At 64.4% G+C, this 57,671-nt stretch carries 43 protein-coding genes, 3 tRNA genes and 1 pseudogene (1 of these 47 cut by a window edge); 28 read left to right on the forward strand and 19 right to left on the reverse strand.

Features of this window, described 5'->3' with window-relative positions; genetic code table 11:
• The first annotated feature begins 337 nt into the window (after positions 1 to 337).
• A pseudogene (locus ACQR1D_RS17245) lies at positions 338 to 706 on the forward strand (PRC-barrel domain-containing protein).
• Between the two features lie 84 nt (positions 707 to 790).
• Here the strand turns inward: ACQR1D_RS17245 and ACQR1D_RS17250 are convergent.
• Positions 791 to 1,066: a hypothetical protein gene (locus ACQR1D_RS17250; RefSeq protein ID WP_315799898.1), complete on the reverse strand. Its 276-nt coding sequence runs from the start codon at positions 1,064 to 1,066 to the stop codon at positions 791 to 793.
• A gap of 268 nt (positions 1,067 to 1,334) precedes the next feature.
• The gene (locus ACQR1D_RS17255; protein WP_315738062.1) at positions 1,335 to 1,490 is read right to left on the reverse strand and encodes a hypothetical protein; all 156 of its coding nucleotides are present in this window, start codon (positions 1,488 to 1,490) and stop codon (positions 1,335 to 1,337) included.
• Between the two features lie 997 nt (positions 1,491 to 2,487).
• Here ACQR1D_RS17255 and ACQR1D_RS17260 point away from each other — a divergent pair.
• The 3 genes from ACQR1D_RS17260 (at position 2,488) to ACQR1D_RS17270 (ending at position 5,482) form a co-directional block, all read left to right on the forward strand.
• Positions 2,488 to 4,524 carry an acyltransferase family protein gene (locus tag ACQR1D_RS17260; protein ID WP_434893913.1) on the forward strand — a complete coding sequence of 679 codons (2,037 nt, stop codon included), beginning with the start codon at positions 2,488 to 2,490 and terminating at the stop codon, positions 4,522 to 4,524.
• 149 nt (positions 4,525 to 4,673) lie between these two features.
• Positions 4,674 to 5,147, forward strand: coding sequence for a hypothetical protein (locus tag ACQR1D_RS17265; protein ID WP_434839869.1), 474 nt, complete (start codon positions 4,674 to 4,676; stop codon positions 5,145 to 5,147).
• A 122-nt stretch (positions 5,148 to 5,269) separates the two neighbouring features.
• Positions 5,270 to 5,482 carry a hypothetical protein gene (locus ACQR1D_RS17270; protein WP_315799901.1) on the forward strand — a complete coding sequence of 71 codons (213 nt, stop codon included), beginning with the start codon at positions 5,270 to 5,272 and terminating at the stop codon, positions 5,480 to 5,482.
• An 81-nt stretch (positions 5,483 to 5,563) separates the two neighbouring features.
• On the opposite strand, the gene ACQR1D_RS17275 is transcribed toward ACQR1D_RS17270, so the two are convergent.
• From ACQR1D_RS17275 to ACQR1D_RS17285, 3 genes are all read right to left on the reverse strand, one after another.
• The gene (locus ACQR1D_RS17275; protein WP_315799902.1) at positions 5,564 to 5,725 is read right to left on the reverse strand and encodes a hypothetical protein; all 162 of its coding nucleotides are present in this window, start codon (positions 5,723 to 5,725) and stop codon (positions 5,564 to 5,566) included.
• Between the two features lie 303 nt (positions 5,726 to 6,028).
• Complete coding sequence (locus tag ACQR1D_RS17280) at positions 6,029 to 6,868, reverse strand: FkbM family methyltransferase (protein ID WP_434839901.1); 840 nt, start codon at positions 6,866 to 6,868, stop codon at positions 6,029 to 6,031.
• A gap of 131 nt (positions 6,869 to 6,999) precedes the next feature.
• Positions 7,000 to 7,076: transfer RNA gene (locus tag ACQR1D_RS17285), tRNA-Arg, on the reverse strand.
• A gap of 474 nt (positions 7,077 to 7,550) precedes the next feature.
• Between ACQR1D_RS17285 and ACQR1D_RS17290 the strand changes: the two genes are divergently transcribed.
• The 6 genes from ACQR1D_RS17290 to ACQR1D_RS17315 all read left to right on the forward strand — a co-directional run bounded on the left by ACQR1D_RS17290 (position 7,551) and on the right by ACQR1D_RS17315 (position 18,748).
• Positions 7,551 to 12,773, forward strand: coding sequence for an alpha-2-macroglobulin family protein (locus ACQR1D_RS17290; RefSeq protein ID WP_434839870.1), 5,223 nt, complete (start codon positions 7,551 to 7,553; stop codon positions 12,771 to 12,773).
• Positions 12,770 to 14,992, forward strand: a complete 2,223-nt coding sequence (gene pbpC, locus ACQR1D_RS17295) for a penicillin-binding protein 1C (protein ID WP_434839871.1) — start codon at positions 12,770 to 12,772, stop codon at positions 14,990 to 14,992. The genes ACQR1D_RS17290 and pbpC overlap by 4 nt, the downstream gene beginning before the upstream one ends.
• Before the next feature lie 51 nt (positions 14,993 to 15,043).
• Positions 15,044 to 16,786 (forward strand): ArnT family glycosyltransferase, encoded by a 1,743-nt coding sequence (locus ACQR1D_RS17300; protein ID WP_434839872.1) that lies wholly within the window; start codon positions 15,044 to 15,046, stop codon positions 16,784 to 16,786.
• Positions 16,787 to 17,578, forward strand: a complete 792-nt coding sequence (locus ACQR1D_RS17305) for a phosphatase PAP2 family protein (RefSeq protein WP_315799906.1) — start codon at positions 16,787 to 16,789, stop codon at positions 17,576 to 17,578.
• A gap of 94 nt (positions 17,579 to 17,672) precedes the next feature.
• Positions 17,673 to 18,416: a glycosyltransferase family 2 protein gene (locus ACQR1D_RS17310; protein WP_434839873.1), complete on the forward strand. Its 744-nt coding sequence runs from the start codon at positions 17,673 to 17,675 to the stop codon at positions 18,414 to 18,416.
• Positions 18,410 to 18,748, forward strand: coding sequence for a lipid-A-disaccharide synthase N-terminal domain-containing protein (locus ACQR1D_RS17315; protein WP_434839874.1), 339 nt, complete (start codon positions 18,410 to 18,412; stop codon positions 18,746 to 18,748). Before ACQR1D_RS17310 ends, ACQR1D_RS17315 begins: the two co-directional genes overlap by 7 nt.
• Positions 18,749 to 18,904: 156 nt before the next feature.
• Here ACQR1D_RS17315 and ACQR1D_RS17320 read toward each other — a convergent pair whose 3' ends face one another.
• Together ACQR1D_RS17320 and metC are read right to left on the reverse strand one after the other, a co-directional pair.
• On the reverse strand, positions 18,905 to 20,599 hold the full coding sequence (locus tag ACQR1D_RS17320) for a Na/Pi cotransporter family protein (protein WP_434839875.1): 1,695 nt from the start codon (positions 20,597 to 20,599) through the stop codon (positions 18,905 to 18,907).
• A 123-nt stretch (positions 20,600 to 20,722) separates the two neighbouring features.
• Positions 20,723 to 21,916: a cystathionine beta-lyase gene (metC, locus tag ACQR1D_RS17325; protein WP_315799910.1), complete on the reverse strand. Its 1,194-nt coding sequence runs from the start codon at positions 21,914 to 21,916 to the stop codon at positions 20,723 to 20,725.
• A 316-nt stretch (positions 21,917 to 22,232) separates the two neighbouring features.
• Here metC and ACQR1D_RS17330 point away from each other — a divergent pair, with 316 nt between their 5' ends.
• The 4 genes from ACQR1D_RS17330 to ACQR1D_RS17345 are packed head-to-tail and all read left to right on the forward strand — an operon-like array spanning position 22,233 to position 26,783.
• Entirely contained in the window at positions 22,233 to 23,249 is a 1,017-nt protein-coding gene (locus tag ACQR1D_RS17330; protein ID WP_315799911.1) for an amino acid ABC transporter substrate-binding protein, read from the forward strand.
• 28 nt (positions 23,250 to 23,277) lie between these two features.
• Positions 23,278 to 24,483: an amino acid ABC transporter permease gene (locus ACQR1D_RS17335; RefSeq protein ID WP_315799912.1), complete on the forward strand. Its 1,206-nt coding sequence runs from the start codon at positions 23,278 to 23,280 to the stop codon at positions 24,481 to 24,483.
• Positions 24,484 to 24,496: 13 nt separating this feature from the next.
• On the forward strand, positions 24,497 to 26,017 hold the full coding sequence (locus tag ACQR1D_RS17340; RefSeq protein WP_434893914.1) for an amino acid ABC transporter permease: 1,521 nt from the start codon (positions 24,497 to 24,499) through the stop codon (positions 26,015 to 26,017).
• A 22-nt stretch (positions 26,018 to 26,039) separates the two neighbouring features.
• Complete coding sequence (locus ACQR1D_RS17345) at positions 26,040 to 26,783, forward strand: amino acid ABC transporter ATP-binding protein (RefSeq protein ID WP_315799914.1); 744 nt, start codon at positions 26,040 to 26,042, stop codon at positions 26,781 to 26,783.
• Positions 26,784 to 26,851: 68 nt separating this feature from the next.
• Here ACQR1D_RS17345 and ACQR1D_RS17350 read toward each other — a convergent pair whose 3' ends face one another.
• The 4 genes from ACQR1D_RS17350 to ACQR1D_RS17365 all read right to left on the reverse strand — a co-directional run bounded on the left by ACQR1D_RS17350 (position 26,852) and on the right by ACQR1D_RS17365 (position 31,476).
• On the reverse strand, positions 26,852 to 27,886 hold the full coding sequence (locus ACQR1D_RS17350) for a cysteine synthase A (protein WP_316178672.1): 1,035 nt from the start codon (positions 27,884 to 27,886) through the stop codon (positions 26,852 to 26,854).
• An 81-nt stretch (positions 27,887 to 27,967) separates the two neighbouring features.
• Entirely contained in the window at positions 27,968 to 29,200 is a 1,233-nt protein-coding gene (locus ACQR1D_RS17355; RefSeq protein WP_316178952.1) for a cyclopropane-fatty-acyl-phospholipid synthase family protein, read from the reverse strand.
• Positions 29,201 to 29,309: 109 nt separating this feature from the next.
• Entirely contained in the window at positions 29,310 to 30,155 is an 846-nt protein-coding gene (locus ACQR1D_RS17360; protein WP_434846836.1) for a DUF1365 domain-containing protein, read from the reverse strand.
• 7 nt (positions 30,156 to 30,162) lie between these two features.
• The gene (locus tag ACQR1D_RS17365) at positions 30,163 to 31,476 is read right to left on the reverse strand and encodes an NAD(P)/FAD-dependent oxidoreductase (protein ID WP_434893915.1); all 1,314 of its coding nucleotides are present in this window, start codon (positions 31,474 to 31,476) and stop codon (positions 30,163 to 30,165) included.
• A 295-nt stretch (positions 31,477 to 31,771) separates the two neighbouring features.
• On the opposite strand from ACQR1D_RS17365, the gene ACQR1D_RS17370 reads away from it, so the two are divergent.
• Genes ACQR1D_RS17370 through ACQR1D_RS17395 form a run of 6 tightly spaced genes read left to right on the forward strand, consistent with a single transcriptional unit; the run spans position 31,772 to position 41,951 of the window.
• Positions 31,772 to 33,295 (forward strand): efflux transporter outer membrane subunit, encoded by a 1,524-nt coding sequence (locus ACQR1D_RS17370; protein WP_434893916.1) that lies wholly within the window; start codon positions 31,772 to 31,774, stop codon positions 33,293 to 33,295.
• Positions 33,285 to 34,688 (forward strand): efflux RND transporter periplasmic adaptor subunit, encoded by a 1,404-nt coding sequence (locus tag ACQR1D_RS17375; RefSeq protein ID WP_434893917.1) that lies wholly within the window; start codon positions 33,285 to 33,287, stop codon positions 34,686 to 34,688. Before ACQR1D_RS17370 ends, ACQR1D_RS17375 begins: the two co-directional genes overlap by 11 nt.
• 29 nt (positions 34,689 to 34,717) lie before the next feature.
• Positions 34,718 to 37,846, forward strand: coding sequence for an efflux RND transporter permease subunit (locus tag ACQR1D_RS17380; protein ID WP_434893918.1), 3,129 nt, complete (start codon positions 34,718 to 34,720; stop codon positions 37,844 to 37,846).
• The gene (locus tag ACQR1D_RS17385; RefSeq protein WP_434893919.1) at positions 37,846 to 40,950 is read left to right on the forward strand and encodes an efflux RND transporter permease subunit; all 3,105 of its coding nucleotides are present in this window, start codon (positions 37,846 to 37,848) and stop codon (positions 40,948 to 40,950) included. Before ACQR1D_RS17380 ends, ACQR1D_RS17385 begins: the two co-directional genes overlap by 1 nt.
• Before the next feature lie 39 nt (positions 40,951 to 40,989).
• Positions 40,990 to 41,727, forward strand: a complete 738-nt coding sequence (locus ACQR1D_RS17390; RefSeq protein ID WP_434893920.1) for a tRNA-uridine aminocarboxypropyltransferase — start codon at positions 40,990 to 40,992, stop codon at positions 41,725 to 41,727.
• A gap of 50 nt (positions 41,728 to 41,777) precedes the next feature.
• Positions 41,778 to 41,951, forward strand: coding sequence for a hypothetical protein (locus ACQR1D_RS17395; RefSeq protein ID WP_315799923.1), 174 nt, complete (start codon positions 41,778 to 41,780; stop codon positions 41,949 to 41,951).
• Positions 41,952 to 43,122: 1,171 nt separating this feature from the next.
• Here the strand turns inward: ACQR1D_RS17395 and ACQR1D_RS17400 are convergent.
• Positions 43,123 to 43,196: transfer RNA gene (locus ACQR1D_RS17400), tRNA-Cys, on the reverse strand.
• Positions 43,197 to 43,648: 452 nt separating this feature from the next.
• On the opposite strand from ACQR1D_RS17400, the gene ACQR1D_RS17405 reads away from it, so the two are divergent.
• Positions 43,649 to 44,224: a ubiquinol-cytochrome c reductase iron-sulfur subunit gene (locus tag ACQR1D_RS17405; RefSeq protein WP_316178685.1), complete on the forward strand. Its 576-nt coding sequence runs from the start codon at positions 43,649 to 43,651 to the stop codon at positions 44,222 to 44,224.
• A gap of 91 nt (positions 44,225 to 44,315) precedes the next feature.
• On the forward strand, positions 44,316 to 46,058 hold the full coding sequence (locus ACQR1D_RS17410) for a methanol/ethanol family PQQ-dependent dehydrogenase (protein WP_316215841.1): 1,743 nt from the start codon (positions 44,316 to 44,318) through the stop codon (positions 46,056 to 46,058).
• A 120-nt stretch (positions 46,059 to 46,178) separates the two neighbouring features.
• Here the strand turns inward: ACQR1D_RS17410 and ACQR1D_RS17415 are convergent, their stop codons facing one another.
• The 6 genes from ACQR1D_RS17415 to ACQR1D_RS17440 form a co-directional block, all read right to left on the reverse strand.
• On the reverse strand, positions 46,179 to 46,358 hold the full coding sequence (locus tag ACQR1D_RS17415; RefSeq protein ID WP_315799925.1) for a hypothetical protein: 180 nt from the start codon (positions 46,356 to 46,358) through the stop codon (positions 46,179 to 46,181).
• A gap of 369 nt (positions 46,359 to 46,727) precedes the next feature.
• Positions 46,728 to 47,132 (reverse strand): response regulator, encoded by a 405-nt coding sequence (locus ACQR1D_RS17420; RefSeq protein ID WP_434881549.1) that lies wholly within the window; start codon positions 47,130 to 47,132, stop codon positions 46,728 to 46,730.
• Positions 47,110 to 47,574: a response regulator gene (locus ACQR1D_RS17425; protein WP_316178690.1), complete on the reverse strand. Its 465-nt coding sequence runs from the start codon at positions 47,572 to 47,574 to the stop codon at positions 47,110 to 47,112. Before ACQR1D_RS17425 ends, ACQR1D_RS17420 begins: the two co-directional genes overlap by 23 nt.
• Positions 47,575 to 47,802: 228 nt before the next feature.
• Positions 47,803 to 48,648, reverse strand: a complete 846-nt coding sequence (locus tag ACQR1D_RS17430) for an EamA family transporter (protein ID WP_434839881.1) — start codon at positions 48,646 to 48,648, stop codon at positions 47,803 to 47,805.
• A 15-nt stretch (positions 48,649 to 48,663) separates the two neighbouring features.
• Entirely contained in the window at positions 48,664 to 49,167 is a 504-nt protein-coding gene (locus ACQR1D_RS17435; protein ID WP_315799929.1) for an NUDIX domain-containing protein, read from the reverse strand.
• Positions 49,168 to 49,331: 164 nt separating this feature from the next.
• Positions 49,332 to 49,406 (reverse strand) — tRNA-Asn (locus ACQR1D_RS17440).
• 258 nt (positions 49,407 to 49,664) lie between these two features.
• Here ACQR1D_RS17440 and ACQR1D_RS17445 point away from each other — a divergent pair.
• From ACQR1D_RS17445 to ACQR1D_RS17465, 5 genes are all read left to right on the forward strand, one after another.
• A complete protein-coding gene (locus tag ACQR1D_RS17445; RefSeq protein ID WP_315799930.1) occupies positions 49,665 to 49,850 on the forward strand; it encodes a hypothetical protein in 186 nt (61 codons plus the stop codon).
• Positions 49,851 to 49,983: 133 nt separating this feature from the next.
• The gene (locus ACQR1D_RS17450) at positions 49,984 to 50,649 is read left to right on the forward strand and encodes a protein-L-isoaspartate O-methyltransferase family protein (RefSeq protein WP_316236456.1); all 666 of its coding nucleotides are present in this window, start codon (positions 49,984 to 49,986) and stop codon (positions 50,647 to 50,649) included.
• A gap of 281 nt (positions 50,650 to 50,930) precedes the next feature.
• A complete protein-coding gene (locus ACQR1D_RS17455) occupies positions 50,931 to 52,316 on the forward strand; it encodes a TolC family outer membrane protein (protein ID WP_316236457.1) in 1,386 nt (461 codons plus the stop codon).
• A gap of 379 nt (positions 52,317 to 52,695) precedes the next feature.
• Positions 52,696 to 53,451, forward strand: a complete 756-nt coding sequence (locus tag ACQR1D_RS17460; RefSeq protein ID WP_315799933.1) for a PopZ family protein — start codon at positions 52,696 to 52,698, stop codon at positions 53,449 to 53,451.
• A gap of 311 nt (positions 53,452 to 53,762) precedes the next feature.
• Positions 53,763 to 56,627, forward strand: a complete 2,865-nt coding sequence (locus ACQR1D_RS17465) for a valine--tRNA ligase (protein ID WP_434839882.1) — start codon at positions 53,763 to 53,765, stop codon at positions 56,625 to 56,627.
• Between the two features lie 81 nt (positions 56,628 to 56,708).
• Here ACQR1D_RS17465 and ACQR1D_RS17470 read toward each other — a convergent pair whose 3' ends face one another.
• Positions 56,709 to 57,347, reverse strand: coding sequence for a DNA-3-methyladenine glycosylase (locus ACQR1D_RS17470; protein WP_316236458.1), 639 nt, complete (start codon positions 57,345 to 57,347; stop codon positions 56,709 to 56,711).
• A 135-nt stretch (positions 57,348 to 57,482) separates the two neighbouring features.
• On the opposite strand from ACQR1D_RS17470, the gene lipA reads away from it, so the two are divergent.
• A protein-coding gene (gene lipA / locus ACQR1D_RS17475; RefSeq protein ID WP_434839883.1) for a lipoyl synthase crosses the window boundary here: on the forward strand, positions 57,483 to 57,671 show its 5' end (the start). The gene runs 771 nt beyond the window's last position; only the first 189 of its 960 coding nucleotides appear in the window; it begins with the start codon at positions 57,483 to 57,485; its stop codon lies off the right edge, out of view.

Consider the following 57,671-nt stretch of genomic DNA (forward strand, 5'->3'; position numbering starts at 1 on the left):
GCGTAGCCGGCGTCGTTACGGCGCGAACCGCGGCCGCGTCGGCGCTACCCAGCTCGGCGCGCTTGGATCACCGACAGAAGGAGCTATCCGATGACGCAGCCAAGCCAAGGCATTGTCAGGACTGAACGCGGCGAGGACCAGCCCGCCGACAAGGAGCGTGCGCAGCGGGTGCATAAGACTACATCGCCGGATGCGCCCTCGCGCGAGGCGACGCGGCATCCTTCGCAGGATCGCAAGCAACACAGCGGAGACTTGGATTCGGACTGAGCGTCCGGCGGGACTTGGGAACAGCCGGTGACGGTCGAACGTTGCCGATCCATTGGCATGGGAGGATCACATGACATCGATGCTCGATGAACGCGAATATGGCAACCTGATTGGAAGCGACAAGGTCGAAGGCACGGCCGTCTATGGCGCCGACGACACCTAGATCGGCACCATCGAACGCGTGATGATCGACAAGCTGAGCGGGCGGGTCTCGTATGCCGTCCTGGGCTTCGGCGGCTTCCTCGGGCTTGGCAATGACCACTACCCGTTGCCCTGGCAATCCCTGAAGTACGACACGCGACTCGGCGGCTACGTTACCGGCGTGACCGAGAATCAGCTGCGAGGTGCGCCGAAATATTCCGACGAGCGTGAGTGGGACTGGGGCGATGCCGGAGCAGGGCGCAAGGTCGACGACTATTACGGCGTCCAACTCGCTTAGGACCGCCGAACCCGTTCATTGCGCTGTCCAGGCCGTTGACGAACCTCGCACGTCGCGGCCATGTCAGCGCTCCCCGATGAAATCTCAGGCGGCCGGCGGCTGAGCGCTGTTTTCGGCCGCCGATCCAGCCATCATGCTGCGGCGGCTCGACAGCCAGATCGGAATCTCGCGGTAGCAGGTGCCTTTTTCATTCATCTCTGCGACCGTCCACCGGCTCGGATGCCGTTCCTTGCCGACGAAGACCCAGTCGTCGGCGGCAGGTGGCGGCTCATTCGGCCTCGTCCTCAGCCATGCCGAACGGGCTCCTTTCGGCAAGCGATCCTGCTTCATCTGATAGAGATCATATACTGGTGAACGCATGACGCTACTCGTCCTCAAGCAACCGCAATTCTCAACACCCTCAGCGTGTCGCGTCGTCGCGGCGGAATTGTGGGAGCGACGCGGCCAGGCTGTGCAAAAGCACGATCAAGCCTGTGATGGACGGTCTCTTCCATATTCTTCGCATGACACGCGTATCGCTGCGAAAAAGGCGACGCGCGGGGCCGTTCAATAACCCCGCGAGCCGGGACCGGCGCCGATTGCGTCCGGCAATGAAGAGTACCAGCCCGCGACCGGCGGACTGATCAAATCAGAAGAAAGCGTAGCTGAGATCGAGACCGTAGGTGGCGTGGAGAATGAAGCCAAACGCCGTGGCGCCGCAGAGCATCAGGATCGTGCGCAGCTTCTCGGAGTCGATACGAGTCTCTTCGAGATGGGTCGGGAGAGCCTTGATGAGTGTTGTCATTGTGGGACCTCTGTACGCGAAACGAAGACGGAGAGTGAGTTATGAAAAGTATATCTGAGGTTGTTAGATCCCGTTCTGGGGACGTGGTTTTTGTAGAGTCCCAGAAGAGTTCTAATTGTGAAAGAGGAACCCAGCATCGTGCAGTTTTTGGGGCAAAGTTGCGGAAAGTAAATGATCAGTAAATTAAATCTGAGGTTGATATTAGTTGCGTACAGTATTGTTGCACGTCTTGGCTGCTGAAAGAAGTTGCCAAGTTGCGGCGACGCGGCGCCGCACGTTTTTAAGCTTAATTCCATCGGGGAAGCGGTTTGAGTGTTCTCAGCCTGTGCGGCCCGCTGGCCGATGAGCAGTGTCCGAGCCACGACGCCAATGCGGTTGCAAAAGCAACTCGAAGTATAGAGGCGGCTCACCTCGACCTCGGCCAATTTGTGACGCGGCGTTAACGGCTATGGCAATGTCGCCACTCGCTCGCCGGCTTCTTTAGCATGACTGGTATCATGTGAGTGGTGACGACGGAAGCCGTTCGCTGAAATCTCGCAGGTGGGTGTGCTCATCAAACAACAGCCGCATAATCATCGAGCAGGGATCGCACGGGCGTCTCGTGTCGAGCCCAGTTGAGGCGCCAGCGTGATGGGCAGTTCATGGATGATGGAGGAAGCGCGCGTGGCATGCCCGCCCTCCGGTGACGGCCTGGACGGATGCTGCGCGTTCTCGCTGCCCTGTCGAGCTTCCGATCACCGGTCCCATCTCAGTACCGGGATGTCCCGACCGGCCGCCAATCCTCCTGATGCGGATCGGATGACGCCGCCGGCGAATGGGCGCCGGGCCGCGCCCGCGATCCTCCAGCATCCCGCGTGATGGGCCCCTGAGGTGGGTGCGGCAATTCGGATACACCTGCCATCAACGGTATTTCCGTGTGTTTCTGCACGTTGCAATTCATTTGGCGGTATGTCAGCAGGTAACTTGTTAGGGCGAACGGCCCGCCCGGGCTGCCAGCATGACGCGTGCAAAGGTTTTAGAGTACCGTTCGGACATCGATTGGCTGCGCGCCGTCGCCGTGATTTCGGTCATTGGATTTCATTACGAGTTGCCAGGCTTTGGCGGGGGGTTTGTCGGGGTCGATATCTTCTTCGTCATCTCCGGCTATGTGATCTCCCGTCTCATCTGGACCGGCATTCAATCCAATTCCTTTTCGTTCATCGCCTTCTACGAACGAAGGGCGCGGCGCCTGCTTCCGGCGCTCTATCTGATGATCGTCGTCACCGGGCTGGTCGCGTGGTTCTTGGCGCCTCCTGGCGACTACCGGATGTTCTTCGGAAGCGCGATCTCCACGGTTCTGTTTTCGTCAAACGTCTTCTTCTGGTCGCAGACCGGCTATTTCGATCTGCCAACGATCGGGAAGATTCTGATCCACACCTGGTCATTGTCGGTGGAGGAGCAGTTCTATTTCCTGTTTCCGGTCGTGACATGGCTCTGGAGCCGGCTGTTTCCCGACCCAACGTCGAAGCCGTCACTCGGGCTGGTCATCCTCGGAACGGTCGCGCTGTGTGTGCTCGACGAGCTTTGGATCAAGCAATCGCCCTCGACCGCCTTCTACATCGCCCCGCTGCGGGCCTGGGAGTTCTTGATCGGAAGCATTGCGTTTTTCCTGCATCGATGGTCACCGGTCAGAGGCGAGACGCGCCTGGCCTTCGCGGCCTTGGGCTTGGTCTCCATGCTGCTCGCCGTGGTCACCTTCCGCGCAGAGACCCGCTTCCCGGGATTGCACGCGCTGATCCCCTGTGTCGGTGCTGCGGTCTACATCGTCGCGTTCAATCAGGAGGAGGGCAGACCCAGGCTGCCATTCAGCGAGATCGGAGCATTCCTCGGTCGTCTGTCCTATTCGCTCTATCTTTGGCACTGGCCGGTTTTCGTCCTCGGCAGGGCCGCGCTGCCGCTGGATGTTGCGACCTCAGCCGCCGCTACGGCTGGACTCCTACTGTGCTCGCTGCTGCTGGCCTATTTCTCCTATGTCATCGTCGAGCGGCCGGCGCGCGCGCGAACCGTGTGGGTCGGCGTGCGTGGCTCACCGGTGATCGCGGGCGTTGCCGCCGTCCTGGTTGCGGTCGGAATTCACGGCGTCGCGCATGACGGCTACGCCGATCGCTTCCCGCAATCACAGGCGCGAATGCTCCGGTACGATTCCCGGACGATGGAGCCGTTCTATCGGGCGCATAGCTGCTTCTTGCAGCCCGATGAGCCGGCATCGGCCTACGATTTCGAGGCGTGCCTGAAGCCGGCTGCAAACAAGCGCAACATTCTGCTCGCCGGCGACAGCCTTGCCGCGCATTATGCCTGGGCGTTGCGCAGCTACCTATCGTCCGATGCCTACCATCTTCTGCAGCTCACGTCAGGGGGCTGCCCGCCGTTTGTCGAGCTCAAGCTGCGCAGCTCGCGCAACTGTAACGACGTCAATCAGCTGCTACGCGATCAGATCAGGGCGCACCGCTTTGACGCCATCATTCTTTCCGGCAATTGGCGCGCCTATCTCGAAACTTATGGCCAGCCCCCCGCACGGCGCGTCGACGGTTATTTGAACGCGCTGCTGGCGGTCGCTCAGGAAACGGGAGTTCCAGTTCTGCTCCTCGGTCCCTCGATCGAGTTTCCAGCTCCCTTGGCGTCGACGTTGTTCAACCATGAGCAGACGCACGTCCCGATCGGCAATGCGCTGATGCCGAAAGATGCGTCGTTCGAGGCGGACGATCGTCTGCGAGAGATCGCCCGCGCGTATCCGCTCGTTCAATACGTTTCCATTCTCGGCACGATTTGCAGCAAGAGGCGTTGTCCGCTGACGATCGACGCGGAAACACCGATCGTTTGGGATACCATCCATTTCACCCCGGAAGGCTCGAGGTTCGTCGTCTCGCAACTCGCTCCGCAACTGGATGCATTCTTGCAGAGACTGGAGCAGCCCTCCGGGGCCGGGACGAACGAGATCCTGGCGGGTGACGGCCCGACGGCAACCCGGAACCCCGCTCCGTCCCGGATTCAATGATGGGAAGCGACCGAGCACGGGACCTGCGGGAGCCATGAACTTCGGCGAGTGTCGTGCGTTCCCCTGCCGTTGATGTCGGACGTTGCCTTCGCGCGGCCGTGAAAGTGGTCCAACGTCATCGGTTTCTCAAGCCGTTCGGGACGACACACATGAATCCGATCATCAAGGCGATGGCAGTGCTTGCGTGCGCCGCCTGCTGGAGCACCGCCGCGACAGCCCAATCGGTGCGCTGGAACACCTACAGGATCCCGGAGACCGGCACCTCGGTCGACATTCCGGTCTCGATCTTCAGGGACACGGCGGGCCAACCCGAGGGCTACGGCCAACGCTTCCAGACTGCCGACGGCCGCGCCAATCTGACCGTGCAGTCGATATCCAACAACGCGCAGGACTCACCTGCGCGGTTCCTCGCCAGGAAGAACCCGCCGCCGAACATCCAATACAAGCGCGTCACCTCGCGCTTCTTCGCGGTGTCGAGCTATAAGGGCGACTACGTCTGGTACAATCGCTGCAACTTCGTTGGGGGCTATGTGCACTGCGTGCTGATCAACTATCCCCGGGCCTGGGAACGCGATTGGGACGGCATCGTCACCCGTATCAGCCTGTCGCTGAACCGGAGCTGAGCGGGGCGCCTTTAACGAAGTCTTCGGCTGGCGGCTTTGATCCACCTCAATGATGCCGTCGGGCTCCTCTGAATAAGCTTCGGCTTCATTTCAGCCGCCGCTTACAGACGAGCCAGCCCTACATGGCCGCAGCGTCCTTCACTGTACGGGCCCAAAGCGCCAGCGCGATCGCCACCATCAGGTGCCGCAGCGCGCAGGACGCGCTGCTTACGGCCAACGCCTATCTGCGTCTCGGCGCCGCCTGCGTCAGCATTGAAACGCCGGGCGGACAAAGCATGAGCCCGGATCGGCTCGATGCGTTGCTCAACGAGGCCGGTGGGCGCATCGGCTTGTGAAGCCGGACGGTCCAGCGGCCACCAATTTTCCCTGACGTGATCGTGGCGCCTGCGGAGTGGGCTTCTGAGAGCCTGTCCAGGTCACGACGAGGACGCCTCCATGCGGTCGTCGGGCAGCGCCGTCGGCCACGAGACGTCCGAGATGTAGGGGCCGTACAAAACGTCCTGGCGCCGCTGGTAGATGATCGTGAGGGCGACAACGGCAATGAAACAGATTGCGGTCAAAATGGCCAATTCAAACATGATGCAACTCCATCGCCCCAGACGTGGCGGATGAAGGGCGCCGGCGTCAAATGGAAGCCGGCGTTAAGCTGAAGAGGAAAGCTTAATGCGCGCGGGTCATCCTGCGTCGCAGGCTGCAGGCGAACATCTAAAGCAGAACCGCTGGCCCGCGCGGCGGAATCGCGGATCGCGAGTCCTGCCGTTTGGCGCGTACTACTCAGCGACGGTCGATTGATCGGTATCGAGCTCCGGAAACATCGCCCGGCAGCTCAGGCAATAGGACTCGAAAATGAAGCTCAGCAACGTGGACATCGGTAACCCCCATCAGTCGACGTGATGCTCGGCAACATGCCGGGGGTTTGTTTCAAGACGACTTCGTGCGCCCAGCGAAGTGGTTTCGATCGGAGCCAGGAAAGCTTCGCGGTCATAGGACATGGGCGCGCGCACGCTCCTGAAGATGAAGTTGTTGCAATAGTCCTTCCGCTTCCAGAACCATTCGCCATCGGCGCGCTGATGGATTTCCGGGTCGAAGGCAGACAACGGAAGCAATCTCCCGCGGCTCAGGAATTGGCCCTGATAGCCGAGACCCCGCAGGAACAAGAATGTCTCCTTCACCCTGTCGAGCGTCGCCAGGCGGCGGTCGCACTCGACCACGATCAACGGCCGGCATCGGCGCAAGGTGCGCTCGGCGCCGCGCAGCACGTCGAGTTCGGCGCCCTCGACGTCGATCTTGATCGCAGAGACGTTTCCGATGTCAGGGAGATAGTCGTCCAGCGACGTCGTCTGCACCTGGATCGCCCTCGAGGTCTCGGCGGGCCGGAGCAGCGAGGCCCCGGGCTGATGCCCCTCGGGAACGAACAGGGTTTTCCTGCTGGAGCACGAATAGACGGCGCGCGGTTCGACCACGACATTGTCGAGCGAGAACCGGGAACAGAGCCGCGCCAATCGCTCGGCAAGATCCGGCTGGGGCTCGAAGGCGACGACCCGCCCCGGCGCCGACCACCGTGCCAGCCAGTAGAGAAAACTGCCCTTGTTGGCGCCGATGTCGCAAACGATGTCGCCGCGCCGGATGTGACGCCGCAACTCGGACAGCTCCGTCTTGTGGTCGCGGAATCGGGACCGCAGGATTCTGACCAGAAACCGGGATGCCTCATGCTTCGCCAACCGAGCCTCCCAACGCCATGGCCACGCGCCCGGCAAACGAAGGCAAGCCTAGTGGCGCACGCCCTGTCGCTCACGGCGATGCTTCGAAATGAACGAGCGGCGGGGCGCCACGATGGCGCTGGCGTGGCGATTGGCGATCCCAGCAGGACTCGAACCTGCAACCCGCGGAGTAGAAATCCGCTACTCTATCCAGTTGAGCTATGGGACCGTCTTCGCGAGACGAGCATCGCCGGGTGACCATCCCAAGATGCACGTCCGGAGGATGAGCGTCATGGATGGGTGCCGGAGGGCGACGTCCGGCCGGTGCGCTTTCCATAGCACGGGTCATATGAAAAATCTTCCGTTTCGCCAAGAGCGGCCGAACCCGACGGAGGCCCGGGGAGACCAAGCGGAGGCGGAGGTGGGTCTATCGCCCCATTTGCGCGTCAGCGGCGTCGGATCAGCGGCCGCCGCGGCTTGTCTGTATGCCATGTCCCGTGAATTGCCCGTCGATGAACAGATTTTCCTGTCGCATGTGCATGCCGATGATCGCGCCTGCGACGGGCCGCTCAGCGGTCCACTGCAACCTTTGCCATCAGTCCGTCACCATTTCGCGTCCATTCTCGCCACGAATCGGCCAAACACGGACATCCCTCCGCGTGTCCCGAACAGCCGCCGAAATCGCCGTCCAAGGAGCTGCCCCATGATCGGTCTGGTCCGCGCCGCCGTCCTCTGCGCCATCATGGCGCTCGGTCTTGCTTCTGCCCACGCCGCCGACAAGGCGTTCAAGCGCGACGACCTGGCGGATGCCGCAATCAAGCTGGAGGCGCAGATCAAGAGCGAGGCGGGGGCGGTGAACAAGCCGCTGGCGACCTTGCGCACGGACGCCGACGCGGCGCTTCGCCGGAACGACCTGCGCACCGGGCTGCAGATCCTCGGGCAGATCGCCACCGCGGCGCCGGATGATTCCGGCAACTGGCTGCGGCTGGCGCGCACTGTGTTGAACCAGATCAAGCCGGCCAACTCGTCGGAGCAGACTTTCCTGCTCGAGCGCGCCTCGACGGCGGCCTACATCGCCTATCAGCGCGCCGGCAATGCCGGGGAGGAGGCCGACGCGCTCGCGGTGCTCGGAAAGACCATGGCCGAGCGCAAGCTGTGGCGTCCGGCGCTGGATACGCTCAGGATGTCGCTCGAGCTCCGTGAGGTCGCCGACGTCCGCGGCCAGTATGAGCGGATGCGCGACGAACACGGCTTCAGGCTGCTCGACTATACCGTGGATTCGGACTCGGCGAGCCCGCGCGCCTGCTTCCAGTTCTCCGAGGATCTGGCCAAGCGCACCGACTTTTCGCCCTTCGTGGCACAGGCCGGCAATGACAAGCCGGCGCTGACCTCGGAGGACAAGCAGCTCTGCGTCGAGGGACTCAAGCATGGCGAGCGCTACAACATCAATCTGCGCGCCGGCCTGCCCTCTAGCGTCAAGGAGAGCCTGCCGAAATCGGCCGAGTTCAATATCTATGTCCGCGACCGCAAGCCGTTCGTGCGCTTCACCGGCAAGGCCTATGTGCTGCCGCGCACCGGGCAGAAGGGCATTCCGCTGGTCAGCGTCAACACGCCCGCGGTCAATATTAACGTGTTCCGGATCGGCGACCGCAACCTGATCAACACCGTCATCGACAGCGACTTCCAGCGTCCGCTGTCGAGCTACCAGCTCACCGATCTCGGCAACGAGCGCGGCATGAAGGTGTGGAGCGGCGAGCTGTCGACCGCGATGACCCTGAACCAGGACGTCACCACTGCCTTCCCGGTCGACCAGGCGCTGAGCGACATGCAGCCGGGCGTCTATGTGATGACGGCCGCGCCGAAGGGCCCGACCAGCGGCAACAGTGACGAGGACAGCGGCGGCCAGCTCGCGACGCAATGGTTCATCGTCTCCGATCTCGGCGTCGCCGCGTTCTCCGGCAATGACGGCATTCACGTGTTCGTCAATTCGCTGGCCTCGACCGATCCGGTCGCGCGCGCCGAGGTGCGGCTGGTGGCACGCAACAACGAGATCCTGGCGACGCGCAAGACCGACGACGCCGGCCACGTGCTGTTCGAGACGGGCCTGGCGCGTGGCGAGGGGGGGCTGTCGCCGGCGATGCTGACCGTATCGGGCGAGAAGACCGACTATGCCTTCCTCAGCCTGAAGACGTCCGCCTTCGACCTGTCCGATCGCGGCGTCGCCGGGCGCGAGGCGCCCACGGGGCCCGACGCTTTCGTCTATTCCGAGCGCGGCGTCTACCGCTCCAACGAGACGGTCTACCTCACCGCGCTGCTGCGCGACGGCAAGGGCAACGCCATGACCGGCACGCCGCTGACGCTCGTCGTCGAGCGTCCCGATGGCGTCGAGTTCCGCCGCGCCGTGCTGCCGGATCAGGGCGCCGGCGGCCGTTCGTTCAGCGTGGCGCTAAACTCGGCAGTGCCGACCGGGACCTATCGCGTCCGCGCCTTCACCGATCCGAAGGGGACGGCGGTCGGCGAGACCACGTTCATGGTCGAGGACTACGTCCCCGAGCGGCTGGAATTCGACTTGTCCTCCAAGGACAAGCAGATCAAGGCTGAGACTCCGGTGGAGGTGAAGGTCGACGGCCATTTCCTCTATGGTGCGCCGGCCTCCGGCCTGCAGCTTGAAGGCGACCTGCTGGTGACCACGGCCTCGGAGCGGCCGGGCTTCCCCGGCTATCAGTTCGGCGTCGCCGACGAGGAGAGCGCCTCCAACGAGCGCACGCCGATCGAGGGGCTGCCCGAGACCGACGACAAGGGCGCGGCGACCTTCCCGGTCAGCCTGCCGAAGCCGCCGTCGTCGAGCCGGCCGCAGGAGGCGCAGATCTTCGTGCGCATGGCCGAGACCGGCGGCCGCGCCGTCGAGCGCAAGCTGGTGCTCCCCGTGGCGCCCAAGGCGGCGCAGATCGGCATCAAGCCGTCGTTTTCCGGCAAGAGTGTCGGCGAGGGCGACAAGGCCGAGTTCGAAATCGTGTTCGTCTCGCCCGAGGGGAAGACGCTAGCGCGCAATGGCCTGCGCTATGAGCTCCTGAAGATCGAGTCGCGCTATCAATGGTACCGGCAGAACTCCTATTGGGAGTATGAGCCGGTGAAGTCGACCAAACGCGTCGGTGACGGCGACGTCGCAATCGCTGCCAACAAGCCGGCGCGGCTGAGCTTCCAGCCGGAGGCCGGACGCTATCGGCTCGACATCAAGTCGGCCGAGGCCGACGGTCCAGTGACGTCGCTGCAGTTCGACGTCGGCTGGTACACCGAGGGCAGCGCCGATACGCCTGACATCCTGGAGACCTCGCTCGACAAGCCGCAGTACCAGTCGGGCGACACCATGGTGGTGACGGTGAATGCGCGCACCGCTGGCAAGCTCACGGTCAACGTGCTTGGCGACCGGCTGCTGACGACGCAGACCACCGAGGTCAAGGAAGGCACCAACCAGGTCAAGCTCGCGGTCGGCAGGGACTGGGGCGCGGGCGCCTATGTCGTGACGACCTTGCGCCGTCCGCTCGATGCGGCCGCGCAGCGCATGCCGGGCCGCGCGCTCGGCGTTGCCTGGTTCGGCATCGACAAGTCGGCGCGCACGTTGAATGTCGCGCTGACACCTCCGGCACTGGTGCGGCCGGGCTCGGCGTTGAATATCCCGGTCAAGATCGGCGGCCTCAATCCCGGCGAGGACGCCAAGATCGTCATCGCGGCGGTCGATGTCGGCATTCTCAACCTCACCAACTATAAGCCGCCGGCGCCGGACGAGTATTATCTCGGCCAGCGCCAGCTCTCTGCCGAGATCCGCGATCTCTATGGCCAGCTGATCGACGGCATGCAGGGCACGCGCGGCCAGATCCGCTCCGGCGGTGACTCCGGCGGCGCCGAGCTGCAGGGCTCGCCGCCGACGCAGAAACCGCTGGCGCTGTATTCGGGCATCGTCACCGTCGGACCGGACGGCACGGCTGAGGTCAGCTTCGACATTCCGGAGTTCGCGGGCACGGCGCGCGTGATGGCGGTGGCGTGGAGCGCGACCAAGGTCGGCCGTGCCAACATCGATGTCACCGTGCGCGATCCCGTGGTGTTGACCGCGACCTTGCCGCGCTTCCTGCTGTCGGGCGACCGCGGCACGCTGTCATTCGACGTCGACAATGTCGAGGGCGCGCCCGGAGACTATGTCGTGGCCGTGAAAGCGAGCGGTCCGGTCAAGCTGTCCGGCAATGCCAATGTGACGTTGAAGCTTGCGGCCAAGCAGCGGGGCTCATCGACCCTGCCGCTGGACGCCTCGGGCACCGGCACGGCGCAGCTCGACGTCGACATCAAGGGGCCGAACGGGCTGAGCCTCGCGCGGCATTATCAGCTCGATGTCAAGCCGGCGACACAGGTGCTGGCGCGGCGCTCGATCCGGACGCTGGCCAAGGGCGAGAGCCTGACGCTGACGTCGGACATGTTCTCCGACCTCGTGGCGGGCACCGGCACGGTGTCGCTGTCGGCGGGACTGTCGACCGCGCTCGACGCGGCGACGATCCTCAAGGCGCTCGACCGCTACCCGCACGGCTGCTCGGAGCAGATCACCAGCCGAGCGATGCCGCTGCTCTATGTCAATGAGCTCGCGGCCGGCGCGCATCTGGCGATGGACACCGAGGTCGATCAGCGCATCCGCGACTCGATCGATCGCTTGCTGGCGCGGCAGGGCTCGAACGGCTCGTTCGGCCTCTGGTCGGCCGGCGGCGATGATCCCTGGCTCGACGCCTACGTGACGGACTTCCTGACCCGCGCCCGCGAAAAGGGCTTTGCGGTGCCCGACGTGCTGTTCAAGAGCGCGCTGGATCGCGTCAGGAACTCGGTGGTCAATGCCGAGGAGCCGGAGAAGACAGGAGGCCGCGATCTTGCCTATGGCCTCTACGTCCTGGCGCGCAACGGCGCGGCGCCGATCGGCGACCTGCGCTATCTCGCCGACACCAAGCTCGGCAATCTGGCAACTCCAATTGCCAAGGCGCAACTCGCCGCCGCGCTCGCGCTGGTCGGCGATCGCGCCCGCGCCGAGCGGGTCTACGGTGCCGCAGCCGACAGCCTCGCGCCGAAGCCGGTGCTGGTGTTCGGCCGCACCGACTACGGCTCCGACCTGCGCGATGCCGCGGCGCTGGTGTCGCTGGCGGGCGAGGGCAATGCGCCGCGCGCGACGCTGACGCAGGCGGTGGCCCGCGTCGAGGCCGCGCGCGGGCTGACGCCCTACACCTCGACGCAGGAAAATGCGTGGATGGTGCTGGCGGCGCGGGCGCTCGCCAAGGAGACCTTGACGCTCGACGTGAACGGCCAGGCGGTGAAGCAGGCGCTGTACCGTAGCTACAAGGCGGCTGAGCTCTCAGGCCAGCCGCTGAAGATCACCAATACCGGCGATGCGCCGGTGCAGGCGGTGGTCTCGGTGTCCGGCTCGCCGCTGACGCCGGAGCCCGCGGCGTCCAACGGCTTCAAGATCGAGCGCGGCTACTACACGCTCGACGGCAAGCCGGCGGATATCAGAACCGCGAAGCAGAACGACCGTTTCGCTGTCGTGCTGAAGGTCACCGAGGCCAAGCCGGAATATGGGCACATCATGGTGTCGGACTATCTGCCGGCGGGGCTGGAGATCGACAATCCGCATCTGGTGTCGTCGGGAGACAGCGGAACGCTCGACTGGATCGAGGACGGCCAGGAACCGGTCAATACCGAGTTCCGCGACGACCGCTTCACCGCCGCGCTCGACCGCGCCGCGGATTCCAAGTCCGTGTTCACGGTCGCTTACGTCGTGCGCGCGGTGTCGCCCGGCAAATACGTGCTGCCGCAGGCCTATGTCGAGGACATGTACAATCCGTCGCGCTATGGTCGGACCGGGACGGGGTCCGTGGAGGTCCGCGCGGCGAAATGAGCGAGGCTGGAACGAGCGGTGATGGGCGCAGGACGGAGCCACATACTCCGTCATGCCCGGGCTTGTCCCGGGCACCCACGCTGCCTCCGCACGACGTGGATGGCCGGGACAAGCCCGGCCATGACGGGAGGAGGGGGCGGGGCGTCAAACGGCTGTTGGTGTGTACGCTCCTGTCGATCGTTGCAATCGTTCTCGCACTCACCGCCTACGCCATCTCCCTCGGCCCGCTGCCGTTGCGCGAGGCCGAGGCGCTGTCCACCACCGTCGTCGACCGCCACGGCAAGCTCTTGCGCGCCTATGCGATGGCGGACGGGCGCTGGCGGCTGCCGGTCAGCGCGAAGAAGGACGTCGATCCGACCTATCTGAAGCTGCTGTTCGCCTATGAGGACCAGCGCTTCTACGACCACCACGGCGTCGATCCACGCGCGCTGGCGCGGGCCGCGATCCAACTCGGCTCGCATGGCCATATCGTCTCCGGCGGCTCGACCATCACGATGCAGCTGGCGCGGCTGCTGGAGCCGCGACGGCAGCGTTCGCTGCACGCCAAGCTCAGGCAGATCGTGCGCGCGCTCGAGCTCGAGCATCAGAAGAGCAAGGACGAGATCCTTGATCTTTATCTGACGCTCGCGCCCTATGGCGGCAATCTCGAAGGCATCCGCGCCGCCTCGATCGCATATTTCGGCAAGGAGCCGAAGCGGCTGTCGCTGGCAGAAGCGGCCCTCTTGGTGGCGCTGCCGCAGTCACCGGAGACGCGCCGGCTCGACCGCCATCCCGAGGCCGCTCGACGCGGCCGGGACCGCGTGCTCGACCGCATGGTGTCGGAGAACGTGATCTCCGTCGAGGACGCGGCGCAGGCGAAGGCGCAAGCCGTGCCTACCTTCCGCAAGCCGATGCCGATCCTGGCGCCGCATGCCGCCGACCAGGCCTCGGCGGCCGTCAAGGGTCAGCCGATGATCCGCCTTACGCTGGATGCCTCGCTGCAGAAGGTGCTGGAGCCGCTGGCGCGCGATCGCGCCATCGCATTGGGACCAAACGTCTCGGTCGGCATCATCGTGGTCGACAATGACAGCGGCGACGTGCTCGCCCATGTCGGATCGGCCGACTATTTCGACGAGAAGCGGGCAGGGCAGGTCGACATGACTCGCGCGGTGCGCTCGCCCGGCTCGACCTTGAAGCCGTTCATCTACGGGCTCGCCTTCGAGGACGGCTTCGTGCACCCGGAGAGCCTGATCGAGGACCGTCCGGTGCGCTTCGGCTCCTATGCGCCGGAGAATTTCGACATGACGTTCCAGGGCACGGTGCCGGTGCGCAAGGCGCTGCAACTGTCGCTGAACGTACCGGCGATCGTGCTGCTGGACCGCGTCGGCGCCAGCCGGCTGTCGTCGCGGCTGAAGCAGGCGGGTGGCAATCTGGTGCTGCCGAAGGACGAGGCCCCGGGCCTCGCCATGGGCCTTGGCGGCGTCGGTGTGACCCTGCAGGACCTCGCCCAGCTCTATACCGGCTTTCCGCGGCTCGGCACCACCAGGCCGCTGCGCGAGATCATGACGGCTGACGGTGCGCAGGATAACGCCCGCGAGCCGATGCGGCTGATGGACTCGGCGGCCGCCTGGCAGGTCGGCAACGTGCTGCTGGGGACGCCGCCGCCGGAAAACGCAGCCCGGAACCGGATCGCCTTCAAGACCGGCACCAGCTACGGCTATCGTGACGCCTGGTCGGTCGGCTTCGACGGCCGCATCACGATCGGCGTCTGGGTCGGCCGGCCCGATGGCGCGCCGGTGCCCGGCCTGATCGGCCGCGTCGCCGCGGCGCCGATCCTGTTCGACGCTTTTGCCCGCAGCGGCAAGCTGCCGGCGACACTGCCAAAGGCGCCCAAGGGGGCGCTTGTCGCCAGCAATTCAAAGTTGCCAATGCCCCTTCGCCGGTTCCGGCCGGTCGGGGAATTGGTGCGGACCGGCGCAGAGCAGGCGCCGCACATTCAGTTCCCGCTGAATGGCTCCCGCATCGATGTCGACCGATCCGCGGGACGCGAGGCTTCGGTGATGCCGGTGAAAGTGTCCGGGGGCGTGCTGCCGCTGACCATGCTGGTCAATGGACTGGCCGTTGGCGAGATCGACAGCCGGCGCCAGCGCCTGATCGATCCGCCCGGGCCGGGCTTTGCCCGCCTCACCGTGATCGATGCCACGGGCGCTGCGGACACAGTTGTGGTCAGAATCCAGTGAGGGTTCGCTAAGCGGTTGTCGGCATGGCGGTTTCAGCGTATTCGGAACCCCATGGTCGAGACCTATGCCCGCCCCCGTTTTGGAGAGCCGCGCGAGCCGAAGAACCTGGTCAATCCAGGCAATCGGCTGGTGCGGATGATCGATGCCGTCACCGTGAGCCACACCAGGGCGGTGGCGTTCCTGCTCGTCTGCGGGCTGCTGTTGTTCCTGCCGGGCTTCTTCACCATCCCGCCGATCGATCGTGACGAGGCGCGCTTCGCCCAGGCGACCAAGCAGATGGTCGAGAGCGGCGATTACGTCGACATCCGCTTCCAGGACGACGTGCGCTACAAGAAGCCAGTCGGCATCTACTGGTTGCAATCGGCTGCGGTCGAGACGGCGTCGGCGATCGGGCTGCCGCGTGCGCAGCTCCGCATCTGGGTCTACCGCATTCCCTCGCTGATCGGCGCGATCGGCGCGGTGCTGCTGACCTATTGGACCGCGCTCTCCTTCGTGACACGGCGCGGCGCGGTGTTCTCCGCCCTGCTGATGTGCTGCTCGGTCCTGCTTGGGGTGGAAGCCCGGCTCGCCAAGACCGACGCGATGCTGCTGTTCACCGTGGTGGCCGCGATGGGCGCGCTGGCGCGCGTCTATCTGTCGTGGCAGCGCGGCGAGGATCCGGTGCATCCGCCGTGGGGACCGCCTGCAATCTTCTGGACGGCGCTCGCCGGCGGCATCCTGATCAAGGGCCCGCTGATCCTGATGTTCGCAGGACTGACGATCTTGGCGTTGGCGATCATGGATCGCGGCGCCGGCTGGCTGTCGCGTCTGCGCCCTCTGTGGGGGCTGATGTGGATGCTGGTGCTGGTGCTGCCCTGGTTCGTGCTGATCTTCCTGCGCGCCGGCGACACCTTCTTTGCCGATTCCGTCGGCGGCGACATGCTGAGCAAGATCGGCGCCCAGGAGTCGCATGGCGCACCGCCGGGACTTTATCTGCTGCTGCTGTTCATCACCTTCTGGCCGGGCGCGCCGCTGGCCGCAATGGCAGCCCCCGCCGTGTGGCGCGCGCGGCGCGAGCCCGGTGCGCAGTTCCTCCTGGCCTGGCTGGTACCGTCCTGGATCATTTTCGAGGCGGTGCTGACCAAGCTGCCGCACTACGTGCTGCCGCTGTATCCGGCGATCGCCATCCTGACCGTGGGCGCGCTGGAGCGGCGGGTGCTGTCGCGCTCGTGGCTGCGCCGCGGCGCCGCCTGGTGGTTCGCGATTCCCGCCATCACCTCGGTGGTGGCCGTGATCGGCGCCATCATCGTGACGCACCAGCCGGTGTTCCTGGCCTGGCCATTCGTGGCGGCGTCGCTGATCTTCGGCCTGTTCGCCTGGTGGCTCTATGACGACGGCCGTGCCGAGCGCTCGCTCTTGAATGCCGGCGTGGCGGCGATGTTCCTGGCGTTCGTGGTGTATGGCGCCGTGCTGCCGGCGCTGACGCCGCTGTTTCCCAGCGCGGAGATTGCGCGCGCGCTGCGCAACGTGGTCTGCGTCGGGCCAAAGGCGGCAGCGGCAGGTTTCCACGAGCCGAGCCTGGTGTTCATGACGGGAACCTCGACCCAGCTCACCGACGGCTCGGGGGCGGCCGACTTCCTCAACCAGGGCACGTGCCGCTTCGCGCTTGTCGAGCAGCGCACCGAGCGGGCGTTCGTGCAGCGCGCCGAGGCGATCGGGCTGCGCTACAACGTCGCCAAGCGGATCGACGGCTACAACATCTCGCAGGGCCGCCCGGTCTCGATCGCGATCTATCGCTCGGAGGGCACCGAATAGATGTCGGCGCCCGACACCTCTCCGTCTTCCTCAGGCTATGTCTCGCAGCTCGCGCTGGTCGGCAAATTCTCGCTGGGACGGCTGGTGCGCCGGCCTCAGACGGCGCCCGATGCAGCAAGCCGGCAGCGTCTGTGGCGCGAACTTCTCCTGCTGATTGGCATCGGTTTGGGCGCGATCGTGATCCTGATGGTTGCCTTCGATGCCTATGAGATCGGGTTGATGCCCGCCCGCGGCACCCCCAGCATGTGGCCATGGCGCATCGTCACCGAGTTCGGCCAGGATGAATACGTGCTGGGTCTGCTGGCAGTCGGCGTCATCGTGACGATCCTGATCGCGCCGCTATGGCCCGAGGCCACGCGCAGCCGCCTGCTGAATTTCGCCACCCACGTTCAGTACGCCTTCTTCGCGGTGCTGGGCTCGGTGCTCGTGGCTCAGGTGCTGAAATACATCATCGGCCGCGGCCGCCCCTTCGTCGGCGGCAAGGCGAATGCCTTCAACTTCGACCCGTTCAACGGCACACCTGCCTATTTCAGCATGCCCTCCGCGCATGCGGTGACGGCCTTTGCGCTGGCCTTCGCCGTTGCCGCCGTCTGGCCGCGATGGCGCGTTCCCGCGTTCATCTATGCCGTCGTGATCGCCCTAAGCCGGCTGGTGCTGCTGGCCCATCATCCAAGCGATGTGGTCGCCGGCGCCGTGGTCGGATTGGCCTGCGCCATGCTGGTCCGCTACTGGTTCGCAGCCCGGCGGCTGGGTTTCCGCCTGGGCAAGGACGGCCAAATCGTACCGCGCTAAAGGGGTTGATAGGCGGCCCCAAGCCCCATAAGAAGCCTCCGCCGCAGCGCCCGGGGCAGCAACCGGTCCAGTCACGCCATTACGAGTTCTCATCTTGTCGACCGAAACCCTCGTTGCCGTCTCCATCGTCGTTCCCGTGCGCAACGAGGCCGGCAATATCGTTCCGCTGATCACCGAGATCGCGGCGGCGCTCGATGGTCTGTGGTCCTACGAGATCATCTACGTCAACGATGGCTCGACCGATGACACCGCGCAGCGGCTCGCCGAGGAAATGGCACGGCGGCCGAACCTGCGTGTGCTGCGGCATGAGAAATCGACCGGCCAATCGGCTGCGGTTCGTAGCGGCATCCGCGCGGCCCATGGCGCCATGGTGGCCACGCTGGATGGTGATGGCCAGAACAATCCCGCGTTCTTGCCCGACCTCATTGCCGCGCTCGAAAAGGGCGGTGCAGGCGTCGGCCTCGTCGCAGGGCAGCGCGTCGGCCGCAAGGATACCGGCTTCAAGAAGCTACAGTCGCGGCTGGCCAACAAGATCCGCAATGCGGTGCTGCATGACGGCACCCGCGATACCGGCTGCGGCCTCAAGGCGGTCCGTCGCGACGTGTTCCTGATGATGCCGTATTTCGATGGTCTGCACCGCTTCCTTCCCGCCCTGGTGCGGCGCGAGGGCTACGACATCGCCTATATCGACGTGATCGATCGTCCCCGGCATTCGGGCGTGTCGAACTACGGGTTCTTCGACCGGCTGTGGATCGGGATCATGGATCTCGCCGGCGTGTGGTGGCTGATCCGCCGCAAGAAGCCGACGCCGGTTGCGATCGAGGTGAAGTCATGCTGATTCAATTCGGGCAGGCGTTCAGCAACTATCTCTATGACATCTTCGTCGCCAAATTCGATTTCTGGCTGGTGTTCGGCCTTGCCGCCCAGCTGGCCTTCGCCGCGCGCTTCGTTGTGCAGTGGATCGCCAGCGAGCGCGCGGGCAAGAGCGTGGTGCCGATCGCCTTCTGGTTCTTCTCGATCGGGGGAGGGCTGATGACGCTGATCTACGGTCTCGTGAAGCGCGAGCCGGTCATCATCTTCGGCCAGCTGCTGTCGAACATCATCTACGTCCGCAACGTGATGTTGATCTTCAAGAACCGCCAGCGGGAATCCCAGACGCTGAGCAATTGATCGGGGCCGTCTTCAGGTTCACAGGGCGGATGTTCGCTGGCGCAGGACAGGCATTGCCTCTCCCATCGCAGTTCGCGCCCAGCTCTCTCCGCGCCGAAGGCGCTTCGGCCCAGGCGCGGGCATGCGGAACAACCGGTTCGTAGCGCCGTCCTACGCTCAGCGCGGCAGCGGCTTTGCAGAGGATGCGGGCAGGGCGACGGTGGCCCCGCTGTCTGCCGCCTCGCTGCGGCGGCTGGCCGCTTCGCCGGCCGCGTCCAGGACGGGATAGGCGACCGAGCAGATGTGGGAGTGGATACGCCTGAGGTCACGCAGCACGTCGAGATGCAGTGAGGTGGTTTCGAGCGTCTCCGAGCGGCCCTCGCGCAGACGTTCGAGGTGCCGCTCGGTCGCGCCGAGCTCTGCGTTGCGGAGCTCGGCTTTCTGATCGAGCAGTTGGTGGGCTTGCTGCGCATCGCCGGACATGAAGATGCCGAACGCGACGCGGAGCGCCTCCATGATCTGGCGGTGAAAGGCCTGCAGCTCGTCGGCGCCCTCCGCAGAGAACTGGAACCTGCGCTTGATCTTCTTGGTCGCGAGCTCGCTCAGGTTCTTGTCGATGATGTCGCCGATGTGTTCGAGGTTGATCGCGAAGGAGATGATCTCCATCGCGCGCTTGCCCTCACGGTCGTCCAGGCTGCCCCGCGTCAGCTTGGTGATGTAGAGCTTGATGGCTTCGTCGAGCCGGTCGACGACATTGTCCGCGCGTGACACCTGATCCACGAGGCCACGGTCGTTGGTCATCATCGCGGTCATGACATTGCGCAACATGGTCTCGACCAGATCGCCCATTCGCAGCGCCTCGCGCGCAGCGTCCGCAAGCGCCAGCGACGGTGTCTCCAGCGCGGTCTCGTCGAGATAGCGCGGCTTGGCCGGATCGACCTCCGCCGGGCGGTCGGGGAACAGTCTGACGAGCAGCTTCTCCATGACGCCGAGCAGGCCGATGAACACCACGGCCGTGCCGAGATTGAAAGCCATGTGGAACTGGGCCGTCAGCTTCGACAGATCGGGCTGAAATTGCTGCAATTGCGCTGCGAGCGGATGCAGGAACGGCGCGATCAGCGCGACTCCGATGACACGGTTGAGGAGATTGCCGACGGGCAGGCGATAGCTCGCCGGGTTGTCACGGCGCGCGCCCTCGAACACCGGATTGACGGCGCTGCCGAGATTGGCGCCAAGCACGAGCGCCAACGCGGCATCGGCCGTGATGAAGTGCGCATAGGCCAGCGACATCACCAGCAGCACGCTGGCGACGCTGGAATGCACGATCCAGGTGACGACGGCGCCGAAGATGATGCACAGCGTGACATCGGCCGTGATCGCCTGCATGAACACGCGCATCGCCGGCGCTTCTTCAGCGGGCGCCAGGGTGTCGATCAGGATGTGCAGCGACAGCAGCATCAGGCCGAGGCCAATCGACACCCGCCCCAGGTCCTTGATGCGCGATCGCGGCCCGCTGCGGAACGCCACCAGGCCGAGCACGAACAGGATGGGGGCGACCGCCGCCACGTTGAACGACAGGACCTGCACGATCAGCGTGGTGCCGATATTGGCGCCGAGCATGATCGCCAGCGCCGGGATCAGGCCGACCAGGCCTTCCGCCGCGAAGGAGGTCGTGATCAGCGCGGTCGCCGTGCTGCTCTGGAGCAGAGCGGTCAGGCCGAGCCCGGCGGCGAGGGCGCTGAAGCGGTTACGCAGCCCCCGCGATAGCAGCAGCCGGAGATCCGGGCCGAAGGCGCGAAGAATGCCGCTGTGGACCATGTGAAGGCCCCACAGCAGCAACGCCACGCCGCCCATCAGATCGAGCAGAACCATGATTTCCGTTCGTCTCCGCGACCTCTGCCGCGAAGGCTACGCCCAATCGGCTGGGGATCAACGCTATTTTGTCGGCCCTGCGTGCCTGATCGCAGGGCGTTCCATGGGCTGCCCAAGATGTGGCTAAGATGCGTTGAACGCCGCAAAGCCTTGGTCGAGATCCTCCTTGAGATCCTCTACATTCTCCAGGCCGATATGCAGACGCAGCGTGGGGCCGCCGGGCGCCCAGGTGGTGGCCGTGCGATAGCTCGCGCAGTCGAACGGAATCGCCAGGCTCTCGAAGCCGCCCCAGGAATAGCCCATTCCGAACAGCGTCAGCGTGTCGAGCATCGCATCAACCGCGGCTTGCGGCTTTGGTTGCAGCACGATGCTGAACAGGCCGGAGGCGCCGGTGAAGTCCCGCTTCCAGATCGCATGCCCCGGATGGCTCTCCAGCGCAGGATGCAGGACCTCGATCACCTCGGGGCGGGCGGCGAGCCAGCGTGCCATCTCCAGGCCGGACCGATGATGCTGCGCCAGCCGCACGCCGAGCGTCCGCACGCCGCGCAGCGCCAGGAAGACGTCGTCCGGCCCGGCGCAGACGCCGAGCAGGCGGATGCCCTCGGAGATCAGCGGCCACGCCTTCGCATTGGCCGAAATCGTCCCGAACATGATGTCGGAGTGGCCGCCGATATATTTGGTGGCCGCCTGCATGCTGACGTCGACGCCCTGATCGAGGGAGCGGTGGTAGAGCGGCGTCGCCCAGGTGTTGTCGTCGATGACGAGTGCGCCATGCGCATGCGCAACCGCCGCAATGGCGGGGATGTCCGGCATTTCGAACGACTGCGAGCCGGGCGCCTCGACCACTACCGCGCGTGTATTTGGTTTGAGCAGTTGCTCAATTCCTGTGCCGATCAATGGGTCGAAATAGGTCGTCTCGACGCCGTAGCGCGCCAGCATGCCGTTGCAGAAATTGCGGGTCGGGCGATAGATGCTGTCGCAGACCAGCACGTGGTCGCCGGCCTTGAGCACCGACAGCAGGGTCGTCGAGATCGCCCCGAGACCTGACGGCGCGATGCCGACGCCGGCGCATTGCGGGCCCTCCAACGCCATCAGCGCCTGCTGCAATGCCTTGGTGGTCGGCGTGCCGTGGCGGCCATATTGGAATTCGCCGCGGTGTGCATGCAGATCTTCAGCCGTTGGATACAGGACCGTCGACCCATGAACGACCGGAGGATTCACGAATCCGTGCTGCGCTTTCGTGTCCCGCCCCGCCGTGACCAGCCGTGTCTCGACGTTTTGTCGCACCGCCGCAGCGGGGTCGTTCGATAATGCCATTCGCGTGTCTTTTCTCTTTTAGCCTGCCGGGATAGCTGGAAATCAGGCTGCACTGCGGTCGTTAATAACAGAATGCAGAACAGGCCCGTCAACCCCTTGACCCGGACCGCCAGTCGTTCTGTGATGCCGGCGCAATTCGATCGCTGCACGTTGAGGGGCTTGCCGCGATTCCCGCTTCATCTCGCATGCACGGCTCCGTTGTGCATTGCGTGTGCCATATTCTTGGTATGGCGTTTGCAAAGGCGGATTCAGGTCGGCCCCATCTTCGCGCTGAGATTTCATCGCTCCCCAAGGACGACCGCGAAAGGCTGTATTTATGAAACGCGTCACTCTGGCTCTCACTCTTGCTCTCGCCCCGATGCTGGCGAGCGTCGGCGCCCAGGCCGAAACGCTCAAGACCGTCAAGGATCGCGGCATGCTCGCCTGCGGCGTCAGCCAGGGCCTGCCCGGTTTCTCGAACCCGGACGACAAGGGCAACTGGACCGGGCTCGACGTCGACGTCTGCCGCGCCATTGCCGCCGCGATCTTCAACGATCCGACCAAGGTCAAGTTCGTGCCGCTCTCCGCCAAGGATCGCTTCACCGCGCTGCAATCGGGCGAAGTCGACGTGCTGTCGCGCAACACCACCTGGACCCTGTCGCGTGACACCTCGCTCGGCGCGAACTTCGCCGGAATTACCTATTATGACGGCCAGGGCTTCATGGTGAAGAAGGCCCTCAAGGTCAACTCGGCGCTGGAGCTGAACAGCGCTTCGGTTTGCGTGCAGACTGGCACCACGACCGAGCAAAACCTCGCCGACTACTTCAAGGCCAACAAGATGAAGTACGAGGTGATCGCGTTCGCCGGCGCCGACGAGACCGTGAAAGCCTATGAATCCGGCCGCTGCGACGTGTTCACCACCGACGTCTCCGGCCTCTATGCCGAGCGCCTGAAGCTCTCCAATCCGGCCGATCATGTTGTGCTGCCCGAGGTGATCTCGAAGGAACCGCTCGGCCCGATGGTGCGCCACGGCGACGACCAGTGGTTCGACATCGTGAAGTGGACGTTGTTCGGGCTGATCACGGCCGAGGAAATGGGCGTCACCCAGGCGAACGTGGACGAGATGGCCAAGTCGGACAAGCCTGATTTCAAGCGCGCCTTCGGCACCGATGGCAATCTCGGCGAGCAGCTCGGCCTCACCAAGGACTGGTTCTCCCGGATCGTGAAAGCGGTCGGAAACTACGGCGAGATGTATGACCGCAACGTCGGCGCGGGCTCCAAGCTGCAGATCGCGCGCGGTCTGAACCAGCTCTGGAACAAGGGCGGCCTGCAGTACGCGCCGCCGATCCGCTGATCACTGCACGATAGCGGGGCTGCGGCGAATGAGTATCGAAGCGAGGTTACCGCCTGCGCAATATGGGCTTCGGCTGAAGCGCATGCTGGGTGGCAAGGCAGGATGGAACGGCATCATCCTGCAGATCCTGTTCGTCGCAGTCCTGGTGTGGGTTGGCTACGAGATCGTGGCCAACGCACGCAGCAACCTCGCCGCCCAGCGCATCACGTCGGGCTTCGGTTTCCTCAACAACACGGCCGGCTTCGACGTCAACCAGACCCTGATCAGCTACTCCGGCTCCGACAGCTACAGTCGCGTGCTGATCGTCGGCGTGCTGAACACGCTGCTGGTCTCCGTCATAGGTATCGTGCTGGCGACCATCCTTGGCTTTCTGGTTGCGCTTGGCCGCTTGTCACCGAACGCATTGCTGTCGCGAGTCTCCGGCGCCTATGTCGAGCTGATCCGCAACCTGCCGCTGCTGTTTCAGATCCTGTTCTGGTATCTTGCGGTGTTGGCGGCTCTGCCCGGACCGCGACAGAGCATCTCTCTTTTCTCGACCTTCTTTCTCAACAACCGCGGCTTCATCGTTCCGCGCCCGATTGAGGAGCCCGGCTTCATGCCGTTCGTGATCGCGCTCGGTGTGGCGATCGTGGTCTCGGTCGGTCTGCACTATTACGCGCGGCGCGAGCTGTTCCTCCGCGGCCATGTGATGCGGATCTGGCCCTGGGTGCTGGGGCTGCTGATCGGCCTGCCGCTGATTGCAGCGCTCGTGTTCGGCGTGCCGATTTCGTTCGAGGTACCGGCGCTCAAGGGATTCAACTTCGCCGGCGGTTCGCGCATCATTCCAGAGCTCGTCGCGCTGACCCTTGCGCTGACCATGTACACCGCGTCGTTCATCGCCGAGGTCGTGCGCGCCGGCATTCTGTCCGTGCACAAGGGACAGATGGAAGCGGGGCTCTCGCTTGGACTGAGCCGCGGCACCGTGCTGCGCCTGATCGTCGTGCCGCAGGCGCTTCGCGTCATCCTGCCGCCGCTGACGAACCAGTATTTGAACCTGACCAAGAACTCCTCGCTCGCGGTCGCTATCGGTTATCCCGATCTCGTGTCGGTGTTCGCGGGCACGACGATGAGCCAGACGGGTCAGGCCATCGAGATCATCGGAATCACGATGGGCGTCTATCTGGCGCTGTCGCTGATCACGAGCGCGATGATGAGCTTCTACAGCTGGCGGCTTGGGAAGAGACTTGGCGCATGAAGAGACTTGGCGCATGACCGACATCACGGCCTCAACCTTCATCCGTCAGGACATGGCCGGAGAACGCCCGGCGCCCATCAAGACGACGGGTTTCGTCGGCTTCGTCCGCACGAGGCTGTTGAATTCCCCGACCAATATCCTGCTCACTTTGGTGAGCGCGCTGTTGATCTGGTTCACCGTGATCCCGGCGGTCAAGTTCCTTCTGGTCGACGCGGTGTGGGTCGGCAAGGACCGCGAAGCATGCCTGGCGCAGAACGCCGGACATCCGGTCGGCGCCTGTTGGCCCTACATCTCGGCGAAGTTCGGCCAGTTCATGTACGGCTTCTACCCGGAGGCCGACCGCTGGCGCGTCAATCTGACCTATGTGCTGGCGGTGGTGCTGCTGGTGCCGCTGCTGATTCCGCGCCTGCCGGCGAAGGGATTGAACGCGGGCCTGTTCTTCTTCGCGCTGCCCGTGGTCGCGTTCTTCCTGCTCTATGGCGGTGGGCTGGAGGGCTTCGGCGTGAGCTGGACCACAGGCGCCCTCCAGGTGTTCGTCGAGAGCATCGATACGGCCGGTAACGCACTGGTGCGCGCCGGCGACAATCTGCCGGTGGTCGGCGTGCTGCTGTGGCTGCTCGGCAAGCTGGTCGTGCTGATCGGAACGCTCGCATCGCTCGTGATCTGGCCGCTGGTTTGGATCCGCAATGAGCTGCAGCAATCTCATCAGCCGGTGTGGAATGATCTCGCGCTCTCCGCGATCATTGTCACCGCGCTGGTGTTCTTCGTTGGCGGCGGGAGCAGGGCGCTGCGCAGCGTCATCGCCACGGCCGCGACCTTCGCCGGCATTGCCGTCGTCATTGCGATCATGGGCCTCGATCGCGGCGGCCTTCCCATCGTCGACACAAGGCTGTGGGGCGGAATGCTGGTGACGCTGGTCGTCTCGGTGATCGGCATCGTTGCGTCGATGCCGATCGGCATTGCGCTTGCGCTCGGCCGCCGCTCGACCATTCCACTGATCCGCATCTTTTCGATCGCCTTCATCGAGCTGGTCCGCGGCGTGCCGCTGATCACCGTGCTGTTCTTCGCCACCTACATGCTGCCGCTGTTCCTGCCCGGCAATGCCAGGGTCGATGGCCTGGTACGGGCGCTGATCGGCGTTGCGCTGTTCTCCGGCGCCTACATGGCCGAGGTGATCCGCGGCGGCCTGCAGGCCATTCCGCGCGGCCAGGCGGAGGCGTCGAGCGCGCTCGGCCTGTCCTGGTGGAAGACGACGAGCTTCATCGTGCTGCCGCAGGCGCTGCGCCACGTGATCCCCGGCATCGTCAACAGCTTCATCTCGCTGTTCAAGGACACCTCGCTGGTGTCCATCGTGGCGCTGTTCGACCTGCTCGGCAGCCTCAAGGCCTCGTTTGCCGATCCGGTCTGGGCGACGCCGACCACGGCCTTCACCGGCTTTGCCTTCACGGGGCTGATCTACTTCGCCTTCTGCTTCGGCATGTCACGCTACTCCCTGCTGGTCGAGCGCCGCGTCAACGCGCACCGGCGCCATTGAGCCAGAGATCATCGAGAGATCCATGACTGCAAATTCGATCGTCAGCATTTCCGCCCTCAACAAGTGGTACGGCGAATTCCACGTCTTGCGCGACATCAATCTCTCGGTCGGGAAGGGTGAGCGCATCGTGATCTGCGGGCCTTCGGGCTCAGGCAAGTCGACCTTGATCCGCTGCATCAACGCGCTCGAGGAATTCCAGGAGGGCGAGATCAATGTCGACGGCATCGACCTCGGTCCGAACCTCAAGCGCGTGGACGAGGTTCGCCGCGAGGTCGGCATGGTGTTCCAGAGCTTCAACCTGTTTCCGCACCTGACCGTGCTGGAGAACTGCACCCTGGCGCCGATCTGGGTGCGCAACATCCCGCAGAAGGAGGCCGAGGCGACCGCGATGAAGTTCCTGGAGCGGGTCAAGATCCCGCATCAGGCGCAGAAATACCCGGGCCAGATGTCGGGCGGTCAGCAGCAGCGTGTCGCCATCGCGCGCGCGCTGACGATGAACCCCAAGGTCATGCTGTTCGACGAGCCGACCTCGGCGCTCGATCCGGAGATGGTGAAGGAGGTGCTCGACACCATGGTCGATCTCGCGAAGGAGGGCATGACCATGCTGGTCGTGACCCACGAGATGGGCTTCGCGCGCGAGGTCGCCAACCGCGTCGTGTTCATGGACGCCGGCCAGATCATCGAATCGAACACGCCGCAGGAGTTCTTCGCCAATCCGCAGCATGCGCGCAGCAAGCTGTTCCTGAGCCAGATCCTGCGGCATTGATGGGGCGAATTGGGAGATGCGAATAGCGAATAGAGGTCGTTTCTCGTTCGCTACTCGTCTTTCGCGTCCTACATGAACGGCGGCTTGATCCCGCTGCGCTTCTCGAGCCAAGCCGGCACCGGCAGGTTCTTCGAACGCATGAACTCTGGATTGTACAGCTTCGACTGATAGCGCGTGCCGGAGTCGCACAGGATGGTCACGATGGTGTGGCCGGGGCCGAGCTTCCGGGCGAGCTGCACCGCGCCGGCGACGTTGACGCCGGTCGAGCCGCCCAGGCACAGGCCTTCATGCTGCACGAGGTCGTAGATCGTGTTGACGGCATCCTCGTCGGACACCAGGAACGCGTCGTCGACCTTGGCGGTCTCGATCACGGGCGTCACGCGACCGATGCCGATGCCTTCGGTGATGGAGTCGCCGGGCGTCGACTTGACGACGCCGTTCTTGAACCATTCGTACATGGCGAAGCCGTGCGGATCGGCGCAGGCGGTGACGATATCCTTGTTCCTGTCCTTCAAATAGCGGCTGGTGCCGGCAATCGTGCCGCCGGTGCCGACCGCGCAGATGAAGCCGTCGACCTTGCCGTTGGTCTGCTCCCAGATCTCGGGTCCCGTGGACTCATAATGCGCCTTGGCGTTGTCGAGGTTGTTCCACTGGTCGGCGAACAGCACGCCGTTCGGCTCGGTCTTGCGCAGTTCGTCGGCGAGCCTGCGGCCGACATGCTGATAGTTGTTGGGATTGCTGAACGGCAACGCTGGCACCTCGACCAGCTCCGCGCCGCACAGCCGTAGCATGTCCTTCTTTTCCTGGCTCTGCGTCTCCGGAATCACGATCAGCGTGCGATAACCGCGCGCGCTGGCGACCACGGCCAGACCGATGCCGGTGTTGCCGGCAGTGGCCTCCACCACGAGGCCGCCCGGCTTGAGATCGCCACGTCTCTCGGCCTCCAGGATCATCCACTTGCCGGCACGGTCCTTGACCGACTGGCCCGGGTTCATGAACTCGGCCTTGCCGAGAATGGTGCAGCCCGTCGCCTCCGAGGCGCGCTTGAGCTTGATCAGCGGCGTATTGCCGATCGCCGCGACGACGTCGTTATGAATGGTCATTTTGCAGATACCGTAGGAGTTTCCTCGAGCACACTTAAGAGGACCCTAGCCTGATATCCAGGGGAGCGTAAGCCGGCTGGATCAGCCCCCTGATTTCGCAAAGACCACCTGGCGAACATCGATGTTCCCAGAGAGGAAACCTGCTTCGCAGTAGGACAGATAATATTCCCAGAGCCGCCTGAAGCGCTCGTCGAATCCGGCGGGCGTGAGGTCAGGCCAAGCCTCTCGGAAGTTATTTCGCCAGATCGCCAGCGTTCTGGCATAATCTTCCCCGAAGATGCGCTCGCGGATGACGGGTATGCCAAAGCGGTCGCCGAGCGACTTCAGGATCTGCGGTGTTGGCAACATGCCCCCCGGGAAAACGTAGCGCTGGATGAAGTCGACCTCGCGGCGATAGTGCTGGAACAGGCTGTCCTGGATGGTAATGGCCTGGACACCGGCCAGTCCGCCCGGCAGCAGACGGTCTCGCAGTTGCGAGAAATACTTCGGCCAGAACTGCTCGCCGACCGCCTCGATCATCTCGATCGAGGCGATACGGTCGTAGCGGTCGCGCTCGTCGCGATAGTCCTGCAGGCGGATCTCGACTTTCTCGGCGAGCCCGGCCTCGTGGATGCGGCGCTGTGCAAAATCGCGTTGCTGCTGGCTGATCGTCAGCCCAACGACCTTGGTGCCGAACGTCTTGGCGGCATATTCGGCAAAGCCGCCCCAGCCGCAGCCGATCTCGAGCAGCTTCTGCCCGGGCTTGAGATCGATCGCCTCGGCCAGCCGCTTGTACTTGTTGGTCTGCGCAGCGGTGAGGTCGGTGGTGTGCTCCTCGAACAAGGCCGAGGAATAGGTCATGCTCGGATCGAGCCAGGCCGAGTAGAACGAATTCCCGATGTCGTAATGGGCGTAGATGTTGCGCTTCGCCTGACGTTTGGTGTTGCGGTTGAACCAGTGCCGGACCAGCTGGGCAAACCGGATCAGCGGCTTGTCTTCCAGCATCGACTGCAGCAGGTGCTGGTTGACGCAGAACAGATAGAGAAACTGCGTCAGGTCCGGCGTATCCCAGTCGCCGTTCAGATAGGCTTCGGCGATGCCGATGTCGCCGCCATTGAGAAGGCGCGATGCGAAGCCGTAATTGGCCAGGATCATTGCGGCGGCCGGCCCGGGCTCAACGCCGCCGAGCCGGATCACCCGTCCGTCCGGCAGGGTCACGTCGAGCGTGCCTTTTCGCAACCGCGATCCGAAGCCGAGGGCAAGGCGGGGCAGGCGGGGAAGATCGGCAAGCACCTTGTCGATGGTATCAGGGGTGACTGGGATGACGTCCGGCATGGCAGGTCCACTCACGCAAACGGCTCCAGCCCACGTCCCCGTCGGCTGGCCGGTGTGGCACCTGTGCGGGCAGGGAATCACGGACGCAGAGCGAGCCGGCCGTTTCCGGTCAGCGTCGTGATATATAAGCGTGGCTGCCGTTCCCCGCCAAGCCGGTATTGGTTCCAGGGCCTGCAATGATTTCGCCGCGCGGCACGAGCCGGACGCCTTTGGCCCACAGCCGCAGTGCCTCCCAATGGATCGCGGCGAAGATTTTGACAGTCACCAGCGGGAGCGAGACGAAGGCAGCGAGCAGGGAGCCGGACGTCAGCCCGCGACGACGGCCGGAGAAGGTTGCAGCGAGCAGGGGCCCGTCGGCGCCAGTTTCCAGAATCCGCAACTTGACCTTGTCGCCCGGCGGCATGATGCGGAAATGGTAGCGCATCGCCATGTCGATGAACGGCGAGACGTAGAAGGTCTTGTCCTGCGTCTGGCGCAGCCCTGCCGCGGACAGCTCATTGGGCCTGACGGGCAGCACATAGGGCTTGATCTCGCCGAAGGTGTTGCGGACCTCGTAGATCATCAGCGCCAGGGTGCCGTCGCTGCGATGGCAGAAATAGACCGACAGCGGATTGAACACGTAGCCGAGCAGCCGCGGATAGCACAGCAGCAGCACGCGTCCGCCGCTGAGATCGATCCCTTGATCCGCCGCACAGGTCTGCGCATAGGCCAGCAGCGACGAGCCGTCGCGCGGACCGTGGTCGGCCTCGTGGAAGCTGTAGAGCGCGCGCCGATTGACCCCGAACAGCGGTGTCTGCCGGTCCGCTTGGTCGAGCCGGCCGAGATCGATCAGCAGGCTCATCACGCGATACTGGAATCGATGCGTGGTGGGCCGCATGCGGGCATGCATGACATCTCCGACATAGAGCGCGGCCGCTTCCATTCGATCATCCGGTCCCGAGTGATCCATGCCCATATCGCGCCTATTCCGCAGCCTCGGCGAGCTCGGCTGGAAACCCGCGCCATGGCACGCTCGCGCCGAGCGCCTCTGCCACGGCGAGACCCGAGCGCAGCCCGTCCTCATGGAAGCCATAGCCGGTCCAGGCCCCGCAGAACCAAGTATGGCGCTGCCCCTGAATCGCTGCCAGACGCTTCTGCGCCGCAAAGGCGGCAGCCGTATATTGTGGGTGCTCACAGATATATTTGCCAAAGGTCAGCTCCGGAGCCGGAGCGAAGGGTGGGTTGAGGCTGACGAACAGCGGCCTGGCGTCGTCGATGTCCTGCAGGTTGTTCATCCAATAGGTGACGGCGACATCGTTCATGGGAACGCCCTCACGCTGCCAGCGCAGGAAATTCCACGAAGCCCAGGCGCGGCGGCGCTTCGGCATCAGCCTGCTGTCACGGTGCAGATAGATCGTGTTGGGCGAATATTTGATCGCACCGAGGATGCCGCGCTCCCGCTCGTCCGCGTCGGCGAGCATCGACAAAGCCTGGTCGCTGTGAGCGGCAATCACCACATGATCGTAGCTGTCCCGACGCCCGCTGCTATCTTGAACGATGACGCCGTGGGCGGTGCGTTCGATGCGGGTCACGGCGCTGCCGAGCCTGATCTGGTTGCGGAAGCTTGACGTGAGCTTCTCCACGTAGCGGCGGCTGCCGCCCTTGACGGTGCGCCAGACCGGGCGGTCATATTGCAGCAACCTGTGATTGCTGAAGAACGCGACGAAGTTCTCGGCCGGAAAGTCCAGCATCTCGGATGCCGGGGCCGACCAGATTGCGGCCCCCATCGGCGCCAGATAGTCGGTCAGCAGGCGCGGCGCGAAATGGTTGCGGCGGAAATAGTCGCCAAGCGTCAGGCCCTCGAGACGACCGGCCTTGAAGTCCGCTGTACTCTGCTCGTTGAAGCTCAGGATGTCCCTGAGCATCCAGAGATAGGATGTCGACAGCAGGTTGCTCGGCTGCGCGAACAGCCCCTTGGCGGTGTCGAGCCAGGTGTTGCCGCCACCTTTCCATTCGAACCGGCCGGCATCCGCGGTGACGGCAAAGCTCATGCTGCTGTCGACCGTCTCGACCCCCAGATGATCGAACAAGGCGGTGAGCTCAGGATAGTTCAGCTCGTTGTAGACGATGAAGCCGATGTCGACGGAGACCGGAGCGCCGTCATAGTCGATCGTCACGGTGTGGCTGTGGCCGCCCGGACGGAGATCGCGCTCGTAGACGGTGATCGGATAACGCTTCGCCAGGGACCAGGCCGCGGCGTTACCCGCAATACCCGTTCCGACCACCGCAACTCGCATGAATGCCCCCTGAAGTTCACGTGCAAGTTACGGAGTCCCCGCCAAAGGGTTTCACGGGCGCGCTCGCCGCGTCACACCCCGCCTAAAACGGCATTGGACAGATGAAATCTTGGTAAGGCGGCAGCCATGGCCCGGGGCCGCGTCTGCACGAAACTCTGCTGATTTACGGGAGATTTGTCGATTCGGCGGACTTTATCGGCACCATCGCTGCCGGGGAGACGGGGGCTGCAGGGCTGTCCGGCGCCGTGGGCTGCGGCTAGAATGATTCCCAAGACTACAGGGAAGCATCACGCCAGTGTCCACCGTGCCGATTGCCGTCGACGAGCCTTGCCGCGCGTCCGCTGACCCGCGGATCGTTGCCGGGAAGCGGGAGAATAGCGCTCCGGCGGGCCTGCGGCATTTCGTCCGCTGGATCGCCGCGATCGGCCTGGCGGCAAGCTCGGCCGGCTGCCTGCTGACGCAGGATATTCCCGACCCGGCCCTCGACATGCCCCGGCGCTACAAGGCGGCGTCCGGTTCCGATATGGCGGCGCCACCGCCGCTCGATTGGTGGCGCGGCTTCGGATCACGCGAGCTGACCCAGCTGATGGAGGAGGCGCAGACCGTCAACCTCGATATAGCCGCTGCTGTGGCCAGGTTCAGGCAGGCCGATGCGCTGGCGCGGCAGGCCGGCGCGGCGCTGCTGCCGAGCCTGTCGAGCACGGGGCAGGAGACCTATTCGCGCACGTCCGGGTCGAGCTCCAGCGGGCTCACGAATGGCGGCCGCGAGGTCGTCAATTACCAGGCCTCGCTCTCTGCGAGCTACCAGCTCGACTTTTTCGGCCAGAATCGCGACGCGCTGCAGGCGGCCGAGGAGACCGCGGTGGCCAACCGCTTCGACCGCGACGTCACGCAGCTGACGACGCTCGCCACCGTCGCCAATGCCTATTTCCAGGTGCTGGCCGCCCAGGATCGGATTCGGACGGCGGAGCGCAACATCGCCAGCGCCACGCGTGTGCTCGATGCCATCCGCGAGCGGCAGAAGGCCGGCACCGGCAATGATCTTGACGTCGCGCAGCAGGAGAGCGTGCTCGCCAATCAGAAGGCGGCGGTACCGCCGCTGCGCCAAACGCTCGATCAGAACGTCAATGCCCTGGCCGTGCTGGTCGCGCGATCGCCCGAAGGCATTCGGGTCAGTGGCGGCTCGCTCGACCAGATCAGGACGCCACGCGTCACGCCCGGTCTGCCGTCGGAGATCCTGACGCAGCGTCCGGACATCCGCCGGCAGGAGGCCCAATTGGCATCAGCCACCGCCAATGTCGGCAGCGCGCGGGCGCAGTTCTTTCCGAGCATCCAGTTGACCGGAAATGGCGGCTATCAGAGTGCAGCGCTGACCTCGCTGTTTCAGCCGCATGCGGCGTTCTTTAGCCTCGCCGGCAGCCTGACCCAGCCGATCTTCGACGGCGGCCGGATTCTCGGCAATTTCGAGAATGCCAAAGCGCGCCAGGATGAGCTGCTGCAGACCTACCGCAAGACCGTGATCCAGGCCTTCACCGACGTCGACAATGCGCTGTTCTCGATCAAGCAGACCACGATCAGGCTTCAACTGCAGCGCCAGGTCGTTACCGCCTCGCGTCGTGCGTTCGAATTGTCCGAGCAGCAACTGCGCGCGGGAACTGCCGACATCGTGACAGTCTTGAATACGCAATTGACGCTGTTCCAGGCCGAGGACGCGCTATGGCAGGCGCAACTGGCGCGCCTGCAGGCGTTCGTGAGCCTCTATCAGGCGCTCGGCGGCGGCTGGGAGCCGCGCATGGAGAAGTCGGCCGATGCTCTTTAAACCGGACGAGAAGGGAGCAGGGGGAGTGAAGCGCGCGCGGTCCAGCGTGGCGCGGCGGCTGGTGTCGATCACGATCACGCTGCTGATCCTGGGCGGCCTCGGCTATATCGGCTGGTCGGCGATGCAGCAGAAGCAGCAGACCAATAACCGCTTCGCGCGGCCCGACCTTCCCGTTCCGGTCCTGGCCGCCTCGCCTGCCATCAAGGACGTGGCGGTCTATCTCGACGGCGTCGGCTCGGTCCGCGCGCTCAATACCGTCACGGTTCGCTCCCAGGTCGACGGCAAGCTGATCGCCGTCAATTTCGTCGAAGGGCAGGACGTCAAGAAGGGCGACGTGCTCGCCGAGATCGATCCGGCGATCTATCAGGCGCAATACGACCAGGCCGTCGCCAAGAAGGCGCAGGACGAGGCGCAGCTCGCCAACCAGAAGCTCGACCTCGCCCGCTACGAGCAGCTCGCCGCCAGCAATGCCGGCACCAAGCAGCAGGCCGATACGCAGCGCGCGGTGGTGGCGCAGCAGCAGGCGCTGATCAAGGCGGATCAGGCCGCGATCGACAATGCGGCGACGACCTTGAGTTACACCAAGATCGTGGCGCCGCTCTCCGGCCGCGCCGGTCTGCGCCAGGTCGACCAGGGCAACATCGTTCATGCCTCTGACGCGACCGGCCTCGTCGTCATCACGCAGCTGCAGCCGATCGCGGTTCAGTTCAGCCTGCCCCAGCAGCAGATCATGCGCGTCAATGCGGCCGCCGCCAAGGGACCGCTCGCCGTCGACGTGTTCGGCAATGACGGCGTCACCGTCATCGACACCGGCATGTTGCGGGGCATCGACAACCAGGTCGATCAGACGACGGGCACGCTGAAGCTGAAAGCCGAATTCCCCAACGGCAAATTCCAGCTCTGGCCAGGACAGTTCGTCAATGTCCGCCTCGAGGTCGAGACCCTGTCGCAGGCGATCACGGTGCCGACGTCGGCCGTACAGCGCGGGCCGGCAGGTACGTTCAGCTACGTGATTGGCGAGGGCGACATCGTCTCCGCGCATCCGGTGGCGGTCGTGCAGCAGAATGAGAGCGAGGCCGTGATCGCGAGCGGCTTGAGCCCCTCTGACCGTGTCGTGACGACAGGTTTTGCCAACCTCGCCGAGGGCGTCAAGGTGGTGGTGGGGCGCGTCGAGCAGACGCCGCAGGCCGATCTGGCGCCACGCAAACGCGGCCGCAATCCGCAAGCAAAGGATCAGGGCAAGGGCCAGGCGAAGGAGGGCGGAGCGCCGCCTGACGGCGCGCCGAAGGACGCCGAGCGGCGTCGCGGGCCTCAGGCCGCCGGCCAGACCGATGCCGGTGCAGCGCCCCAGGGAGGCAGTGAAGCAGGTCGCGGCGCGAAGGCGCAGCCATGACGCGACCGCAAGAGTGACGAGCAGTCGCGATGAGCGTCTCCGAACCCTTCATCCGCCGTCCTATCGCGACCTCGCTGCTCGGCGTCGCGCTGCTGATCGGCGGCCTGCTCGGCTATCTCGCGCTGCCGGTCTCGGCGCTGCCGCAGGTCGACTTCCCGACCGTCCAGGTGACGACGCAACTGCCGGGCGCGAGCCCCGATGTGATCGCCTCACTGATCACGGCGCCGCTGGAGCGCCAGCTTGGGCAGATCCCGTCGCTCTCGGCGATAAACTCGACGAGCTCGTTCGGCGTCAGCCAGATCTCGCTGCAGTTCGATCTCGGACGCGACATCGATGGCGCCACGCAGGACGTCCAGGCGGCGATCAATGCCGCCGCCGGCGTCTTGCCGAAGTCGCTGCCCTATCCGCCGACCTATGCCAAGGTCAATCCTGCCGACGCACCGGTCATGACGCTCGCGCTGACCTCGGACACGATCTCCTTGCGCGCGATGAGCGACATGGCGGACACGATCATGGCCCAGCGGCTGAGCCAGGTCTCGGGCGTCGGCCGCGTCTCGGTGCTCGGCGGACTCAAGCCCGCGGTGCGCGTGCAGGCCGACCTGGCGCGGCTCGCCGCCTATGGCATCTCGATGGAGGACCTGCGCGCCGCCATCGCAGGCGCCAACGTCTCCGGTCCCAAGGGATCGCTCGACGGGGCGCAGCAGGCCTACCTGATCACGGCCAACGACCAGATCGGGGCCGCCGACGCCTACAAGCCGATCATCATTGCCTACCGCAACGGCTCGCCGGTCACGATCGGCGATGTCGCAACGATTATCGATGGTTTGGAGAACGATCGGACCGGCGGCTGGTACCAGGGTGTCCCTGCGGTCATCCTCGACATCCAGCGCCAGCCGGGTGCCAACGTCATCGAGGTCGTCAAGCAGATCCGTGCCGAGATACCGAAGCTGCAGCGCACGCTTCCCGCCGGCGTGAAGCTCGCCATCGTCAGCGATCGCACCGTGACCATCCGCGCCTCGGTGCACGACGTGCAGTTCACGCTGGTGCTCAGCGTGGTGCTGGTGACGCTGGTCGTGCTGCTGTTTCTGCGCTCGCTGCGGGCCACGATCATCGCCGGCGTCGCGCTGCCGCTGTCGCTGATCACGAGCTTCGGCGTGATGTACTTTGCCGGCTTCAGTCTCGACAATCTCTCGCTGATGGCACTCACCATCGGCACCGGCTTCGTCGTCGACGACGCCATCGTGATGATCGAGAACATCGTGCGCCACATGGAGAATGGCGAGAGCGCGATGAACGCTTCGCTGCGCGGTGCGCGCGAGATCGGCTTCACCGTGATCTCGCTGACCGTGTCGCTGATCGCGGTGTTCATTCCGCTGCTGTTCATGTCGGGGCTTGTCGGCCGCATGTTCCGCGAGTTCGCTTTGACCTTGACGATCGCAGTGGTGACGTCGGCGGTGGTCTCACTGACCTTGACACCGATGATGTGCTCGCGGCTGTTGAAGCATGCCAGCGAGGAATGGGTGCTGCCGGGGCTGAACGCCATCAGCCGCTTCATCGACCGCACGGTGGCGGTCTATCACCGCAGCCTGCTCTGGGTGCTCGACCGCCAGACCGAGACGCTCGTCGTGACCTTCGCGACCTTGGCGGCGACCTTGGCGCTCTACGTCGTCGCGCCCAAGGGCTTCCTGCCGCTGCAGGATACCGGCTCGATCACGGCGGTGACCGAAGCCGGCCCTGACGTGTCGTTCGTCGAAATGAAGAAGCGCCAGGCGGATGTCGCCGCCGCGATCCAGGCCGATCCCGACGTCGTCGGCGTCGTCTCGGTGATCGGCGCCGGATCGGTCAACCCGACCACCAACGTGGGCCGTCTCGTCATGACCTTGAAGCCGCTCGGCGACCGGCAGGACGGCGTCGCCGAGGTGATCGACCGGCTGAAGCAGAAAACCTCGGGCGTTCCCGGCATGACCGTGTACTTCCAGCCGGTCCAGGACGTGCAGATATCGACCCAGGCGAGCCGCTCGCAGTACCAGTACACGCTGACCGGCGCCGATGCCGCCGAGGTGTCGAAATGGGCGAGGCAGCTTGTCGGAGAAATGCGTCGCGATCCTCTGTTCCGCGACGTCTCCTCCGAATCCCAGGAGGGCGGCCTGCGCGCGGAGCTGACCATCGACCGCCAGCGCGCCGGCCAGCTCGGCGTCAGTCTGCAGGGCGTCACCGACACGCTCAATGACGCCTTTGCGCAGCGGCAGATCTCGACGATCTATGGCCAGGCCAACCAGTACCGCGTCGTGCTGGAGGCGCTGCCGATGTATCAGCGCGATCCCTCGATCCTGTCGAAGCTCTATCTGCCTGGCGCCGGCGGCCAGGTGCCGCTCTCGGCGGTGGCAAGCCTGAAGCGCACCACCGCGCCGCTGGCGATCTCGCACCAGGCGCAGTTTCCGGCGGTGTCGCTGAGCTTCAATCTCGCGCCCGGCGTGGCCCTGAGCGAGGCGGTCGACGCGCTCCATGCGACCGAGAACCGGATCGGCATGCCCGGCAGCATCATCGGAGTCTATTCGGGCGATGCCGCCGAATTCGCCAAGTCGCTGGCCGGCCAGCCCTGGCTGCTGCTGGCGGCCGTGGTCACGATCTACATCGTGCTCGGCGTGCTCTATGAGAGCTACATCCATCCGATCACGATCCTGTCGACCTTGCCGTCAGCGGGCGTCGGCGCCATCCTGGCCCTGATGCTGTTCGGCCAGGATCTCTCGGTCATCGGCTTGATCGGCATCATCCTCCTGATGGGCATCGTCAAGAAGAACGCGATCATGATGATCGACTTCGCGCTCGAGGCGGAGCGTCACGAGAACCGCACGCCCTACGACGCCATCGTGCAGGCGTGTCTCCTGCGCTTCCGCCCGATCATGATGACGACCCTGGCCGCGCTGTTCGGTGCGCTGCCGCTGGCGATCGAGAGCGGCACCGGCTCGGAGCTACGCTTTCCGCTCGGCATCTCCATCATCGGCGGCCTGCTGCTCAGCCAATTGCTGACCCTGTACACGACGCCGGTCATCTATCTCGCGCTCGACCGCATCAATCGTCGCTTCGAGCGCGCGCTGCCGCCGGCGCCGAACCTGCCGTCGCCGCCGATCGCAGGTGCTACCGAAGGCATCCAGTGATGGCCTCGATCTCCGAGCCGTTCATTCGCCGGCCGGTCGGCACCACACTGCTCTCGATCGGCCTGTTCCTGGTCGGGATCGTCGCCTACATCTTCCTTCCCGTTGCGCCGGTGCCGAACGTCGATTTCCCGGCGATCTTCGTCAGCGCGTCGCGCCCCGGCGCGGACCCGTCCGTCATGGCGGGGACGGTCGCGGCGCCGCTGGAGCGGAGGCTCGGCGAGATCGCGGGCGTCAACCAGATCACCTCGACGAGCTCGCTCGGCACCACCAACATCCAGATCCAATTCTCGATCGGCCGCGACATCGACAAGGCCGCGCGCGACGTGCAGGCGGCCATCAATGCCTCGCTGTCGGACCTTCCGAGCGACCTTCCGGCGCTGCCGCGGTTCCGCAAGGCGAACACGGCCGCGGCTCCCGTATTCGTTCTGGCGCTGACCTCGAAGACGATGACGACGAGCGCGATGTACGACGTCGCCGACACTGTGCTGGCGCAGCGGCTGTTCCAGGTACCCGGCGTCGGTAACGTCACTGTCAGCGGTGCCGACCAACCCGCCGTGCGCATCGCGCTCAATCCGGTCTCGCTCGCCAATGCCGGCATCTCGACCGACGATGTCCGGACGGCGATCATCAATGCCAATCCGATCGGGCCTGTCGGCATCTTCGAGGGCGGCCGCCAGAGCGAGACCATCGCCATCAACCGGCAGATGCGCAGCGCGGCCGAATTCCGCGACATCCTGATCAAGAGCAGCAATGGCAGCTTCGTACGGCTGTCGGATGTCGCCGACGTCGAGGATTCCGTGCGCAACGTGCGTTCGATCGCCTGGTTCAACAAGCAGCCCGCGGTGCTGATCCAGATCGCCAAGCAGGGCGATGCCAACGTGATCGAGACGGTCGACCGTGTGAAGGCGCTGATCCCGGAGCTCAAGCAATGGCTGCCGGCGGGCATCGAGATATCCACTCTGGTCGACCGCACCGGGACCATCCGCGCCTCGGTCGACGACATGCAGTGGACCTTGCTCGCGACTGCCGTGCTGGTGATGGTCGTCGTGTTCCTGTTCCTTCGCCGTCTGGTGCCGACGGTCGCGGCCGGCGTCTCGGTGCCGCTGGCGCTCGCCGGTACCTGCGCGGCGATGTGGCTCGCAGGCTTCTCGATCGACAATCTGTCACTGATGGCGCTCGCGATCTCCGTCGGCTTCGTCGTCGACGACGCCATCGTCATGATCGAGAACATGTATCGCAATCTCGAGCATGGCCTGTCGCCGATGCGCGCCGCGCTCGATGGCGCCCGCCAGATCGGCTTTACCGTGTTGTCGATCAGCCTTTCTTTGATTGCAGCCTTCGTGCCCTTGATCTTCATGGACGGCGTCGTCGGCCGTCTCCTGCGTGAGTTCTCGCTGACGCTGACCTTCGCGATCGTCGTGTCGACATTGGTATCGCTGACGGTGACGCCGATGATCTGCGCGCATTACATCAAGGAGACGCTGTCCGATCGTGCCACCTGGTTCGACCGTATCGTCGAAGGCGCGCTGTCCGGCATGGTCCGCTTCTATGCCTGGACGCTGCGCGGCGTGCTGGTTTATCCGTTTCTCACCCTGATCGTGTTCTTCGCCACCATCGCGCTCACGGTGACGCTCTACATCAAGGTGCCCAAGGGCTATTTCCCGACCGACGATTCCGGCTTCGTCATCGGTGCGACGCGCGCCTCGGCCGACATTTCGTTCCAGTCGATGCTGGGCCTGCAGCAGCGGCTCGCCGACATCGTGATGGCTGATCCCGCCGTGGCCGGTATCGGCTCGACGATCGGGGGCGGCGGCGGGCCGGGCGGCGCCACGTCCAACCGCGGCACCATGTTCATCAACCTCAAGCCCCCGGCGGAGCGCGAGGGCGTCTCGACCGAGCTCGTGATCAACCGCCTCAGGCGGAGCCTCGCGATGGTCCCCGGCATTCGGCTCTTCATGTTCGCCGCGCAGGACGTGCGCACCGGCGGCCGCCAGAGCGATTCCGACTACCAGTACACGTTGAGCAGCCCCGATCTCGACCTTCTGCAGAAATGGGCGCCGATTGTCGCCAAGCGCCTGGAGACGGTCGACGGCATCACCGACATTTCCAGCGACCGCGATCCCGGCGGCCTGCAGCTTGCGCTGCGGATCGACCGACAAAAGGCGGCGAGCCTCGGCGTCCGCGTCCAGGATATCGACAACGCGCTCAACAACGCCTTCGCGCAACGCCAGATCTCGATCGTCTACAGCCAGCGCAACCAGTACATGGTCGTGCTGGAGATCGACCCGAAGTTCCAGACCGATCCTTCCAATCTCGACCGCATCTATGTGGCCGGGGCAGGGGACGCGCAGGTGCCGTTGTCGGCGCTGGTCAAGGCCGAGCGCGGCCTGTCACCGCTGGCGGTGTATCATTCACAATCGTTCCCTTCGACCACCGTGTCGTTCAACCTGCTGCCGGACGTGCCCCTGCAGACCGCGACCGCCAACATCCAGCGCGCCGTCGACGAGCTGCACATGCCGGAGGGCATCCGCGGCAGCTTCGACGGCAATGCCGGGGACTTCAACAAGAGCAGCGGCCGCCAGCCGCTCTTGATCCTGTTCGCCCTGGCCGCGATGTATATCGTGCTCGGCGTGCTCTATGAGAGCCTGGCGCATCCGCTGACGATCATCTCGACGCTGCCGTCGGCCGGGCTCGGCGCACTGCTCGCCTTGCAGGTCACCAACACGCCGCTGACGGTGATCGCCTTCGTCGGCATCATCCTCCTGATCGGGATCGTCAAGAAGAACGGCATCATGCTGGTCGATTTCGCGCTGGAAGCCGAGCGGCAGCGCGGCATGTCATCGGCCGATGCGATCTTCGAGGCCTGCCGGGTGCGATTCCGCCCGATCCTGATGACGACCCTCGCCGCGCTGTTCGCCGGCCTGCCGCTGGTGATCGCGACCGGTCCCGGCACTGAACTGCGCCGCCCGCTCGGCATCACCATCATCGGCGGGCTGCTGGTGTCGCAGATCCTCACCCTCTACACCACGCCGGTGATCTATCTGCTGATCGACCGGCTGCGCCGCCGCTCGGCGCCGGAGCCGCTCGCAGCTCCTGCCGAATGAGCCGTTGTCGCGACGTTCAGCGGCGCGTATAGGCGCGGCATGCCAGAGACACACAACCATTCGCCGCTCGCCACCGAGGCGCCGCCCGACTGCCCGCGCTGCCAGAAGCCGCTGCCGCTGTGCATCTGCGACAGCGTCACGCCGCTGGAAAGCCGCCTGGGACTGCTGATCCTGCAGCACCCGCAGGAGCAGGACCGCGCGCTCGGCACTGCACGGCTCGCCGCACAGCATTTCAAGAACGCGGTGGTGAAGGTCGGGCTGTCATGGCCCAGCCTCGCCAAGGCGCTGGGACGGCCGGTCGCCGATCCCGCGCGCTGGGCCATTCTCTATCTCGGCTCGGCCAAGGCGGCCGAGCTCGATCCTGAGACCGAGGTGGTCGCGCTGACCCGCAAGGGCGAGGTGGCCGACAACCAGCGCGCCATCCTCAAGTCGATCGAGGGCGTGATCCTGCTCGACGGCACCTGGAGCCAGGCCAAGGCGCTGTGGTGGCGCAATCCGTGGATGCTGAAGTGCCAGCGCGTGATCCTCGGGCCGCGGCAGCCGTCGCGCTACGGCCGGCTGCGCCGCGAGCCGCGCCGCGACGGGCTGTCGACCATCGAGGCGGCGGGGATGCTGATGGCCGCGCTGGAACGCCGGCCGGAGATCGCCACGACCCTCGACGCCAGCTTCGAGCGCATGCTGGCGCGGTATCGGGAGGTGGAAAAAGAGCAACCGGAGCTCACGCCCCGCCCAAAGGCCCGCAAGCCGGATTGGCGCGGCCGTAAACGCCGGGTTTAGGAACCGGGGGTACGCTTCTTGCATTGCAGCATGGAACGAGGATCAGAGCCATGCAGGAAGCAGAAAAATCCAATGTGGTGCAGTTCAGGGATTACGCGCCCCGGCTGGCCGGCAGGTCCGGCTCGGATCGGGGCGGCGTCTCGGCCGGTGAACGAGGCGCAATTCTGACCTGGCCGCGCGCGCAGGTCAGCTATCCCGGCGGCATCGACGATCTGCCCATCTAGCGCCGGCCGCGGCCAATGGGTGGTCCAACCCGCTTGATCTTGATTGAGTGGAGGCCACGACCAGAATTGAACTGGTGTAAACGGTTTTGCAGCCTTGGAATTGGCTCTCGCCTAAGGTCCTTGATACTGACGTGACGAAACACTGACGTGCGGGCCCTGGCGAGCAAACTGACGAACAGACTGGTAAAGCGGGCCTAAAATGCGCACCCACGTGGCTTGCTCTTAGAGCTTGTCAAGTTCGTCTTCAATTTCGGAGATGACTGCGTCAACGTTGAGGGCGGACCGGCGCGCGACAGAATATAGTTCGAACACGTTTGCGTACGCCGAATCGAATTGGTCCGCGATGACTGCATCGAGGACCTCTCCATTCGATGAATTTCCACGGTAAAGATTTACGGACACGCCCGTCGTGTCGTCTTCTGGACTGGACCAATTCCAGACTTTAATAGAAGTCTTTCCCAGTGTGCAGGTGTACGCGCTCCACTGGTCTTTCCCCCACTTAAGCTTACCGTCTAGCGTGGCTTGCTTCAGCCTCGGAATGAGCGTGTCCAATGACTTCATCGATCAAGCTTTCGTAAGTACCCGATTTTCCCAATCCAAAAGGCAATCGCTCAGACCGCGCACCGCCTTGTCCAGTTTGCTTGGGTTGAAGGCCGGATCGGAGCGGATCGCTCGTGAGAGGTGAGTTTCGATGTAAGCAAGATTCCGCCGCGCCGTCCCAGTGTTCGATGGAGGCCCAGTGGATTGTTCGAGTAACGCGACGATCTGAAGGACGTCTCGCTTCACAATTCCCACAACAGTCAAAGCGGCTTGGTGGTCCCTCGCTAAGACAAACCTCCGAGCGAGCTCAAGATGAGAGTAAGCGTGGGCGATGTTAACGGACCCGAGGCGTTCCCGAAACTTCCGGAGAGTATCTGCCGCTTCTTCGGCTGCCTTGGCTGCTCGCCTGGACTGATGGAAGGTCGATGGGATCCCGAAAACCGCAATTAAAGTTCCGATCCAAGTGACGACACCAGTGACGTCGGCCCTCAGGGCCCACGTGAACCCCGCGTTCAGATAAGAATAGGACCAGCCCCACATCCAAATTCTATGAAGTCGGTTGATTTGCCGACGAATGGCTGACTCGTACGCGATGCCATACGGAGCAGACAAGCTAAGTCTTTGAAAATATTGGAGGCCACGACCAGAATTGAACTGGTGTAAACGGTTTTGCAGACCGCTGCGTAACCACTCCGCCACGTGGCCCCTGTGGGCGGAGCAATATAGGCAATCGGTCGCTTAGGCAACCACTCTCGTCGCGAAGCCGACTCCATCGATCCGGGCCCTCAGCCAGCCGGACGTTCGATCCGCCGAGCCGCGTTTCGATCGGGTCGGCACCCGGCACGGCAGCACGTAGGGGTGTTGTCGCGCTGCTCTCATCCCGACCCTGGCGCACACCTTGCGTGGTCGAAATTCCAGACGGAGCTGGCGACACCGTCGCTGCCGATCACCAGCAGCTTTCGCCGAACTGTTGCATCGGCAATGACGCGCAGCAGCGACGATAGTTGAAAACATCGCGGCGAAATCGCGCAACGCGCCTTGATTTCGTCAGGTTGTGTTGTTCTAATTGTTCTATGTCAGGGTGCGCTGCGGGACGCCGGACTTTAGAGCAGCATTCCCACGACTCAAGCACACAACTTCACACGCAAAGATCTGTCATGGATGATCACCCGACACGCCGCTCGGTGGTTTTCGGCACGCTTGCCGCATGCGCAACAGTCGCCAGCGCAGCGGCCGACGACGATGATCCTCGCAAGGAGAAGCGGCCGCAGAAAGGCGACCTGATCGTGTTCTCGGAAGGGGAGCGCGAAGGGCAGACGATCACGCCTGACGACTTGAAGCTCGGCGAGCCACCGGTTCACGCGTGGCCGAAGGATCCAGCGAATGCGATCGTGCGTGACGGATCGCGATTGAACGAGGTGGTGCTCGTCAGGCTCGATCCAAACGAACTGGACGACGACACGCGTCAGCGCGCAGCCGAAGGAATCGTGGCCTATTCGGCCATCTGCTCGCATGCGGGATGCCCGGTCACGGCCTGGATCAAGGCGACCGAGGGCAACGACGATGTCTTCAAATGCATGTGCCACAATTCCGAGTACGACCCGAGGCGCGGGGCGCAGGTCGTGTTCGGCCCCGCGCCGCGGCGGCTTGCCGCGCTTCCCCTCGCGATCAAGGACGGCACGCTCCTGATCGCCGGGCCCTTCATTGGGAAGGTAGGTGGCCAACAGGGCTGATGAGATCCCATGTCCCTATCGGAACTCGCATCGTCTCGACACCCGTCACGACAACAAGTGAATCGAAAAACGAAGCAGGGGAGGTTTGTCCATGTCCATCACGTCCACCGCGATCAAGCAATGGCTGCTATCGAGCACCGTGGCGTTCACCTGTCTCGCCGCACCGGCAGCCGTGGCCGGCCCGATCGACAACTATAGTCCCGTCACGCCCACGCGGCTCGAAAATCCCGAACCGGGCAACTGGATGCTCTACCGCCGGACCTATGATGGCCAGGGGTATAGTCCGCTCGACCAGATCAACACCACGAATGTCAAGGACATGGTGCCGGTCTGGACCTTTGCCACCGGCGTGGTCGAGGGGCACGAGGCACCGCCGCTGGTCAACAACGGCGTCATGTTCATCACGACGCCGATGGGGCAGGTGATCGCGCTGAATGCCAAGACCGGCGATCAGTACTGGCGCTACAAGCGCGAGCTCCCCGAGGATCTGTTCCAGCTGCATCCGACCAATCGTGGCGTCGGCCTCTGGCAGGACAAGCTCTACCTCGCCACGACGGACGATCATCTGGTCGCGCTCGACGCCAAGACCGGCAAGGTGCTGTGGGACAAGAAGGTCCAGGACTACAGGAAGGGACAATATCTCACGCTGATGCCGCTGATCGTCGACGGCAAGGTGATGGTCGGCGGCTCCGGCGGCGAGTTCGGCGTCCGCGGCTACGTTGCCGCTTATGACGCCGAGGACGGCAAGGAGCTTTGGCGCACCTTCACGATCCCGGCCGAAGGCGAGCCCGGGCATGACACCTGGAGCGGCGACGACTGGAAGAACGGCGGCGGCTCGGCCTGGATGACCGGCACCTACGACAAGGACACCAAGACGGTGTATTGGGGCGTCGGCAACGCCGCGCCCTGGCCAGGGGGCCTGCACCCCGGCGACAATCTCTACACCAGCTCGGTGATCGCGCTGGATCCTGCGACCGGAAAGATCAAGACGCATTTCCAGTATCACCAGAACGACTCGTGGGACTGGGACGAGGTCGATGCGCCGATGCTGGTCGACCTGCAGCGCGACGGCCGTAGCTTCAAGAGCCTGATCCATCCCGGACGCGACGCCATCTTCTGGGTGCTCGAGCGCACGCCGGAGCGCATCAACTACGTCAATGGCTGGAACTTCGTCCACACCGATGTCTGGAAGGGCATCGAGCCCGAGACGGGACGGCCGATCGTTGATCCCGCGCACAAGCCGACGCTCGGCAAGCGTGTCGACTTCTGTCCCTCGTTGTGGGGCGGCAAGGACTGGCCGTCCGCGGCCTACAGCCAGAAGACGCGCTTCGTCTACGTGCCGGCGAACGAGAATTTCTGCGGCGGCTTCACCGGGGAAAAGCTGCCGCTCGTTCCCGGCCAGCTCTGGCTCGGCACCAAGGCCGAGGACATCGGGCTCACGGTGCGGCCCGGTGCCGACCATTTCGGGGAGCTGCAGGCCTGGGATCCCGCGACAGGCAAGAAGGTGTGGTCGCACAATTTCCCGAAATCCCAGCTGTTCGGGTCGGTGACCGCGACGGCGGGCGATCTCGTTCTGGTCGGCGGCACCAACGACCGGATGTTCCGGGCGTTCCATGCCAAGACCGGCGAGCTGCTGTGGGAGCAGAAGACGAACTCGGGGATCATGGGCATGCCCGTCGCCTATGAGGTCGATGGCACGCAGTACATCGCCGTGCAGTCCGGCTGGGGCGTCGATGCGCAACGCATCCAGGATGCGCTCTCGAAAGGCAACATCGGTCTGGAGGACAACGTCCCGCAAGGCGGCGTCGTCTGGGTGTTCGCAGTCAAGAAGTAGCGCCGGCGATCTGAGGGGCGGCGGCCTCCGCCGTCGCCATCTCAGAAAATGAAGACCGCAGCAGTGTTCCGGCGAAGACGGGCCGATCCCCCGGCTTGCATGACGACAGACGATCGCACGTCAGCAGGCCGCGAACCAGCCGTCGGGAAACGGGATCAGCGGCCAGGCGCCCTGGTTGTCGTTGGCTGCCGTGGGGAGATGCAGAATTGCGAACAAGCGGGCCATGGAATCGGTCTCGGTCTCGGGCGCAATAGCGGTTCTCACAACGTCCATCAACAGCTCGTATTCCGCTTCGCTCATCTCGCCCTCGCACAAACTGCGAGCCAGGATGGCAAAATTCCACTTTGTTCAAATTGAGCGGATCGCTCAAATTCTAACGATCGGGCACGACGGACCCAATTGGTTACCGGTGCCCTTCGTTCCAAAGATACCGCGGTCCACGCCGTTCCAGTGTGAACGGGCTCACATCCCAAGGCTTCTCGTCATCCCTCGACCGGTCTGCCCGCGCGGCAGGTGTGCCGTTCAGCGATCACGAGGCCGCCCGTAGCCGACCCTGAGCAAGAGATCCACAACGCCTGCTGCGCGTCGCAGGCTGCCTCGCCTACCAAGGCCACAGAGGCGACCCGCTCCAAATGTCCGGCTCGACGCAAGCGGTAGAATCGCTGGCGGTCAAACCGCGACGGCGAGAAGCTCGGTGTCCTGCGCCAGAATGTCACGCATCAGCTGCGACAGGTCTTTCGGCTTGAACGGCTTCGCCAAACGATGAAGGCCGACCACTTTGGGCGAGGGGAAGAGCAAGTCAGGCGCCCCCTGTCCTGACTCGAGCACCATGCCCGACATCATCACGATGGGCATCGTGGGGCGGGCCGCGCGTGCAGCCCGGATCACGTCGTTGCCGTCCATGTCGGCCAGGTTGAGGTCGATCAGGGCCGCGGCGAAATCGTCGCGGGACACGGCATCCATCGCCAGCCGACCGTCGGTGACGGCCGTGACCGCGTAGCCCTCGCGAACCAGGAGATGCTGGATGACACAGCAGACGCCGACTTCGTCATCAACGACCAGGATGTTCATCATGAGCCCTTCCTGACAGACGTGGATGAGGAGCCACGCGCCGCGCCTCGGTCAGAAGTCGTTGCCGCACCTCGATCGCACGATCGACCGCTTCGAGCAGATCGAGGATGTCGAACGGCTTCTGCAACGCTGCCGTTGCTCCGAGCTTGATTGCCATACCGAGGAAGTCTGGAGCTCCCAGTTTCTTGTCGGTGAACGCGTAGCCGGAGATTGCGATGAACGGGACCGTGGGATCGAGCTTGATGAGCTCGCGAATGGTTGCGATGCCGTCCATGCCCGGCATGAACATGTCGACCACGACGGCATCGAAGGATACGCTGCCGATCAATCGAATGCCGGTCGGACCATCCGGCGCGAGAAACACGCAGAACCGCTTCTTCTTCAATAATGTTTCCAGCGCAGCGCGCGTGGCACAATCATCGTCAATAATGAGGACAGTAGGCATGGGCCACCTCAGTATCAGCGGGACTGAAGGACTCTCACGCTACAAGGACAATAGGCTGAGGCTCAAAAATGGCAAAGTAGTTAACACTGAATTAGTTGCTGCGATTCTGCAACCAGGAGTTTTACGGAACTTCCATGTCCGGACCGCAGGCAGATCTTCTGTTGTGCATCATGCGATGAAGATGGAACTATGATGTCCGGGTCGATGGCTCCGGCTGTTTGACGAATCTCAATCCGGCTTGAGCAAGGCGACGATGACCAGCCCGACTGCGATCAGCGCCGCGCAGCAAAGCCGTTGCGGCGTTGCACGCTCTTTCAGGAACAGCACGCCGATCAGCGTCGCAAACAGGACGCTGCATTCGCGAAACGCGACCACATTGGCGATCGGATTGCGGCTCAAGGCCCAAAGGAATACCACGAATGACGTCAGCCCCAGGGTGCCTGCGATCAGCACCGGAGTCCGGGCGTCTCGGATCTCCAACACCAGCGCAGGTCCTCGCAACATCATTGCGACGAGAAAGAACACGACACTGTCGAGCACGATCATCCAGACCGTGAACGAAGCCCAGCCTTCGGTCTGCCGAGTGCCTGCCGCATCGACGACCGAATAGCCGGCGACCAGTGCGGCGGCGCAGACCGCAGCCCAGAACGCGCGGCGGTCGATCGGACCGTGGATGCGGTCGCGTGCCAGGCCGGTGATTCCGAGGACGATGACGGCGATTCCGATCAACTGCCCGCTCCGTGGCAGTTGCTGCAGACCCAGCGAGGCAAATAGCGTTGCGAACAGCGGAACGGTGCCACGCGCGATCGGGTAGGTACGTCCAAGCTCGGCTGAACGGTAGGCCATTGCGAGGCTCGCCTTGTAGCCCGCGTGCAAGACCAGCGAGGCCACGATGAGCGGCCAGGTCGAGAGCGCCGGAACGGGAACGAGAAACATGAAGGGCAGGATCAGGGCGCTGCTCACCAGACCCATGCCAGCCAGAAGGGAGAGGCTGCTGCCGGTCTTGACGATGGCATGCCAGCTCGCATGAAGCAGACCGGCCATCAGCATGAGAATTGCGGCGACAGGATCCAAGGATTCGAGTCCGGTTCAGCTCTCGGGCCGCCAGCTCGCGGCAGCGAAGTAGGGGACCGGGTCGTGCTGGAGCGCCTGACGCGAGATGATCCGGCTCGATGGCGACACCGGGAGCTGGTCCCATTCCCCACGATCGACGAATCGGAGGCTCGCGATCTCCTCGCCGTCAGGCGCAAGCGCGCCGCCTTCGATGACGGCTTCGAAGGCGATGACCGTATAGTAGGTCAGATCACCGTTGGGATAGCGGATGAGGAACTCCGGGCCGCCGAACACCCCGAGCAGACGTTTCGGGCGGACCACGAGGCCGGTCTCCTCAAAGCATTCGCGGGTGGCGGCGTCGGCCGGATGCTCATTCGGATCGATGGCGCCGCCGGGCAACGTCCAGAGGCCCGTCTCCGCGTCGCGCCCGAGCAGAATGCGGCCCTGGTCGTCGAACACGGAGATGGAAACCGCCGTGGTCGCCAACAGATCATGGCCGATCTTGCTGCGGACGGCTCTCAGATGATCGGAAATCGGCATCGCTGGTCGTCACTGCAGAAGGAGTGCCCCCGCTTGCCCGACGCCCCATGCGCGGTCAAGGGAAGACAGTGAAGATCGGCGAACGTTCGCCGCCAATCGGCGGATGTCCCGCGTCACAAGAAAGAAGGATTGGGAGGATAAAGAACCATTCGGCATGGCCAGAATGGCTCCCCGGGCTGGATTCGAACCAGCGACCATTCGATTAACAGTCGAATGCTCTACCGCTGAGCTACCGAGGAACAGGCGAAGCAATGTTCGCGAATGCGGCTGCGTATAACAAAGCCGTTTCGCCTTGCATAGAACGAAATCGCATCTTTGCGACGATTGCGGGCTCAGGAATAAAATACCGAAATTTCATATGGTTAGATTGATTTTGAACGCTTGCTGGGCAGCGGCCGCCCACAGTTCGATGACAGGAAATTCACTTGGAGGGGAGCAAACCGGCCCCGATAGTTTGCTGGAACCGGCCAGTCCCCCGCGGTCATGGAGTGTCGTAGATGCCAAACACCGTCATCCCATTCGCTGAAGAAGTCTCCGCGCCCTCGTTGATTCCCGACCAGGTCGAGCGTCTCAGCGACGACGAATGTCTCACGCGGTTGGCCGACATGATGACGCGCGGTGATTCTGAACATATTGACGAGATCGTGCAGTTGCTCGGGCGACTGGCCGTGGTGATCGAGTAGCCGGCGGTCGGCGTCCTCACAGGCGGTGTCCCAGCGGCTCCGTTGAAACCCGCATGTTGCCTTTTCGAGGGCCTTGTACCAAAAGATTGCGCAGATCGTCCGCGGTCCATCCGCTTTGCTTGCAGGTCTGCTCATGTCTTCATTCGCGACGGCGCGCCAGAAAATGGTCGATGGTCAGGTCCGGACCAACGACGTCACCGATCACCGCGTGCTGGATGCGTTGTTGACCGTGCCGCGGGAAGCCTACGTTCCCACAGATCGGCAGGCGCTGGCCTATCTCGACCTGGATCTCGACGTCTCCGAATCCGCTTCGACCAAGCGGTATCTGATCAAACCGATGCTGACGGGAAAACTGCTGCAGGCTGCCGAGATCAAGCCGACCGACAGCGTGCTGGTGGTCGGATGTGCGACGGGCTATCTCGCTGCGTTGGCCGCCCGGCTTGCGGGCAGCGTGACGGCGACCGAGGTCGATTCGGCGGTCGAAGGTCGCGCCAAGCATCTGCTTGCCGCCGTCGATGGCTGCCCGGTTACGATTCGAGTCGCGCCGGCTGCGGAGGGTGATCCGGCGGACGGCCGCTTCGACGTGATTCTCCTCAATGGAGCGACCGAGGTCGCTGTTGACGGTCTTTGCCGTCAATTGAAAGAGGGCGGCCGCCTGGTCGGCGTCTTCGCCACCTCGCGACCCGCCCGCGCCATGATCTTTACGCGATCGCATGGTGATATCGGCAGCAGGGTTCTGTTCGATGCCGCGGCGCCGGTCATTTCCGGCCTCGAACGGGTCCCCGAGTTCGTTTTTTAAGTCGTCAGACGAAGTTCTTGGCGACCCCTCTGAACTGCCGGCATCCCGTCGCGCAGTACGGCTTGGTGCGTTGTCTTCGCGGCTGCGGGCGGGCAAAATTCTGTTTTAAATCAGAAGTGTGGCCTGGATGCTGCACGTTGACAGTTTTCGATACGGGTTCCAGGCTTGGGTGGTTCCGTTGCGCTTGCATGGGGAATAAGGTGCGAGGTGCGCGGGAGTCTCTTCAACAGGTTACGGCCCGGCTCTGGCGTTCGAGCCGGTAACAAATGAATGGAACAGGGATGTTTGGGGTGAAGCTCGTCACCGCAGCGGCGGCTGTGGTCCTCGTGATGGCTTGTGCAGGCCCGACGCCTGCGCTGGCCGACACGATCGAGGCTGCGCTGGTGCGCGCCTATCAGAACAACCCGCAACTGAACGCGTCGCGGGCCCAGGCTCGTGCGGTCGACGAAGGCGTTCCGCAGGCACTCTCGGGGTATCGGCCGAAGGTCAATCTGACTGCGACGGCGGGCATTCAGTATACGGATTTGCAAGCGGCACCCGCGACGCCGGCCGCGCACGGCGTGCAAAGGCCGCGAAGCGTCAGCCTGACGGTCAACCAGAATCTCTACAACGGTCAGCAGACGGCAAACGGCGTGCGCAAGGCCGAGGCGAACGTCTCGGCGCAACGCGAGGCTCTCCGCATTCTCGAGCAGCAGGTGCTGCTAGCCGCGGCCACGATCTATATGGACTATCTGCGCGATGCGGCGATCGTCGAGGTCCAGCGCAGCAACACGCGAGTGCTGGAGCAGACGCTCAAGCAGACTCGGGATCGGTTCAACGTCGGCGAGGTCACCCGCACCGACGTCGCGCAATCCGAGGCTCAGCTCGCCGCCGGCCGCACGCAGCAGCTCACAGCAGAGGCCCAGCTGACGGCGACCCGCTCGAACTTCCGCCGAATCATCGGCAACGATCCCCAGAATCTGGCGCCGGGCTCTCCTGTTGATCGTTACTTGCCGCCGAGCCTCCAGCAGTCGGTCGAAACGGCCCTGACGGAAAACCCGAGCGTGACCGCGGCGATGTACGGCATCGACGTCCAGTATCTTGACACGAAGATCAAGGAAGGTGCGCTGCTGCCGTCCGTAAACGTCCAGGCTCAGGCTCAGCAGGGCTATGAGTCGAGCCTGCAATCCTATCGTGGGTTCAGCGCGTCGGCTGTCGCCTCGCTGAACGTTCCGATCTACAACGGAGGGGCGGAATATTCGCTGATCCGGCAGTCCAAGGAGTCGCTGGCACAGCAGCGTCTGGTCCTGGAGCAGACGCGTGATCAGGCTCGCTCCGACGTGGTATCTGCCTGGGGCAAGCTGCTCGCGGGCAAGGCTCAGGTGCAGTCGGCGCAGGCCCAGGTGGCGGCCTCCGAGATCGCCTTGAACGGCGTGCGCGAGGAAGCCAAGGCGGGCCAGCGGACCACGCTGGATGTCCTCAACGCTCAGCAGGCGCTGGTCAATGCGCGGAACTCGCTGGTGAACGCACAGCACGATCGTGTGGTGGCGTCCTACTCGGTGCTTCAGACCGTCGGTCGGCTGTCGCCGCAGGTGCTGAACCTGCCGACGACCACCTACGATCCCAGCGTTCACTACCAGCAGGTCCGGGATAACTGGGCGGGTGTACGGACGCCGGATGGTCGTTAGTACATTCTTAATATCGACCCTGATCCCTCGGTCCTTGGCCGGGGGATTTTTTTGTGGCACATGCTGTGGTTGTGACGAATGGGCGACGCTTGACAGGCGACCTCCGTGCTCCACCGGGTTCGCGGCCGGCGTTGCTTGCATTCATTTGTTGCCATGACATAGCCTCAAAATGGCCGCCGAACGATTCGGACTGCGTCGGAAGTTCTTCCAAGAATAGTCTCCGACATGGGCAGTATCGTTCTGTTGTTTTGCATCGATCAGGCCTTGTCCGGAGACAAGTTGGCATGTCCGTTGAGAAGTCCAAGCCTCTTGGATCCGGCGCCCGGGACTTTTGCGCCGCGCCGATACGTAGGGCGGCGTTGCTGATTTGGAGTCGGAAATGACGCAGCCTGCGAAGGTCCAAGAACCCTCCATGGAGGAGATTCTGGCGTCGATCCGGCGTATCATTGCCGACGACGAGGGCAAGCCGCCGGCGGCGGACAAGGCTGCCGCGCCGGAGCCGGTGAAGGCCGAGAAGCCGGCGGCCCCGGCCGCGAAGCCGGTGATGAACGACATCCCGCCTTCGAAGATCGCTGCTGCGGCCCCCGCCAAGCCCGCGCCACCACCACCTGCGCCGCCGCCCGCGGCGGCTGCGGCGCCCAACAGTCAGGATGACATTGACGCATTGCTGGCGGGTTTGGATGAAACGACTCCGGCGGCAGAGGTCCGGCCGGCCGAACCCGAGCCGGATCCAGAACCTGAAGTACTTGAGTTGACGGACGACATGGCAGTGGCCCCACCGACTCCCGCTCCAGCGCCAGCCCCCGCCGCGGCATCCTTCCGAAAGGTGGATCCGCAGAACGATATCGAGTTCATCGAGTCCGGGCGGCTCAACCAGAAGGCCGCGAGCTTCGAGTCGTCTTTCGAGCAGGCCACGCCGAAACAGCCGATCCTGGCGCCGTCCACGGTCAACGCCGTCGAATCGGCATTCAATGCGCTGGCCAACACCGTGCTGAGCAACAACGCCCGGACGCTTGAGGACCTCGTCAAGGAGATGCTGCGTCCGATGCTGAAATCGTGGTTGGATGACAATCTTCCGGCCCTGGTGGAGCGCATCGTCAAGGCCGAGATCGAGCGCGTCTCGCGCGGCCGCTGACGCCGAGAGGGGGCACGAACTCGCATTCCGTTCTGGAGCGAGCCGCGGCGGGCGGTAGGCCCTTTCCGTCAATGTTCGCCGCTGCTGTTGACTTGGCGCGCCGCGGCGGCTTTCTAGCCCTGTCAAGCTGATCCCTGCCGGACGGATCGAGAGGGCTCCTCCGGGAGCACGGTCCGCGGTCGGACATCAGTCCGAAAACAGCCCAAGCACCAACAGCTTGCGTGAGCTTTTTCAGGTCATGTCACAAAAGGCCCGGACGAGTTCCGCGACATCCCGAATTGGACAGCCGGCCCCACGCCGCTGGAAATGCCATGATCGATAAGAATTATCAGCCCACCGATCTCGAAGGTCGCATGTCCCTGGTCTGGGAGGATGCCCGGGCGTTCTCCGCCGGTCGCCCCGATCGCCGCGATGCCGATCCTTTCACCATCGTGATCCCGCCGCCGAACGTGACCGGATCGCTGCACATGGGGCACGCGCTCAACAACACGCTTCAGGACATCCTGTGCCGGTTCGAGCGCATGCGCGGCCGCGACGTGCTGTGGCAGCCCGGCACCGACCATGCCGGCATCGCCACGCAGATGGTGGTCGAGCGCCAACTGATGGAGCGCCAGCAGCCCGGTCGCCGCGAGATGGGCCGCGAGAAGTTCCTCGCGCGCGTCTGGCAGTGGAAGGACGAGAGCGGCGGCACCATCATCAACCAGTTGAAGCGTCTCGGCGCCTCCTGCGACTGGGGCCGCGAGCGCTTCACGATGGACGAGGGCCTGTCCAAGGCCGTCGTCAAGGTGTTCGTCGAGCTGCACCGCGCGGGTCTGATCTACAAGGACAAGCGGCTGGTCAACTGGGACCCGAAGCTGCTGACGGCGATCTCGGACCTCGAGGTCCAGCAGATCGAGGTCAAGGGCAACCTCTGGTACCTGCGCTATCCGATCGAAGGCAAGACGTTCAGCCCCGAGGATCCCACGAGTTTCATCGTCGTCGCGACCACGCGTCCCGAAACCATGCTCGGCGACAGCGCAGTCGCCGTGCATCCGGATGACGAGCGCTACCAGCATCTCGTCGGCAAGCGCGTGATCCTGCCGCTGGTCGGGCGCGAGATCCCGATCGTCGCCGACACTTACTCGGATCCGGAGAAGGGCACCGGCGCGGTCAAGATCACGCCGGCGCACGACTTCAACGATTTCGAGGTCGGCCGCCGCCACGGCCTGCCGCAGATCAGCATTCTTGATCGCGAAGGCTGCATTGCGCTGGTCGACAACGAGGACTATCTGCGCGGCCTTCCCGAGGGCTCCGAGGAGTTTGCCAGGGAGTTCCACGGCATCGAGCGTTTTGCTGCGCGCAAGAAGATCCTGGAGCGACTGGAATCCTTCGGCTTCCTCGAGCGGGTCGAGCCGAACACGCACATGGTGCCGCATGGCGACCGCTCCGGCGTCGTGATCGAGCCCTATCTGACCGACCAGTGGTATGTCGACGCCAAGACCCTGGCGCAGCCGGCGATCGCGGCGGTCAGGTCGGGCGCGACGACGCTCGTGCCGCGCAACTGGGAGAAGACCTATTTCGACTGGATGGAGAACATCCAGCCCTGGTGCATCTCGCGCCAGCTGTGGTGGGGCCATCAGATTCCCGCCTGGTACGGCCCTGACGGCAAGGTCTTCGTCGCCGAAACCGAGGAGGAGGCCGTCGGCCACGCCATCGGCTACTACGTCGAGCAGGAGGTCATCACGGCGGAGCAGGGGCGCGAGATGGCGCTCGACCGCAACAAGCGCGAAGGCTTCATCACGCGTGACGAGGACGTGCTCGACACCTGGTTCTCCTCGGCGCTGTGGCCGTTCTCCACGCTCGGCTGGCCCGACGATACACCCGAGGTGAAGCGCTACTATCCAACCAACGTGCTGGTCACCGGCTTCGACATCATCTTCTTCTGGGTCGCCCGCATGATGATGATGGGCCTGCACTTCATGAAGGAGGTGCCGTTCTCGACCGTCTACATCCATGCGCTCGTCCGCGACGAGAAGGGCGCCAAGATGTCGAAGTCGAAGGGCAACGTCATCGATCCCCTCGCGCTGATCGACGAGCACGGCGCCGACGCGCTGCGCTTCACCCTGGCGGCGATGGCAGCCCAAGGCCGCGACATCAAGCTGTCTACGCAGCGCGTCGACGGCTACCGCAAGTTCGCCAACAAGCTCTGGAACGCCAGCCGCTTCGCCGAGATGAACGGCTGCACGGTGCCCGAGGGCTTCGACCCCGGCTCCGCGAAGGAGACCCTGAACCGCTGGATCGCGCATGAGGCGGCCGCGGCGACGCGCGAGGTCACCGAGGCGCTCGAGGCCTATCGCTTCAACGATGCCGCCAACGCGATCTACCGCTTCGTCTGGGACGTCTACTGCGACTGGTATGTCGAGCTCTCCAAGCCGACCCTGCTCGGCGAGGACGGGCCCGCCAAGGCCGAGACCCGCGCCATGGTGGCCTGGGCGCGCGACGAGATCCTCAAGCTCCTGCATCCCTTCATGCCCTTCATCACCGAGGCGCTGTGGGAATCGACCGCCAAGCGCGACAGCCTGCTGACCCTGTCGCCCTGGCCGCACCGCACCGACAGGCCGACGGTCGCCGAGATCGCCGCGCTGTCGGCTGCCAGCTTCGGCGATCCCCTGGTGCCGCCGCTGCTGGTCTCGTTCGACGCCACCAGCTTCAAGGACGAGGCGGCCGAGGCCGAGATCGGCTGGGTGGTTGACCTCGTCACCGCGATCCGCTCGGTTCGCGCCGAGATGAACATCCCGCCGGCGACCCTGATGCCGCTCGCGCTCGTCGGCGCCTCCACCGAGACGAGGGAGCGCGCACCACGCTGGAGCGAGGTCATCAAGCGCCTCGCGCGGCTCTCCGACATCACCTTCGCCGACGCCGCACCTGACGGCTCCGCCCAGCTCGTCGTGCGCGGCGAGGTCGCCGCGCTGCCGCTCAAGGGCGTCGTCGATCTCGCCGCCGAGCGCACCCGCCTGGGCAAGGAGATCGCCAAGGCCGAGGCCGACATCGAGCGCGTCGACAAGAAGCTCGGCAACGAGAAGTTCGTCGCCAACGCACCGGAGGAGCTCGTCGAGGAGGAGAAGGAGAAGCGCGAGGCGGCGCTGGCGCGCAAGGCCAAGTTCCAGGAGGCGCTGTCGCGGCTGCAGGGCGTCTGACACGACGCTCTCTCCTCCGTCATTGCGAGCGAAGCGAAGCAATCCAGAGTCCCAGCGAAGCCCCCTGGATCGCTTCGTCGCTTACGTTCCTCGCGATGACGGCGGAAATGGCTTGCTCAGGAACCGCGAGCCCTTCAGGCCGAAACGCCACGGCAGCTCGACGGCCTTGGTGATGCCGATGCGGATGCCGGTGACGACCTCGACATCGCCTGTCCGCGCGAACAGCTCGATCGGCGGAGCATCGAGCGGCAGTGCGTTATGCGCGATCGTGATGCCCATCGCCTCCGTCAGCTTGCCTGGCCCCGCGCACAGTGCACGGACGTCCTCGAGCCCACGCCGCCGCTGCATCTCCTCCATCCCCATCGTCGGCTCGATCGCCCGGATCAGCACAGCGCTCGCCGAGCCCTCGGCCTCGCAGACGAAGTTCACGCACCAATGAATGCCGTAGGAGCGGTAGACATAGGCGAAGCCGGGCGGGCCGAACATCACCTGGTTGCGCGGTGTCGGTCCCCGGAAGGAATGTGCCGCCGGATCGGTGTGGTGATACGCCTCGACCTCGACGATGATCCCGCCGACGCCGTCGACCAGAAACGTCGCCCCGATCAGCTCCGGCGCCACCGCGAGCACCTCGCGGGCGAAGAACGCCCGCGTCAGCCGCTTGGCCGCCGCATTGCGCCGGAGCCGTGAAACTCCGGGGGCTTTTGCCGGTTTTTGCGCCATTCTCGAGGAAATCCGCCGTGGTGAGCGCTGTTCCGCGCTGCCCATATCTGCCATGCCCTGGTATCCTCGGCCAGCCGGTTGCGGTGCGCCGCGGCACGGAATAGCTAGGGCGCAACAGAGGTTTGTGCGAATCCCATGGTCACCATCGTCGACATCAACGCGAACACGCCGCTGCGCCCCCGCCACCCCGAAAAGGCGAACCGGCCGGATTCCATCTCGCCGGCCAAGCCGGCTTGGATCCGGGTCAAGGCGCCGACCACCCGCGGCTATGCCGACACCCGCAACATCGTGCGCGAGAACGGCCTCGTCACCGTATGCGAGGAG

Source organism: Bradyrhizobium sp. HKCCYLRH2047 (assembly GCF_051168175.1).
Lineage (GTDB): Bacteria > Pseudomonadota > Alphaproteobacteria > Rhizobiales > Xanthobacteraceae > Bradyrhizobium.

Coding starts and splice junctions, on each gene's coding strand:
- ACQR1D_RS17250 (WP_315799898.1), bottom strand. CDS start 1,066: ATGCGTTCACCAGTATATGATCTCTATCAGATGAAGCAGGATCGCTTG.
- ACQR1D_RS17255 (WP_315738062.1), bottom strand. CDS start 1,490: ATGACAACACTCATCAAGGCTCTCCCGACCCATCTCGAAGAGACTCGT.
- ACQR1D_RS17260 (WP_434893913.1), top strand. CDS start 2,488: ATGACGCGTGCAAAGGTTTTAGAGTACCGTTCGGACATCGATTGGCTG.
- ACQR1D_RS17265 (WP_434839869.1), top strand. CDS start 4,674: ATGAATCCGATCATCAAGGCGATGGCAGTGCTTGCGTGCGCCGCCTGC.
- ACQR1D_RS17270 (WP_315799901.1), top strand. CDS start 5,270: ATGGCCGCAGCGTCCTTCACTGTACGGGCCCAAAGCGCCAGCGCGATC.
- ACQR1D_RS17275 (WP_315799902.1), bottom strand. CDS start 5,725: ATGTTTGAATTGGCCATTTTGACCGCAATCTGTTTCATTGCCGTTGTC.
- ACQR1D_RS17290 (WP_434839870.1), top strand. CDS start 7,551: ATGATCGGTCTGGTCCGCGCCGCCGTCCTCTGCGCCATCATGGCGCTC.
- pbpC (WP_434839871.1), top strand. CDS start 12,770: ATGAGCGAGGCTGGAACGAGCGGTGATGGGCGCAGGACGGAGCCACAT.
- ACQR1D_RS17300 (WP_434839872.1), top strand. CDS start 15,044: ATGGTCGAGACCTATGCCCGCCCCCGTTTTGGAGAGCCGCGCGAGCCG.
- ACQR1D_RS17305 (WP_315799906.1), top strand. CDS start 16,787: ATGTCGGCGCCCGACACCTCTCCGTCTTCCTCAGGCTATGTCTCGCAG.
- ACQR1D_RS17315 (WP_434839874.1), top strand. CDS start 18,410: ATGCTGATTCAATTCGGGCAGGCGTTCAGCAACTATCTCTATGACATC.
- ACQR1D_RS17320 (WP_434839875.1), bottom strand. CDS start 20,599: ATGGTTCTGCTCGATCTGATGGGCGGCGTGGCGTTGCTGCTGTGGGGC.
- metC (WP_315799910.1), bottom strand. CDS start 21,916: ATGGCATTATCGAACGACCCCGCTGCGGCGGTGCGACAAAACGTCGAG.
- ACQR1D_RS17330 (WP_315799911.1), top strand. CDS start 22,233: ATGAAACGCGTCACTCTGGCTCTCACTCTTGCTCTCGCCCCGATGCTG.
- ACQR1D_RS17335 (WP_315799912.1), top strand. CDS start 23,278: ATGAGTATCGAAGCGAGGTTACCGCCTGCGCAATATGGGCTTCGGCTG.
- ACQR1D_RS17340 (WP_434893914.1), top strand. CDS start 24,497: ATGACCGACATCACGGCCTCAACCTTCATCCGTCAGGACATGGCCGGA.
- ACQR1D_RS17345 (WP_315799914.1), top strand. CDS start 26,040: ATGACTGCAAATTCGATCGTCAGCATTTCCGCCCTCAACAAGTGGTAC.
- ACQR1D_RS17350 (WP_316178672.1), bottom strand. CDS start 27,886: ATGACCATTCATAACGACGTCGTCGCGGCGATCGGCAATACGCCGCTG.
- ACQR1D_RS17355 (WP_316178952.1), bottom strand. CDS start 29,200: ATGCCGGACGTCATCCCAGTCACCCCTGATACCATCGACAAGGTGCTT.
- ACQR1D_RS17360 (WP_434846836.1), bottom strand. CDS start 30,155: ATGGGCATGGATCACTCGGGACCGGATGATCGAATGGAAGCGGCCGCG.
- ACQR1D_RS17365 (WP_434893915.1), bottom strand. CDS start 31,476: ATGCGAGTTGCGGTGGTCGGAACGGGTATTGCGGGTAACGCCGCGGCC.
- ACQR1D_RS17375 (WP_434893917.1), top strand. CDS start 33,285: ATGCTCTTTAAACCGGACGAGAAGGGAGCAGGGGGAGTGAAGCGCGCG.
- ACQR1D_RS17380 (WP_434893918.1), top strand. CDS start 34,718: ATGAGCGTCTCCGAACCCTTCATCCGCCGTCCTATCGCGACCTCGCTG.
- ACQR1D_RS17385 (WP_434893919.1), top strand. CDS start 37,846: ATGGCCTCGATCTCCGAGCCGTTCATTCGCCGGCCGGTCGGCACCACA.
- ACQR1D_RS17390 (WP_434893920.1), top strand. CDS start 40,990: ATGCCAGAGACACACAACCATTCGCCGCTCGCCACCGAGGCGCCGCCC.
- ACQR1D_RS17395 (WP_315799923.1), top strand. CDS start 41,778: ATGCAGGAAGCAGAAAAATCCAATGTGGTGCAGTTCAGGGATTACGCG.
- ACQR1D_RS17405 (WP_316178685.1), top strand. CDS start 43,649: ATGGATGATCACCCGACACGCCGCTCGGTGGTTTTCGGCACGCTTGCC.
- ACQR1D_RS17410 (WP_316215841.1), top strand. CDS start 44,316: ATGTCCATCACGTCCACCGCGATCAAGCAATGGCTGCTATCGAGCACC.
- ACQR1D_RS17415 (WP_315799925.1), bottom strand. CDS start 46,358: ATGAGCGAAGCGGAATACGAGCTGTTGATGGACGTTGTGAGAACCGCT.
- ACQR1D_RS17420 (WP_434881549.1), bottom strand. CDS start 47,132: ATGATGAACATCCTGGTCGTTGATGACGAAGTCGGCGTCTGCTGTGTC.
- ACQR1D_RS17425 (WP_316178690.1), bottom strand. CDS start 47,574: ATGCCTACTGTCCTCATTATTGACGATGATTGTGCCACGCGCGCTGCG.
- ACQR1D_RS17435 (WP_315799929.1), bottom strand. CDS start 49,167: ATGCCGATTTCCGATCATCTGAGAGCCGTCCGCAGCAAGATCGGCCAT.
- ACQR1D_RS17445 (WP_315799930.1), top strand. CDS start 49,665: ATGCCAAACACCGTCATCCCATTCGCTGAAGAAGTCTCCGCGCCCTCG.
- ACQR1D_RS17450 (WP_316236456.1), top strand. CDS start 49,984: ATGTCTTCATTCGCGACGGCGCGCCAGAAAATGGTCGATGGTCAGGTC.
- ACQR1D_RS17455 (WP_316236457.1), top strand. CDS start 50,931: ATGTTTGGGGTGAAGCTCGTCACCGCAGCGGCGGCTGTGGTCCTCGTG.
- ACQR1D_RS17460 (WP_315799933.1), top strand. CDS start 52,696: ATGACGCAGCCTGCGAAGGTCCAAGAACCCTCCATGGAGGAGATTCTG.
- ACQR1D_RS17465 (WP_434839882.1), top strand. CDS start 53,763: ATGATCGATAAGAATTATCAGCCCACCGATCTCGAAGGTCGCATGTCC.
- ACQR1D_RS17470 (WP_316236458.1), bottom strand. CDS start 57,347: ATGGCGCAAAAACCGGCAAAAGCCCCCGGAGTTTCACGGCTCCGGCGC.